This window comes from Gluconacetobacter asukensis (assembly GCF_014174375.1).
Taxonomy (GTDB): domain Bacteria; phylum Pseudomonadota; class Alphaproteobacteria; order Acetobacterales; family Acetobacteraceae; genus Gluconacetobacter; species Gluconacetobacter asukensis.
The window spans coordinates 57,672-109,879 of the sequence record NZ_JABEQE010000014.1; the positions used below are offsets into that span (position 1 = coordinate 57,672).

The window sequence follows — 52,208 nt, forward strand, 5'->3', positions numbered from 1 at the left end:
CCACCACCCCGCTGCCCAGCGCCATGCCGGTCAGCGACAGCAGGATGCCGCCGGGCCACCAGCTGTTCAGGAACGACATGGATTGCAGCCACGCCCCGTACGACCGGCCACCGACCGCGTAATCCGAGAACGAGCGGTCCTTGCGGTAACTGGCCTGCAGCAGCACCACCAGACCGGCGCAGAACAGTCCGACGATTCCGAACGCGATACCCATTGGCGGGCCTCCCTTGTCCCTGGTTACGCGCCCAGCCGCTCCACGAGTTGCGACGGCGCGCGGCGCCCTTCCACCAGCAGCCCTTCCAGGGCGTAGCAGACGCGCATGACCGTCACATCGTCCTGCCAGCGGCCGGTCACCTGCACGCCGACCGGCAGGCCCGAGGCCGAGAACCCGGCCGGGATCGACGCCGCCGGCTGCCCCGTCATGTTGGCCAGGAACGCAAAGCCCCCCCATTCCAGCCAGTCGGGCCAGGACGGGTCGGGCACCGTCTGCCCGGCGGTGAACGGCAGCACCGACACGCTGGGCGACAGCACCACATCCATCGTCTCATGCAGGCGCGCGGCGTCCTGCCGGTAGGTAATGCGCCGCATCTGCGCGTCGATCAGGTCGCCGGTCGCGATGGCCGCGCCCTTGAAGGCCTCGGTGCGGAATTCCGGATCGACCAGCTCCAGCCGTTCGGGTGGCAGGCGGCGCAGCGCCTGCCACGCCCCGGCCTGCCACAAGGTGCGGTAGGTGGGCCGCCAATCCTCGAAATCCGGCACCGGCACCAGGGTCGCACCCGCCAGTTCGGCCAATGCCACGCTGGCGCGGAAGACGGCCCGCACATCCGGGTCGACGGGCAGGAAGCCGTAATCCTCGGCCACGCCCACGCGCAGGCCCGAAAGCGGCAGCGGCCCGGCCAGAAAGGCGCCCGGCGGCGCGGGCGGGAAGCTGTAAGGGTCGCGGGGATGATACCCTTCCATCACCGAAAGCATCAGCGCCGCGTCGGCGACCGAGCGCGCCAGCGGCCCATAATGCGCCATGTCGGAATAATGCGGCCCGATCGGCCATTGCGGCACCCGCCCGAAGGTCGCCTTCAGGCCGAAGACGCCGCTGAAGCTGGCGGGCACGCGCACCGATCCGCCGCCGTCGCTGCCCAGCGCCAGCGGGCCGCAGCCCGACGCCACGGCAGCCCCGGCGCCGCCGCTGCTGCCGCCGGGGCTGACGGCCGGGTCGTGGGCATTGCGGGTGATGCCGGTCAGCGGGCTGTCGGTCACCGCCTTCCATCCATTCTCGCATGTCGTGGTGCAGGCATAGATGATCGCCCCCGCCGCGCGCAGCCGCGCTACAGCCGGGGCATCCTCCGTGGCGGGCGCCTGGCCGATCGACAGGCGCGATCCGCGCCCCAGCACCCAGCCGCGCGTCATGGCGGTGTCCTTGACCGACACCGGAATCCCTTCCAGCGGCCGGGTCGGCAGGCCGGCGCGCCACGCCCGCGCCGACGCGTCGGCGGCGGCCAGGGCCTCGTCGGCATCGATGCGCACGAACGGGTTCAGCACCCCCTGCATGGCATCGGCGCGCGCCAGCACCGCGCGGGTCACCTCGACCGGCGACGTATCGCCGGCGGCGTACAGCGCCAGCAGGGTCGTGGCGTCGAGATCGCACAGATCGGTCATGGCGTCGCTTCCTTAAGGCAAAGATCGAGCGTGGTGCGCAGGGCCGCGACAATGGCGTCGATCCCCTCGCGGTCGATGATCATCGGCGGGCAAAAGGCCAGCGCGTCACCCATTGCGCGTGAAATCACGCCCTGCTGCTGCAGCAGCAGGGCGGCGCGGCGCCCCAGCGCACCCGTGGGCCACGCCGGCGGGTCGGCCAGGCGCGCGGGCGTCAGCTCCACCGCCGCCATCAGCCCCACGCCCCGGACTTCATCGACCAGCGGGTGGTCGGCCAGCGTGGCCAGACGCTCCTGCATCCAGGCGCCGGCCTCGGCGGCGCGGGCCACCAGGTCGCGCTCGTCGATGATGCGCAGCGTCTCGATCGCCACTGCGGCGGCAACGGGGTGGCCGCCGCCGGTAAAGCCATGGCCGAACGTGCCGATACTGTGCGTCAGGTCGGCAATCGGCTCGAACATCCGCTCGTTCAGCAGGATGGCGGAAATCGGCAGGTAGGATGACGATAATTGCTTGGACAGCACCATCACGTCCGGGCGGATGCCATAGGTCTCGCAGCCGAACATGCAGCCGGTGCGGCCGAAGCCGCAGATCACCTCGTCGGCGACCAGAAGGATTTCGTATCGTTCAAGAACCGCCTGTATCTTTTCCCAATAGGTCCGTGGCGGCATGATCACGCCGCCCGCGCCCATCACCGGCTCGCCGAAGAAGGCGGCAATGGTCTCCGGGCCTTCACGCAGGATCAGCTCTTCCAGCTCGGTGGCCAGCCGGGTGGCGAAATCTTCCTCGCTTTCGCCCGGCAGCGCGAAACGGCGGTAATGCGGGGCGGTCAGGTGCAGAAAACCGGGCAGCGGTAGGTCGAAACCGGTATGATTGGCCGGTATGCCCGTCAGGCTGGCGGCCGCGATGGTGATGCCGTGATAGGCGCGATGCCGGCTGATGATCTTCTTGCGCTGCGCCTGGCCCAGCGCGTTCGCGCGATACCACAGCATCTTGATGACGGTATCGTTGGCCTCGGAGCCCGAATTGGTGAAGAACGCCTTGCTCATCGGCACCGGCGCCATCGTTACCAGCCGCTCCGCCAGATCCACCATCGGGCCATGCCCTTTCTGGCTGAAAGGGTGGTAGTAGGGCAGGCGTTCCATCTGCCGCGTCGCGGCCGCGACCAGCCTGGGCTCGCTGAAGCCCAGCCCCACGCTCCACAGGCCCGCCATCGCCTCGATATAGCGGTTGCCCGCCAGGTCGTAGACATGGATGCCCTCGCCCCGGTCGATGATGAGCGGCCCGCTTTGCAGATTGGCGCGGGCATCGGTCAGCGGGTGCATGACGTAGCGTGCGTCACGCATTTCCGGTGTCATGATATCGTCTGTCATGGACTGGATGGTTCCTGTCTGTTGCGCACGCTGCCTCCCTCGTCAGAACCCGACCGTGACGGCACCGGCAATCGCAAAGCCGCCGCCGATCTGGTAGGTCGGGCTCTTGCCCGCGATGGTGGTGCCGCGCAGGCCCGTCATGGTGTGCGCGTTGGATGTCAGGCCCGCCGTCTGGGCGTAGTAGAGATTATTCCCGATATTCATCAGGTTCAGTTGGATCTGCGGCCGGTACAGCGTGGCGTGGGCGACATGGACATTGGGCAGCCGGTAGCCTAGCGTCACGTCCGACGTCAGATAGCCCGGAATGCTCTCGTCATTCATGAAAGTGCTGTAGCGGCGGCCGATATAGTTCAGGTTGAAATTCCCGAAATACGTGCCGTCATCATAGGCCAGCCCGATCGCGCCGGTGAAGCTGGGCGTGTTCACCGCGATCTTGCCGGCGGTGGGCAGCACGTCATTGCCCACCTTGAAATCGTTGTCGGTGGTGGCGTGGACATACGAGCCCGAGACATAGGGGCTGAAATGATGCCACGGCCGCAGCCCGACCTCGAGCTGCGCGCCACGGATCGTCTGCCCGCCCAGGATGATCGGCGCCGTCACCAGCGATCCGCCGACGAAGGCGGTCGACAGCACGTCGTGATTGACCATGTTGTAGTTGAACAGGGCGGCCGACACATGCACCAGCCCGCTATGGCGATAGCCCAGCTCCTCGCCGATCGCATATTCGGGCTTCATGTCCTGCGGATGCCCCTGGATCGGAATGGGCGAGGCCGCGTCGTAAATGTCGATATAGGCTTCGCTGCGGTCGGGCGCCTTGAAGCTGGTGGTGCCGTTGACATAGATCTGGTCGTTGGGCGTGATGTCGAAACTGGCCGAAACCTGCGGCAGCGGTTCGGCATAGTTCGCGCCGTTCTTGTAGGTCGCGGCACCGGGGATCAGGTTGCTGACCCAGCGCTGCATCATCACTTCCTTGAATCCGGCATTCAGTTTCAGCCGGTCGTTGAAAGCCGTAAACGTATCCTCGATGAATATGGCATTGGTCTGCTGGCGGAACACGATGTCCCATCCCGACATCACCTGCCCGTCGGCGGTGGTCACGCCAAAGCGCCCCCAGGCATTGGCCGGCAGCCCCTGCGCGCTGGTCGCGGCGTAATTGGCGCGCTCGGTCATGTCCAGATACGAATACCAGTAGCCGACGCGCAGCGTATTGTGGCCATGGGTCCAGGCCAGGTCCGTCATCAGGCTGAGCGTATGCTGGTGCTGTGGATCGACGACCTCGACCGTCTGCTTGCCGTTGGCTCCGACATCGGGCAGGCTGAGCGGCCCGACCAGGTGGGTTCCGTAATAGCTGTTGTTCTGGCTTATGGCTTCGCCATAGTTGGTCCATTTGTCCCAGTTGATGAAATAGGGCGTGGCCGACAGCTTGAACCCGCTGCCCAGATTCAGATGCACCGGTGCGATGATGGACAGCACGTCGTTGCGCAGGCGCGCCAGCTGCCAGTAGCTGCCGACGCCGGGCGTGTAGTGGGTGTTGTAATACAGCGAAGACGTGCCGTACTGTTCGAACGCGGCCTTGGTGGGCGTGGCCGAACCGTTGGCGTTGATGCCGGCCGAGGTATAATGCCCCCACAAAAAGGTCAGGCCCGCGCTGTTGCCGTGGCCCCATTCCTTGATCGCCTTGGCATCCACATGGTGGCGCATCAGCGAGCCGGGCGTCTGCCAGAACTGGTTGTAGCTCCACGAATAGGACATGAAGGCCCGCACGCCGGTATGGCCGATCTCGCCGGTATCGATCCGGGCGAATTCCTTCTTCATGTTCCAGCTGCCATAGCTGGATTCCAGCAGGCCGCCGGCGGTACGCGCCGGGTCGCGCAGGGTGGTGCGGATTTCCGCACCCACCGAATAATAGGCCGGGCTGCTGATATCGGGCGAACCCTGTGTCAGCGCCACCGACGATACGTTTTCCATGTCCGGGCTGCCGCCGATGGCATCGGGGCTGAGATAGACGCCGTCGGTCAGCGGCACGCCTTCCACCAGATAGCCGACCTGCGTGTAGTTCAGCCCCCGGACCATGATCCCGCGCGAGATCTGGCCATAGGGATCGGAGCGCGCATAGGACACGCCCGGCATGCTGGCCAGCATGGCCTGCACGGTGGTGTTGGACGGTTTCTTGGCGATGAAGTCGCGCGTGACCTCGCTGCGGGATTTCGGCGCGGTCTGCACCGGCATCATGCCGCCGCCGGGCGTGGTGTTGCGCACGCCGGTGGGGGTGGTGATGCCGCCGGTAACCGAAATGGTCTCGGCCGCCGGCGCGGCACGCGGGGCAGTGCGCGGGGCCGGGCCGGACACGGGGTGGGCAGGCGGCGCGGCAGGGCGCGCATGGCCGGTGGCGGGCGTCGCGGCCTGTGTCGCGGCCCGGCTGTCGGGGGCCGGTGCCCAGATGCCGGTACAGGCGATCATGGTTCCGGAAATCAGCAGCCGTCGTCGGGAAATGATCGGTGATCGCATGACAGGACCTCCTGGGGGCGAAGTATCTGGCCGCATCCGGCCTGCACAGTCTCGTTCCGCGGAATAGTCGGCGAACAGAAAACAACGACTGTATTGGTCGCATGTGTCTTTGGATTTATTCAGAAATGGAGAGAAGAACCATTTCATTACGGTTGACGATATCATCGGTCGAGAATGTTTCGGAAGCGACTTTTTCTTCGCGCATGGAAACCAGAAGTTTCCACCCAGGGCATGCGCGCGTCGCGCCGGGTCCAAGGTCAGGCGCGCGCGATAATCCGGTACGTTACGGATATGGACGGCGATAACGGGCGCCGCTCAGTGTCGGCCGCTCAGTGTCGATAGTCGGGCTGTTCCCGGTCCAGCTTGCGCCGCAGCGCCGTCCACGCCAGTCGGCCCTTGTCGGGCTCGTTCGCGAACTGGGCATGGGTGCGCTCCAGCGTCGCGGCGCCGGGCAGGCTCAGGGGCACGCCGGTCGATTGCGCGGCGATCTGGATACGGCAGGCCTGCTCCAGATAGTACATGCGATAGAAGGCCTCGGCCACCGTGGTGCCGACGGTCAGCAGCCCGTGATTTTCCAGGATCATCGCCGGATGCGCGCCAAGGTCGCGCACCAGCCGCTCCCGCTCGCCCAGATTGTCGTCGGCGGCGATGCCTTCGTACGCATGGAAGGCGACATGGTTGGTAAATTCCATGCTGATCTGGTTCAGCGGCAGGATGCCCTGCGTCTGGGCTGCGACTGCCATGCCCGCCAGGGTGTGGGTGTGCATCACGCAGGCCGCGTCGTGCCGCGCCCGATGAATCGCGGAATGGATGACGAAACCCGCCGGATTCACCGGAAAGGACAAAGGCTGGGCCGGCTGGCCGTCGGCATCGACCTCGACCAGCGAACTGGCGGTGATTTCCTCGAACAGCCAGCCATACGGATTGACCAGAAAGCGGTTTCCATCGCCGGGCCGGCGCACGGACAGGTGCGTGTAGATCAGGTCGCTCATGCCGAACAGGGCAATCAGCCGGTAGGCCGCCGCCAGGTCTTCGCGCAACTCTTGGTCGTTCATGATCATGGTCCCGGTTCGCTGACGGAAATGCAGGGCCCAGGGTAGAGGGCGAAACGGCCCGTCGCGAAGGTGACTTCCTGTTCGCGGGTGGGAACCCTGGGTTTCCAATCGCTTTACAGCGCCGGTCGCCGCCCCGTAAGATTCCGCCGGACAGCCCGGCGGATTGAATCGTGTCGACGAAGAAACGGCTACTTCTTCCACCCTTCGGGGCGCTGCGCGCCTTCGATGCCTATGGCCGCACCGGCGGCGTACGCAAGGCGGCCGAATATCTGGGCGTCAGCCACACGATCGTCGGGCGCCACCTGCGCACGCTGGAGGATTGGGTCGGGGTGGCGCTGATCGACCGGGCCAGCGGCACGCTGACGCAGAAGGGCCTGTCCTATCACAAGGACATCACCGAGGCGCTGGAGGGCCTGTCCCGCGCGACCGAGCGGCTGCGTCCGCGCATGGAGGACTCGATCCACATCGGCTGCGTGTCGGGCTTCGCCTCGCTGTGGCTGGCGGGGCGGGTCGGCGCCTTCCGGCGCAGCGAACCGTCGATCAACCTGGTGGTGCGGCCGTTCGACCGGTTCCCCGATTTCGATCGCGACGACCTGCATGCCGATATCCGCTACCTGCGCGACCAGGATCTGGAAAGTTTTCCTGCCGGCTTCAAGAAGGTGCTGCTGGCGCGGCCCGCCATGTTCCCGGTCGCCAGCCCCGTCCTGGCGGCCGAGGTGGAGGGGCGCCTGCGCACGATCACCGACCTGCTGGGCGAGCCGCTGATCGAGGCGGAAGACAGCCGCGAATGGCATCTCTTCCTCGCGGGCCACAAGGTCAGCCCGGCCTCGTTCGTGCCGTTCGGGCGGCTGGGCCATGCCAGCATCACCCTGGCGGCGGCACGGCACGGGCAGGGCATCTCGCTGGCCAACATCTTCCTGGTGTCGGACGATCTGCAACGCGGGACCCTGGTGCGGGTCACCGTGCCGGGGCAGGCATTCCGCCGCGTGTTCATCGGCGGCTATTACCTGATCGCGCCCGAAAGCAACTGGAACCGCCCGCAATTCGCGCGCTTCCGCAACTGGCTGACGGCCGAGGTCGCGTCCTTCCTGGCCCGCGAGGCCCCATAGGCCCGCCCCGGCGCGCCCGGTCACGGGCAGGCGCGCAGGGTCAGGAGAAAACGGCCCGGCCGGCCCCGGCCGACTGCCCCGGCCGCCCGCTGCGCGCCAGCAGCGCGCGCAGATGGTTGACCACGGGAAAGACCTCGCGGTTCCGGTCGCCGCCCTGGGCGTCCCAGGCCTGCTGTTCCAGTTCCACCACCTCGCGGTCTTCCTCGAAGATCCGGTTGGTGAACACCGCCAGCGCCGGCCAGATCAGGTCGATCAGGAACGGAATCTTCGGGCGCCGCACCGATAGCAGGCCAAAGGCGCGGGTCGTGCGCTGGTCGGCGCTCTGCGGCACATAGGCCACCCACAGATCCATCATCAGGTCGCCATCCTTGTCGACGATCCGCAGCGTCTGGTACGGATATTCGGTCCGCACCGTCACCACTTCCTCGACCGGCTGCTCGCGCCCCTTCAGGTCGCGGTGGCGGCCGAAGATCAGCGCCTCGGCCAGCGGCTGGTGGGTATCGGTCCGGGCAAAGCTGTAGCGGGCCTCGACAAAGTTCTCGCCCCGGTCCTGGCTCAGGAAGCGCGCGCGAATCTGCCCCATCTGGCGGCGGTGCAGGAACTGATGGTTCATGTCCATCAGGTTCTCATGCATGAACGTATAGTGGCAGGCCACGCGGGGCCCGAACTGCCGCGTGCGGAAATCGGGGTCGCCGACATGCGCCAGCGTGGGCATGGGGATGGAATCCGCCAGGGCCGGATCGCCGGGGAAGATGAAGATCAGCCCGCCCTGTTCGCGGCACGGATAGGTGCGCACGCCATTGGGCAGCTTGCCCTTGCCCAGATAGGGCACGTCGATGCAGCGCCCCGACCGGCCATACGCCCAGCCATGATAGCAGCACTGCACCGCCTGGCCCTTCACCGTGCCCTTGCTCAGCGGCACCTGCCGGTGGGCGCAGCGATCCTCCAGCGCAAAGACCTCGCCCTCGGTGGGGCGGACCAGCGCGACCGGCTGGCCGGCATAGCGGGTGCCGATGGTCTTGCCGGCCTTGAGTTCGTGCGACCAGGCCACCGGGTACCAGAAATCGGGGTCGCAATCGACCGTGCGCAGGTCGTGCATCCCGATTCCGATGGCGTCGCGCTCGGTAAGGGAGATCTGGTCCATGGCCATATCCATTCCGGTTCTTTCCTGATCCCGCATTGTCCCCCCTCGGGAACGCCCCTGTCTTGCTCCAGTTGGGAAACCGAGCCTTGCAGAAGACGAAACCATGCGTCCGCCGGGCTTGACAGCGCACGCCGCCGCGCGCGCCGCGGCCGACTCAGAAAAACAAAAGACGAAAATGAAACGAATATAAATGCAGATCCGATACGATCGGACATTGGGTATCGGAAATAGACAATTTCGTATAACAATATTACTCGGCACTTATTCGCATAAATTATATGTTTCATTATAAGAGTTGTGAAAAAATGAAACATATTGTATTCACAAATGTGTCATATTTGCCGCATCATTAAAGAATGAGACGCGATCATCTTCCGGGTATGTTGCATTTTCATCTCGGATTACGCTTGATTTAGTCCCAATGGCTGCCCGGGGATGCCGGCGGCCACAATCCCAGTGGAATGCGACGAAGGGAGCCCGGGCGCCTGACATGACCGACATCGTTCCAGACGCTTCCCGCCGCGATTCCTGATTCGCCAAAACGCGGCGCGACGATCCCGTCCGACGCGATCGACAAGGGGGCATGACGGTCCCGCGGGCTGCCGCACGGCACCGCGCGCGGGCGCGCGTGCCCTATCCTGACAAGGTGAGTATGACCAGACAGACCGGATTTCTCCGACGCCACGGCCGATCGTTCCTGCTGGGATCGGCTTCTCTTCTGATGGCCTCGGCCAGCCTGCCCGCGCTTGCCGCCAGCGGCGAGAACGGCAAGGCCCATGCCCGCCATCGTGCCGCCAAGGCGGCGCATCATGCTTCGGCCGCCGCTGCCGCGCAGCCGGCCGCCGCCGCCCGTCCGGCGGCACGCGCGGCCACGCGGGCGGTCCGCCCGGCGGCACGCGTCCGTGCCGAGGCCGAGACGGTCGAGGTCAGCGGCGCGCGTTTCCATTCGCGCGGGGCGGAAACGGCCGTGACGCGCGCCACCATGGACCAGTTCGTGGCCGGCACCAGCCCGCTCCAGGTGCTGGCACTCACCACCCCCGGCGTCAGCTTCGGCTCGGATGACGCGCTGGGCCTCGATACGGTGGCCAGCACGCTGTATATCCGCGGCTTCAACCAGACCCAGATCGGCGCGACGCTGGACGGCATCCCGATGGGCGGCCAGGGATTCCATAACTGGAACGGCCTGGGCGTCGACCAGATGGAAATCCAGGAGAACCTCGCCGGCATGACGGTGTCGCAGGGCGCGGGCGCGCTGGACACACCCTCGGCGCAGACGCTGGGCGGGGCGATCACCTACACCTCCGCCGATCCGCTGGACAAGACGGGCGGCCGTGTCAGCCAGAGCTTCGGCAGCTACGACGCCTTCCGCACCTTCGCCCGCGTGGACAGCGGCGTTCTGAATGCCACCGGCACCAAATTCTACGCCTCCTATGCCCGCACCGCGCAGGATCTGTGGAAGGGTTTCGGCGACCAGCAGGAACACCAGGCCAATTTCAAGCTCGTGCAGCCGCTGGGCGACAAGGGCAAGATCACGGCCATCTTCGACTACTCAAACTTCATCCAGTACAATTATCTGGGCCTGACCAAGAACATGTGGGAAAAGATGGGCCGTGACACGACCTATCTGAAGCCCAATTATGCGCTGTCCAAGGAATGGGCGGCCAATGCCCAGGCGGGCACGGTGCCCACCAACCTGCAGGGCGTGCTGACGCCGGACGAAATCGGCGACTACGCCTATGACGGCACGCAGACGCAGCGCAACTACCTGTCAGCCATCAAGGCCGACTATCAGTTCTTCCCCAACGTGCTGTCCAAGACCGCGGCCTACGCCCACGTCTCCAGCGGCGATTACAGCGGCACCAATCCGTTCCTGATCTCGCCCACCTCGCAGGTGCCGATGGCGCTTGAAACCGGGCATGTCGACGTCCGCCGCATCGGCTTCACCCAGAGCTTCGACATCACCGTCAACAAGAACGACATCAAGACCGGCATCTGGTACGAGAACGACACGTTCAACTACGCGATGCGGATGTACGAAGACGGCGTGGACGCGGCGCACAATTCCAAGAGCGACTTCAAGGCCTCGCAGGCCACGACCTGGTGGGCGGATTCGTTCAACACGAACACGTTCCAGTACTATTTGCAGGACACCTACCACATCATTCCGGGCATGACCGTCACCGCCGGCTTCCGCTCGCTGCTGCAGACGACGCATGGCGGCACCAGCGTCGACAATACCAGCAGCCTGTCGGACTGGGGCGTCTATTACAGCCATCCCGCATCGGGCAGCATGACGGCGGCCAATGCCTTCCTGCCGCACTTCAATTTCGATTATCACTTCCTAGATCATCATGAAGTGTATTTCGACATCGCCGAGAACATGCGCGCCTACGATTACGGCACGCAGAGCGGCAGCGGCAATCCGTGGGGCGGCCTGGGCAATTCCGGCAACCCGGCCCAGACGGTGTTCAACGCCAACAAGAACAGCCTGAAGCCCGAGCGGACATGGAACTATGTCGTCGGCTACCGCTACGATTCCAGGATGTTCTCGGCCAGCGTCGATTACTATCACACGGACTACTACAACCGCCTGGCGGCGATCACGGCCGGTTCCACCAGCAACATGTACAGCTCGATCGAGAATGTCGGGCGTGAAAGCATGAACGGCGCGGACGTGATGGGCGCCATCCGTCCGGTGCGCGGGCTGGAGATTTCGAACAGCTTCAGCTGGAACGACGCGGTGTATCAAGATGCGCACGTGCCCTATAACGGCAGCACCATCAGCATCAAGGGCAAGCACCAGGTCTTCTATCCGAAGTTCATGTACAAGGCCAACCTGTCCTATACATGGCGCCAGGCGACCTTCAACTTCAACGCCACCTACAGCAGCGCGCGGCCGATGACGTACATGAACGACGTCAAGATCCCCGCCTACTGGACGTCGAACCTCAGCGCCGCCTACAATTTCGGGCGCATCGGCTTCGCCAACAATCTGAAGACGACGTTCGGCATCACCAACCTGTTCAACAAGAACTATATCGGCGGCGTCTACGGCGCGGCGTCGATGTCGGGTGACGACAACCCGGTCCTGTATGTCGCGGCCCCCCGCGAATTCTTCGGCACGGTTTCCGCCGAGTTCTGAAGACACAGCCGTCCGCGAGGTCGTATTCCTCCGGACGGACTGACGAAAAACCATTGTCCCATCAGTCGAATTCGCCTGAACATGTGATGTTTCAGGGAAGGGACGGAAGCCAGTGTGTCTCCGCATCCTGTCCGGCAAACCACGGTCGGATGCGGGGCCGCTGCGTCGGCCAGAGTTCTTTCAGTGTCGCGGCATCGTACAGGTGCCCGTCGCGCATGACCTGCGCCACCGCGCGCGCGTTGCGGATATCGGCCAGCGGATCGGCGGTCAGTACCACCAGATCGGCGATCTTGCCTGGTTCGATGCTGCCCAGGTCGGATTTGCGTCCGATCGTCTCGGCCGAACCGATGGTGGCGGCATGCAGGATTGCCCGCGCTGTCATGCCGCCCACAGCATGCAATTCCATTTCCTGATGAAAGCCGATGCCGGGCATTTCGCCATGGCTGCCGATTCCGACCAGCCCGCCGCCGGCGGCAAGTGCGGCGGCGTCGGCGGCAATGGAGGGGAAGCGGTATTCGGACAATGGTCGCCAATCGTGCCGCAGCGTCATCTGCTCGCGGAACAGCTCCGGCCAGAAGGCCCGCACGCGCGGGTCGCCGCGCGGATCGTCACGCGCGATCGCCCAATCCATGCCGGGTGATCCGCCATTGGTGATGCTCAATGTGGTGGTGTAGCTGGTCCGGGTCGCGCGCAGCAGGGCCTGCACGTCTTCCTGCAAGGGAGAGGCCACCAGCGCATGCTCGTTGCCGGCGTAGCCGTCCAGAATCTGGGTCAGGTCCAGCTTCATCGACAAGGCGCCTTCGGTCGTCGGCTGCATGTCCAGCATCCGGCATGCCTGCGCCACCCATTCGCGTACCTGGCGGCTGCCGGTGCGATATTCCTTGATATTGCGCAGACCATAATCGTCGCGGTAGCGCCGCATCACCGCCAGGACGTCCGACAGCGAGGAAAAACGCTGCATCGAAAACAGCGCGATGCCGGTCTGGCGGATGCGCGGCCCGACCATCAACCCCGCGTCCAGCAGATCCTGATAGGCCAGCATGTCGATCGACAGCGTGGAGGGATCGAAGCTGGTCGTGACGCCCCATGCCAGGCGCGCCGCGATCCCCCAATCCTCCAGCCCCAGCACCGCGCGGCGGATCGTCGCCACATGGTCATGCGTATCGATAAAGCCGGGGACGATGATGCGTCCCGTCATGTCGCGGATCGTGGCATCCGCCGGCACGGGAAAGCTGCCTGTGGGGCCGACCTGCCGGAAGCGGCCCTCCTCGATCAGAATGTCGGCGCGGTCGATCACCGGGTCGCCGGCCGCCATGGTCAACACCCGCGCCCCACGCAGCAGCAGCCGGCCTTGCGCCATCGCACGGGGGACGGTGACGTCGGCGCGGTATCGCGTCTCGGCCGGTGCCGGGGGCGCGGCGCGCCAGTCCGGGCGGTCTGGCGGGTCGAGCGGTATATCGGCGCGCGGACGGGTGTGAAAAACCGGGCCGGTGGACCAGTCGATCGCCCGCCCGTCGGTGGACCACGCGATGGAATCGGCACCCGCGTCGGTCACGCGGCGATGCGGCAGATGCGGATCGGTCAGGTCGATGCGCTGCCCCGGCCGGGCAGGCATGGCGAGCAGGTGGAGCTGCTGAGAAACCTGTGCCAGCAACCAGTGCCCGTCCGGACTGATCCGCACATCGTCCACCGGTACCGCGCCATCCTGGAAATACCAGCCGGGACCGTTCACCCGTACGGCCAGGCGGCGCGTGCCATGGGTCAGGTCGATGCTGTCCAGCCCTTCGTCCGTCTGGAGATAGGCGCCGCCACGCGCGAACTGCACGGGGCCGCCGAGCGTGCCATGCGTTATGGTGCGTGTCGCGCCGCCATCGGCTGGCAGGGCGATCAACTCGGCGTCCCGCAGCCGGCCATATTCCATGTAGATGTCCAGCCGTGCCTGCTGGCCGGAGCGCACCGCCAGCACCTGCCGTCCGTCGGGGGTAAAGGCCGGGTCGGTATAATAAGCCGGCAGGTCCGACAGACGCACCGGGGGGGCAGAGCCATCGGCGGGGGCCGACCAGACGGCTCCTGCACCGCGTTCGCTCCACGTCACCCATGCCAGGCGCCGGCCGTCGGGGCTCCAGGCGGGCTGAAAGGCCGGATCGCCGCCAGGGGCGAAAGGTGAGGGCGCCGCATGACCGTCCAGCCGCATCAGATACAGCCTGCCCAATGCCGAGAAGGCGAGCGTGCCGCGGTCGGGAGAGGCCACGGGCGCCATCATCAGCCGGGCATGGACGGGGCCCGTCTCCTCGTGGATATCCTGGCGCGTGGACGGGCCGAGCGCGACATCCAGATGGGCGGTGAACGGGATCGGCGTTGCGGTGTCGTCAGCCAGGGCGATCCGTTCGAACCCGCCCCGCACGCTCAGCACGATCGCGCTATCGTCCGGCGTGAAGGCGTAGCGCGGCACAAGGTCCTGCCACATCGAGGATTGAAGCTGGTCATGCGCGATGGGAAAGGCCAGCCGCCTGTCCTGCCCGGTCTTCAGGTCGCGCACCCGCAATTCGGTGTCCCCGTCGCGCCGGGCGGCATAGGCCAGCAGACGCCCGTCATGCGACAGGCACGGGCGGAAGAACGCACCGGGAAACAGCGCCGTGCGCGGGCCATCGGGCAGGGTCACCACCGTCTTTTCGGTGCCGGTGGCCAGGTCGCGGCGGATGATGGTCCAGTGATCGGTGTCCTCGAAGGACAGGCCGCCCAGATGGCGCGCGGCATAGACGCTCCGTCCGTCCGGCGTCGGAGCCGCGCCCAGTGTGCTGCGCCAGGCGGCGCGGGGGGTGTCGGGCCCGCCACGGACCGGCACCGCCAGCGTGCCGCGTCCTTGCAGGTCGTAGCGCCACAGTTCGTAGGCATTCAGGTCCGCGCGATAGCGGCTGACCAGAAGCGACCGCCCGTCGGGTATCCAGGCCGGCGAGGTCAGCACCGTGTCGTCATCGCCGAAGGTGATCTGCCGTGCCGCGCCGCCATCGGGGTGGGCGATCCACAGATTGTCGGCCCCCGACCGGTCGCTGACATAGGCGATCCATTGCCCGTCGGGCGAATAGGCTGGGGCGGTGTCGAAGGGCAGGCCGTCGCTGATCCGCGTCGCCCGGCCCCCGTCTACCGGCAGGGTATAGAGGTCGCCCAGCAGGTCGAAGACGATGCGCCGCCCGTCAGGTGACAGGTCGAGCGACATCCAGGTGCCATGGTGCACATCGGCGACCAGTCGCCGCGCCGGTGTCATCGGCAGGTTCTGCCCCGGCGGCTGGATCGGGCGCGCGCGGTCGGGCAGCGCATGGCCGATCGCGGCGGGCGACAGGAATGGCAATGGCGGCTCTCCGGCCTCCTGGGCCCTCGCCGCCGGAACGGCCGGTGTCAGGCCCGCCGGCAGAAGGGCGGAAAACAGCAGGGCGCGGGCAAACGGGCGCATCGGGACTCCTCAGCGATAGGCGGGCGGCAGGGCGGTGTCGCGCGGCGGAGCATCGGGTCGTGCCGGCGCGTAGCGGTCCCGCAGCGCGCTCTGGCGGGTGGACAGCGATAATTCGTGCCCGTCGATGAACATCAGCGCCGGACTGCTGGCCGGTTCCAGCGGGTCGCCGTCCCAGAGCACCAGATCGGCGCCGGCACCGGATACCAGGGTTCCGGCGCCACGCACGCCCCAGATCGCGGCGGGCGCCGCCGTGATCGCACGCAGCGCCGCCGCGTAGGGCAATCCGTTGGCGACCGCGATCCCGGCCCCCTCGCGCAGATCCAGGCCGGCGTCGTAACTCAGGTAGATCCCGTTGCCCGGCACCGAAAAGGCGATTTCCACGCCCGCCTTGGCCAGCAGCGCCGCATTGTCCAGCCGCGCGCCCAGGGAGTCGAAGGTCTGCAGCAGGTCGGCTTCCGGATCGAGGATGATCGGTACATGCGCCGCCGCCAGGTCGGCCGCAGCGCGCCAGGCCTCGGCTCCGCCCAGCACCACCACGCGGATCGCAGTCTCCCGTGTCAGGCGGATAGCCTGGCGAATGTCGGATTCACGGTTCGCCACGATCAGAAGCGGCATGGTGCCGGCGATCACCGGCGCCAGCGCCACGCGATCGACCGGCGCCAGGATACGTCCGGATGCCGGGTCGTGCGCGGATGGGGGCTGCCGTGCCTCGGCCAGGGCGGCACGCAGCAGGACCCATTGCGCGGCCCGCGATCCACCGGCCGGTGCCAGCGCAATGTCGCCCATGGCGGCCACCATCGCCGCGCCGGCATGGGCCAGGATGTCGCCCGAGGGACGCAAATGGATCAAAGCGCCCTGGCCGGCAAACGGCGCCAGCTGCGTGCCGCCGGGGTAGCTCATCGCCCAGGCCAGACCGTCGGCCCGTGCCAGCGGCAACAGGCTGGAATGCCCGTTCAGGGCATATTGCACGTCGAAGGCCGGCCCGAGCGGCCCGCGTGACACGGTGCGATCATCGGTATCGCGGGCGCCGGAAACCTCGACCAGCCCCAGTTGCGTCGCGGCGCTGAACAGGCCGGGGGTGACGATCCGCCCGCGCGCGTCGATCCGCCGCGCGCCGGGTGGCACCGGTCCATGCGTCGTGACCGAGCGCACATGCCCGCCCGCGATCAGGATGGTGGCGTCGGCAACGGGGGGCGTCGCAACGGGCATGGCCAAGGCATGCACGATGGCGATGACCGGTACAGGCCCGTCAGCCGCCCGCGCCTGTGCCCATGGCGGCAGCGCCGCCAGGATTGCCAGGGCCGCGATGCGCGCGGCCCGTATCATGGCGCCTCCGGTGGCGTGCGGCCCAGCTCGAAATCCGTCCGGGGCCGCCGGTGCGGATCGGCACGATCGAACGCCACCGCGCCGTCGATGAACACCATGTCGGCATGGGCATAGACGCTGAACGGTTCCGCCGACCAGATCACGGCATCGGCGTCCTTGCCGGGTTCCAGGGTGCCGATCCGCGTCTCCTGCCCCAGGGCACGGGCGGGATTGGCCGTCAGCCAGCCGATGACATGTTCGGGCGGCAGGTCCAGTCCGGCGCGCCTCCCGGCGGCGGCGGCCTTGCCGGCCTCGATGTTGAGCCACTGACCCAGAAAGGGGGAGTCGGAGTGCATCATGGCGCATCCGCCCGCGGCGTCGATGAAGGCGGCATTCTCGCGGATACCGTCCAGCGCCTCCATCTTGTAGCCCCACCAGTCGGACCATACGGCGGCACAGACATGCGCGCGGGCCAGAAGCGGTGCGATCTTGTAGCCTTCGACCGCGTGGTGAAAGGCGGCGATGCGAAAGCCCAGGGCCCGGCTCAGATCGAGCATCACCGCCATTTCGTCGGCGCGGTAGCAGTGCATATGCACCGCGATCCTGCCGTCCAGCACCGCCGCCAGCGTGTCCAGCCGCGCGTCGTCGTCGGGCTGTGTGCCCTGTCCGGCCAAATAACGCCCCCAGGCCTGCCGATACCGGTCGGCCTTGGCGAAAGCCGCGCGGATAAAGGCGATTTCTCCCTCGCGGCTCGTCGGTCCCCGCCTTTTTTCGGCATCCTCGCTCTTGGGGTTCTCGCCGCAGGCCATCTTCATGCCCCAGGGCGCGCCCGGGACCTTCATCGCCTGCATCGTGGTCGCGGGGATCGGATGCAGCACCACCGAGCGGCCGCCGAAGATCGGGCTGGAGCCCGGCAGAACCTGCAAGGTCGTCACCCCGTGCGCCAGCGCGCGGGCAAAGGCCGGGTCCTGCGGATTGATCGCGGTCTCGATCCAACTGTCCGCCGCATTGGGGTCGGACAATTCGCTCACGTCCGACGCATCCTCGTCCGTCGCGGTGATCGGTACGACATAGGTGCCGTCGTGACTGTGGATATCGATCAGCCCGGGCGTGATCCAGCGCCCCCGCGCGTCGATCATGTGCGCCTTCGCGTCCGCCAGATGCGGCCCGACCGCCGCGATCCTGCCGTCACGCATCAGTAGCGCTCCGTCCTCGATCCGGTGGCCCACCCCGTCCAGGATGGTCGCATGGACGATCAGCGTGTCCTCGCGCGGCAGGGGCCTGTAGGTGCTGGGGAAGAGGTCGCGCAGCCAGGGCGGGGTTGCCGCCGCTCCCGGCTCCGTGGCGGTCAGGCAGGCCATCAGCCCGATCATCAGGCAGCGAGGGGCGCGGTGCATCGTCATGCCCGCCGGTCGGAACGTGCCGGACGGCACTGCCGCCGCAGCCAGGGCAGTACGCCGGAGACGATCATGAAGCCGGTGGCGATACCAATGGCCAGCACGCAGCCCATCGTCGGCCACCCGGCGACCTGCCCGCTATGCAGCGGATAGAGCGCGCGGATCGCCAGCGTGCCGGCACCATCCAGATGCGGATCGTCGATCCATGCGATATGTCCGTCATGTCGGTCGATATGGCAGGTGATCCGTCCGAAACCGGTATAGAGCGCGGTGCCGCCGGGCGTGAACGATACCCCATACAGATCCCGCGCCGGGTCGTCGGTCAATGCGATTGGCAGCATGTCGGGATGGACATGCGCGGCCCAGGTCCGGGCAATGGCCTCGGCTGCCGCGTAGCCCAGAAGCGGGCCGGCATGGATGGCAGGGGGCGGCGCGTCGTCGGCGAAGGGCGAGCCGGCACGGGGCGGCGACAGAAAGGTCGCGACGGGCGCGAAGGCCTCGTCGAAGAAATTCATCGCGACCGATGTCAGCGCCATCACGATCATGAACGGGATCGTCCAGAGTCCGATCACGCGGTGCAGTTCGGGCCAGGGGCGGCGTGCCAGCATCTGGCGATTGAGGCGCCACGCCGGTTGCCAGGCTGCCAGCAGCGGCCGGCGGCGGGGAAGGGTGATCACCAGCCCGGCGACGGTCAGCGCCAACCAGCAGACCGCGGCTACCCCCATGAACAGCCGCCCGGCGGTGCCCAGCGCCAGGGTGGCATGAAGGTCGTACATCAATTGCATCGCATGGGCCCGGTCCAGTCCTGCCTGCCGGGAGCGGGTGCCGACCACGCCCCCGTCGAGCGGGTCGATGAACACGTCGTCGGGTGCCGCATCGGGCGTGCGGACCATGACGGCACGCAGCGCTTCGCCGGAATGCGGTTGCAGGGCGAAGCGCACGACGCGCCAGGTCGGATGGTCGGCCAGGACGCGCGCCACCAGTTCGGGCGCCGGCCGCACCGGGCCCGCCGACACCCGGAACAGTCCGGGATTCAGCATGGCATCGGCGCGGTCGCGGAAGGTCAGGAGCGTGCCGGTTACGGCCGCGACCATCAGGAACAGCGCAATGCCCAGCCCGGCATAACGATGTGCCAGGAACAGGCCCCGGCGCAGCGTCATGTTGCCGGCTCGCATTCGGCGCAGCTCGCGCGCAGCCATGCGACCTGTTCCGCCACCGCGCTGGCGGCGACCCCGGAGATGTCCAGCGCCTCGAGGAAGGAATGGGTGGTCCCCGGATAGGACCGGGCGATGACGGCATTGCCGGCGGCGCGGAGATGCTCGGCCATGGCGTGGTTCTCGTCCGCCAGCACGTCGCATTCCGCAATGGTCATGAACACCGGCGGAAGATCCGCGACATCCGCCCGGAGGGGAGAGGCCAGCGGCAGCGCGCGTCGGTCGGCATCGGGGATATAGCGTTGCCAGAAGAACAGCATCTCGTCGCGCGTCAGCATGAAATCAGGCCCGGCGAAACGAGTATAGGATTGGGTGTCGCAGGCGCTGTCATACACGCCATAACTCAGCAGCAGCCCGTGCAGCCTGGTCGTGATTCCGGCGTCGCGCAACCCGATCGCGGCGGCCAGCGACAGATTCGCGCCCGCTGAATCCCCGCCGACGAACAGCGGCAGGCCCCCAAGCGCGGGCAGATGGACAGGCAGCGTGCGCAGGCAATCCATGATCTGTTCGAGCGCCACGGGGAACACGTATTCCGGCGCCAGGGCATAATCCAGCCCGACGACGGCCATGTTGGCCCCCGCCGCATATTCGCGCATCAGCCGGTCATGCGTATCCAGGCCGAACATGGTCCACCCGCCGCCATGCAGATAGACCAGCACGCCATCCGGCGACGACGGGCCGGGGGAGAAGATCCGCGCGCGTAGCGGCGGGGTGGTTTCGCCAAGGACAATGTCGCTGACGTCGGCCAGGGCCGGCGCCCTGGCCGGCAGCGTCGCGCGGGCCTGGGCGGCCAGGCTGCGGGCGGTTTCGGGCGGCAGGGTCTCGAACGGCGGAAAATCCCGTCCGGCCTGCGCCATATGCCGGCGAAATGCCGCGATCTCGGGGTCCAGAAGGCCTGGAGGAAGGGCTGAGGTCACGATTGTGGGGCTCCGCTGTCTCGAGCCCATTCTTGTCGAAACTGGTGCGGCGGGCGTGTCGGAAAGGGTCAAAGAGGCCAGCGGTCGGGCCATGAGGCGGAACGATCTGGAATCGTTACGATCACGGCCCGGTGGCGGCATGTTCTGGCCCGGTGACAACGGCCTGTCGGCGCGCGGGTGGTAGGATGTGCGATCCCCACTCAGCCGGAAGCCTCTGTGTCATGTACGTTCCACCAGACTATGTTTGCGACGATACCGCCTGTCTGCACGACCTGATCGCGCGCGCGCGTCTGGGCACGGTCATTACCATGTCGGCGGGCTCCGATGGGGGTGCGCCTGAAGCCTGTCATCTGCCGTTGCTGTTGGATCGCCATCGTGGTCCGCTAGGCACGCTGGTCGGCCATCTCGATCGTCGTAACCCGCAACTGGCCGATCTGGCCGCCGGCCGGCCGGTGCTGGTGACGTTCCTGGGGGCCGACGCCGGCGTCTCGCCGGATTGGTACCGCACCAGCCCGCGCGTTCCGACCTGGCTGTACAGCGCCGTCCATGCGACGGGCATTCCGACCGTGATCGAGGATGCGGCTGCCTTGCGCGATATCCTGGAGCGCGGCAGTGCCCTGGCGGTGCCCGCCGGGGGGACGTGGCGGCCGGCGCAGGTCGCAACCTATATCGATCGGCTGCTCGGCGGCATCGCAGGGTTCGAAATCCCCCTCGACACGCTGCGGGGGCAGATCCGGCTGGGTCAGCATAATGGCCCCGAGGACTGGCAGGGGGTGCATGACGCGCTGTCATGCGGCACCCTGCAACAGCGCCGTGTGGCCGAGGACATGGCGGCGTTCGGCCGCGTGATCTCCGGCGCCTGAAAAAGCGGGACGGGGGCGTCAGAGCCCCCTATCCGCACCTTCACCCCCGCGACGGCGGGACTGGCGGCGGGCCAGCAACGCCCCCGCCGCCAGGTACAGCAGCAGGAAGATGGCGGCCGACGGCCGGCCGGACACGGCCTGCTGGCCGATACCGGCCAGGACGATGCAGATCGTCCCCACCGACACGATCAGGGCGCAGACCGGCACCATCCCCAGCCAGAGGCCAAAGGCATGCACGCCACCCAGCGGGATGCGGAACGGCCGCGCCATGTCCGGGGCGACCACCCGCAACCGCATGGCGCTGAGCGCCACGCCCGAAAAGGCGACCATGGTGCCGATACTGACCAGATCCGCCAGCACGCCGATGGGAAACAATGCCGCCAGCAGGCCCGCAAGTGCGGCGGCCAGCACGATGCCCAGCCCCGGCGTGCCGTGGCGCGGGTGCAGCCGCATGAACCATCCGGGCAGCAGGCCGTCGCGCGCCATGGCGAAGCAGATGCGCGAATGGCCGTAAGTATTGACCAGCATCACCGATGCCAGGCCCGTCAGCGCGCCGATCCGCAGCAGGATGCCGATGCGCGGATAGCCGACCGCCGCCATGGCCTCCGCCACCGGATCGGGCACGTCGAGGCCACGGAAGGGCACCAGGCCCGTCAGAACCAGCGAAACCAGGGCATAGAGCAGCGCACTGACCAGCAGCGTTCCGATCAGGCCGATCGGCAGGTCGCGTGCCGGGCGGCGGGCTTCCGCCGCCGCTGTCGCGACAGTGTCGAAGCCGAGATAGGCAAAGACGACGATCGACGCGGCGCGCAGCACGCCGGGCACGCCGAAACGGAACCCGCCCTCGGAGGGTGGTAGGAAAGGCGACCAGTTGGCCGGATTCACATGGCCGATCCCGATGCCCAGGAACACCAGCAGAACGCCCGTCTTCACCACGACGAGGGCGGTGTTGACGCGGGCCGATTCCCGCACCCCCCGCACCAGCGCCGCCGCGATCAGCATCAGGGACAGGAATGCGGTCAGGTTGGCATGCGGTCCCGCCATGCCGGCGGCCGACCCCACGCTGGGCTGGATCAGTGCCGCCGGCAGCCCGTGCCCCAGCGCCACCAGCAGGCTTTGCAGATAGCTGGCGAAGCCGGTGGCCACCGCCGCGCCGGCCAGCAGGAATTCCAGCGTCAGCATCCAGCCGACCCACAGGGCCGCCCCCGGCCCGAACGCACGGGTGACGTAGCTGTACGAGGCTCCGGCGATCGGCATCGCGGTCGACAGTTCGGCGTAGCAGATCCCCGTCAGGCCGCAGGCGGCCCCGGCGGCCAGGAAGGACAGGGTGACGGCCGGCCCGGCATATTCCGCCGCCGCGACACCGGGCAGGATATAGATCCCGGCCCCGACGACGCAGCCCACGCCCAGCAGCAGCAGGTCCACCGGGCCCAGCGCCCGGCGCAATGTCCGGGGCGCGCTCATGGGGCCGGCCTCAGGATGGGCGTCAGCCATGCCAGGACCCGGCGCTGCACGTCTTCCTCGACCATGGCACCGACCGCGCCGCCGAACCAGTGCGGCGCATCGGGATAGCGTACCAGCTCCACGCGCGTGCCCTGCGCCTTCAGGCTGTTGAAGAATATCGTCGCCTGCTCCGGCGGCACGCGCGCGTCGCTCATGCCGTGCAGCAGCAGGATCGGCATGTGCGCCAGGCTGGCCGCATTGATCGGCGAATGGGCGGCATAGTCCGCCGCCCGGTCGATCGGATCGCCAAAATAGGGCGGCAGGAAACCGGGCCCGACATCGGTCGAAAGCGCCATCGTCCGCAGGTCGGTGATGCCCGCGCCGTCGATCACCGTCAGGAACCGCTTTTCATGTCCGGCCATCCAAGCGGCCATGAAGCCGCCATAGCTCCATCCCCCCAGCGCCAGGCGGCGAGGGTCGGCAACGCCCTGGCGGGTCAGCATGTCGATGCCGTCCAGAATGTCGCGTGCATCCGCGCCCCCCCAATCGCCGCGCGTGGCCTCGGCGAAGGCGGTGCCGCGCCCATCCGACCCGCGCGGATTGGGCATGAACACCGCAATGCCATGGCTGGCAAGCAGGCGCGCCCAGTCATGCCAAGAGCCCAGCCATCCTTGTGCCCAGGCATCGTACGGTCCGCCATGAATCTGCGTGAACAGCGGCAGGTCGCGCGATTGCCCCGGCGGCAGGACCAGCAGGCCGCTCAGCGCGGTGCCGTCGCGGCCCTGCCAGCGAACGACCCGCTGCGCGCCCAGGGGCCAGCCGCTCACCTGCGGATTCAGGTCGGTCAGCGCCCGGCCGTGGCCATCCTGAACGATCCATACATCCTCGGCGCGCGTCGGCGTGCTGGCCGGCAGTGCGACGGTGCCGTCGCGGGCCATGGAAAACGCATAGGGCTCGCCGCCCAGATCCACTGTCTGGCTTATTGTGCCGTTCGCGGCATCCATCCGGCCGAGACAGGGCGCGATGTCATGGAAACCCAGCACCGTCAGGCTCCGTCCATCCGCGTTCCATGCCATGGCGCGGACCGATCCGGGCCAGCCGGCACCTATCTTGCGGGCGCGTCCATCCGCCAGATCGTAGCGGCTGACGGTGCCCACGATTCCATCCTGGTCGAAATGCCCCCATGCCAGATGGCTCCCATCGGGCGAAAAGATCGGATGCACCGCCGTCGCCCGGCCCGGCAGGCGGTGCAGGACATGACCGGCGGTATCGACGATGCTGATGGCGGATTGGTACCAGAATGCGTCCAGCCCGTCCGAGCGGCCGGCGCGCACGGCCAGCGACTGTCCATCGGGTGCCCATTCGACGTCGAACACCGCATGCGCGTCCAGCGCGACCGGCCGTATATGCCCGTCCGCCAGGGTCAGGATCACCAGGCCAGGCCCTGGCGGCATGTCGTCCGGCGCGGACCCGTCGACCCGTGCGACGGGCGCGGACGGAGGGACGGGACGGACCAGAACCGCCAGACGGCCACCATCGGGAGACCAGCGAAAATCGATCGCGTCCCCCGCGAAGGGCCCCAGGTCGCGCGGGGCCTCGCCCGCCGGGCCGGCCAGCCATATCGTGTCATGTGCGCCGCCATGCCGGCCGATATAGGCCAGATGCCGCCCGTCGGGCGACCAGCGCGGATGGCCGTCATTGTCCTGCGACCCCTCCAGCCGGACGGCGTGCGCATCCGGCGCGACGGGCTGGAACCAGAGCCGTGTGACCGGCGGCCGTGCCGGATCGGCAAACGCACGCACGCCATAGACGATGTGCCGGCCGTCCGGTGCCAGAGCGATATCGCCGACGCCGCGCAGCGTGCTGATCTGTTCCGGCGTGATCGCCGGGGCGGCGGGCTGGGTCGCGCGGGCAAGGGAGGACGCGCCGAGCAGCGCGCACAGGGCAGCGGCGGAGCGCGCCAGCGGAAGACAGAAGGAAAAACCGTATCGCGCCATTATCGGGTCCCGGTCTGGGCAGTGCGTCATGGGGGCGGGCAACGGGATTCGTTGCGATTGTCGGGATATCGTTTCACCGGCATGCCATCTTGTCCATGCGGTCGTCTCCGGGCTGCGCCGAGGGTGGCTTTCTGGCCAAGAGATTGATCTGGAACCGGAAACGGCGCATGTGACCTGTTCCGGGGCGCCGGGGCGGCCTGTTCGAGACAAAGCTCGGCCCATTGCCGACAGCCCGGGCAGCCCGTCCTGGCGGATCTGTTTTGGCCCTATCGAGACGGTGGCTGGCCCTGCCTGAACAGACCGAAATCGCAACGACCTATTAACGTAACGATATGGTCATGAGCCAGTGCCACCAAAAACCGGGGTGAGGGAGGGGAGGGAAGAATGTCAACGCAGGCGAAGATCCTTCCGATCAAGCGCAGCAGCGATCTGCCGCATGATGCCAGCCCGGTCGTTGGGCTGGCCGATCATTATCCGCCGGGTTTTTCCGATCCGTTCCATGCCCATGAGCGCTGCCAGCTTGCCCTGACCCTGTCGGGCATCATCACGGTGACGACCGGTTCGGCCAGCTATATCCTGCCGCCCAACCGCGCCATCTGGATTCCGGGTGGCACCCACCATCAGGTGACGACCCGCGCGGCGGTACAGTTCCGGACGCTCTATGTCGACAACACGCTGAACAAATGGCTCGATCGCTGCCATGTGTTCGAGACCACGCCGCTGGTGCGCGCGCTGATCGATGAAGTCCTGCAATTCCGCTTTCCCTATCCCCCGCAGGGGCGCGAGGTCAGGCTGACCAGCCTGCTGCTGGACGAGCTGGATCGCATGCCCAGCGTCGGGTTGCAGATCAGCATGCCCTCCGACCGGCGGCTGGTGCGTGTCTGCCGTGCCCTGCTGCTGAACCCGACCGACGGGCGCGACCTGGATCATTGGGCGCTCGAGGCCGGAATGGGGCGGCGTACCTTCACGCGCCTGTTTCGCGAACAGACAGGCATGGGCCTGGCCAGCTGGCGCCAGCAGGCCAGGATGATCGAGGCGATCGCCTTGTTGGAGCAAGGGCATTCGGTCACGACCGCTGCCTACGATGTCGGCTACGACAGCCCCAGTGCCTTCAGCGCCGCCTTCCACCGGATCTTCGGCATGTCGCCCAGCGCGTATTGCCGAGGAAGTATAAAAATATAGAAAAGATTGTTCCAATAAATATCTTTTCCAAATCATATCTTCAATGCCTCGGTCGAGGCGCAGCATCGCGAGTGCCCCATCATGCCCAATCCCTGTCGTCCGAACCGCTCCGGGTATAAAAGGCCCTTCAATCTGGCATTGCTGGCATTGATGGCGGGCGTGTCGCCCCATGCGATCGCCCGCGCGGCCGGCAGCACGCAGACCGATGGCCGAAAGCCGGCCGCCACGCATGCGGCACAGGGGGCAGCGCCGGCACCGGTGAAGCAGGCGACGCGGGACGAGGCCATCGTGGTGGAGGCCAAACGCCGCAACCAGATGCAGGTCTCAAGCGGCGGGCAGCTCGGCGTCCTGGGCAACAAGAAAGGGATCGACGTTCCCTTCAACATCCGCAGTTACAATGCCAGCCTGATCCTGAATCAGCAGTCGCAGACGCTGGGCCAGGTTCTGGAAAACGATCCGTCGGTCCGCACGACCTATGGCTACGGTAATTTTTCCGAGATGTTCATCATTCGCGGCTTTCAGGTCTATGGCGACGACGTTGCCATCAACGGCCTGTATGGCATCACGCCGCGCCAGCTCGTCTCGCCGCAGCTTTATGACCAGGTGCAGGTCCTCAACGGGGCCAGCGCCTTTCTCAATGGCGCGGCGCCGGGCGGATCGGCGATCGGCGGCAATATCAACCTGATGTTCAAACACGCCACCGATGCCCCGATCACCCGTCTGACTGGCGATTACACCAGCAGCGCCATGGGGGGCGGCAGCGTCGATGTCGGTCGGCGCTTCGGTACCGACCATGCGTTTGGCGCACGCATCAACGTCGCGGGTATGGATGGCACCGATTCCATTGCGCACGAACGCCGCCATTCCGTCGCGGTCGGCGGCGATTTCGATTGGCATGATGACCGGACACGCGTGAGCCTGGATATGAATTTCCAAAATCAGGGCGTCAACTGGGGGCGTCCGGCCATCTTCCTCGGCGCCGATGTCACGCATGTTCCGCGCCCGGTCTCGCCCGGCGCCAATTTCGGTCAGCCCTGGACATATAACGATCTCAACTACATCTTCGGGATGCTCAATGTCGAACATGACCTGTCGAAGCACGTCACGCTCTATGCCGCCTTCGGCGGGCTGAGCGGGCACGAGCAGGGCAATTACCAAGTCCTGACGGTCAATGACGCAAGCACGGGTGACAGCACCAACGGCAATCTCTATGTGCCATATGTGCAGACCAACAAGAGTACGCGCGGCGGCGTGCGTGCGCATTTCGCGACCGGGCCGGTCAAGCACGAGATCAATGCCGGCGGTTCCGCGTTGTGGGAAGAAAGCGACAGTGCCTACGCTTATGCATGGCCCTACAGTTCCACGAACCTCTATCACCCTGTCTATACCGGGGCGCCAGACCAGACCCTGACCGGGGGCAATGTCGCCAACCCCCAGCAGATCAGCGGTACACGGCTCTATAGTCTGTTCTTCTCGGACACGATGTCATTTTTCGACAATCGCGTGGCGCTGACGGGCGGATTCCGGTACCAGAACCTGATGGTCGCCGGTTTCGACTATAACGCTCCCGGACGCGGGGCGCGCAATGCCGATTACGATCAGGGGGCGATCACGCCGGTGGTTGGGCTGGTCGTGCATCCGACACGCCAGACCTCGATCTATTTCAACCGGATCGAAGGCCTTTCGCAGGGGCCGACGGCATCGGGCAATGTCGTCAATCTGGGACAGGTCTTTCCGCCCTATCGCTCGGTGCAGTACGAGGTCGGCGCGAAATACGATATCGGGCGTTTCGCGGCGTCGCTGGCTTTCTACCAGATCTCGCAGCCCAATTCCTATACGGCGGCCTATGGCACCAGTGGCCAGTATATCTTCACGGTCGACGGCATGCAGCGCAATCGCGGGGCGGAACTGAACGTCAACGGCGAACTGATGCCCGGCCTGCGCTTCAACGGGGGCGCCACGCTGATCGACGCGGATCTCAGGCGTACCGCCGGGGGGCTGCAGAACGGCCATAGTGCCATCGGCGTGCCCAATTATTCGATCAACGCCAATATCGAATATGATCTGCCGTTCCTGCGTGGGGGCACCATCACCGGCCGGGTGGTCAATACCGGCAAGCAGTGGGTCAATACTGCCAACACGCTGCACCTGCCGGTCTGGACGCGCTTCGACCTCGGGGCCCGCTATACGTTCGTCACGGCGCACAAACCGGTCACGCTACGCTTCGGCGTCGATAATGTGGGCAATGCCCGCTACTGGGCGTCGGCCTATGGCGGCTATCTGCTCGAAGGCTTGCCCCGGACCTATAAATTTTCCTTCACGACGGATTTCTGATCGCCGGGATCAGGGCGGCGCGCTCAGCGTGTCGCCCTGCAACGCCGCATTCGCGCCCCGACCGTCGTGTCCGCTGTCGCGCAGCGCCAGCGTTGCCCGTTCGGCCAGCATGATCAGCCCCAGCGTCAGCGCCCCCAGCACGATCTCGCGCCTTGTGCCGGGGCTGGCGACCAGCATGGTCAGCAGCGACATCACCAGCGTGGCCAGCGTGGCGTAGGACAGGAACGGGAAGCACCACATCGGCAGCGCCGGCCGCGCGCCCCGCGCGATAGCCTCCCGCCGCAGCCGGATCTGCGCCAGCGCCACCAGCACATAATCGAACAGCACGAACGTACCCGTGGCACTGACCAGGAAGGCGAACACGCTCCCCGGCGCCGCCATCCCCGCCAGCGCCACGATCGCGGCCACCGTGCTGCCGGCCAGGATCGCCACGCGCGGCGTGCCGTTGCCGCCGCGCGCGCCGAAGCAGCGCGGCGCATCCCCGGCCTCGGCCAGTTCGCGCAGGATGCGCGAGGTGATGTACAGGCCCGAATTCAGCGCCGAGAGCGTGGCCACCAGCATCACCGCCGTCATCAGCATGGGGGCATAGGGCAGGCCCACATGCTCCAGCGCCGCCAGGAACGGCGAATGGCCGGGCACGATCCGGTTCCACGGCATCAGGCACAGGATCAGCCCGATCGACCCCAGATAGAAGACCAGGATCTTGATCACGACCGACCGCGCGGCCCGGCGCACGCTGTCGGCCGGATGGCTGGATTCGGTGGCGGCGATGGTCGTGATCTCGGTCCCGGACATGGACAGCATGATGGCCGGAATGCTGGCCATCAGCGCAAAGCCGCCATGAGGAAACAGCCCGCCGCCCGCCATCAGGTTGGCCGCCATGTCGACATGGCGGTGTCCCACCCCGGCCAGCACGGCCACGCCAAGCGCCATGAACAGCACGATGGTCAAAATCTTGGTCATGGAAAACCAGTATTCGAATTCGCCATACCCCCGGACCGAGAACAGGTTGATCGCGGTCATGGCCGCCAGCACGGCACATTCGATCGCCAGGAAGGGCAGGGGCACGAACGGGGCCAGGAAACTGGCACCGGCGATGGTCTCGATCCCCAGGATCGTCGCCCACATCACCCAGTAGGTCCAGCCGCCGATGAAGGCGGCACGCGCCCCCAGCCCCCGGCGGATATGCGCCACGAACGACCCGGCCTGGGGCGCCTCCACCGTCATTTCCCCCAGCATGCGCGTGACGCACAGGATGATCAGCCCGCCCAGCAGATAGGACAGGAAGACCCCCGGCCCCGCCGTGGCGATCGACGCGGACGAGCCCACGAACAGGCTGGCGCCGATCACCCCGCCGATCGAGATCATGGCCACATGCCGCTTGTGCAGGACGGAGGGCGCGGGCTGTTCGGTCATCGGCGTGGTGTCCTGTCCTGCTCTTCCGGGGCCTGTCCGGTCCGATTATAGATATCGGTATCGAAATGTCATGGGCAGGAACGGGGGGCAGGAACGGGGGCAGGAACGCTCGGGCGGGCGGCCGTTGAATCCGGTCATGTCTCATGGCCTTTCGCCTGTTCCCAATCGGTTTTATGCTCGTCTCGCTTCCCGGCAGGGCAGGCCGGCTTCGGCCCCGATCCTCCCGGCAGTTGACAGGGCGGCAGACCGGCCGCCGGCGCGCCGCAGCGGCGCGGGTATGGAGAAACAAGGCATGGCCGTTCGCAGTCTTCTCGCCACCGTCATGATGGGCACGGTTGTCGCCGCCGCCATCGCGCCGGCTTGCGCGCAATCCCCCCTCTATCAGGGCCGCCGCGGTGCCGCGGTCGGCATCGCCGCTGCCGTCGCCAGCAAGGACCGGCCGGACGAGGACGTCGCCCGCGACGCGGATCGCAAGCCCGCCAGCCTGCTCGCCTTCGCCGGTCTCAAACGCGGCATGAACGTCGCCGACATCATGCCCGGCAAGGGCTATTTCACCCGCCTGTTCAGCAACGTGGTCGGTGGCGACGGACATGTCTGGGCCATCGTCCCGACCTGGCTGGTGGCGAAGAAGCCGGCGGCGGCCGATGCGGTCAACGCCATTGCCGCCATGCCGGTATTCGCCAATGTCTCGGTCCTGGTCCAGCCGCTGGACGCGATCCAGGTGCCGAAGCGGCTCGACCTGGTGTGGACGTCGCAGAATTATCACGACATCTATTACGCCAGCGGCCCCGACGCCGCGCTGGCGTTCGACAGATCGGTCTTCGCCGCGCTGCGTCCGGGCGGCGAGTTCATCGTGATCGACCATGTGGCCAATCCCGGGGCAGGGGGCGACGTGGCGAAGCTGCACCGGATCGACCCGGCGATCATCCGCCAGCAGGTCCAGGCCGCCGGCTTCCATTTCGAAAGCGAGAGCAAGGTGCTCGCCAATCCGGACGACACCCACGACCTGCCGGTCTTCGACCCCGCGATCCGCGGCCATACCGACCAGGTCGTGCTGAAATTCCGCAAGCCGGCACGATAATTCCCGCGCACGCCAGGTACCACAGCCAGAATCGGGCCATGCCATGAAACTGCGATCCCTCCTGATGGCGGCGTGTCTGCCCGTTCTCGCCGCGTGTCAGACCGCGCCGCGCCCGGCGCCGCCCGCGCCAGTCATCCGCGCTGCCGGAATGCTGACCGGCCAGGCGCCGCTCGATCCGGCGGACGGCATTCCGGGCTCCGGCCGGGCGCTGAGCGTCACCTATCTCTCCACCGACGGCGTGACGGGGACCGGCCTGGTGCCCGTGACGGGCGAGGTGATCTATCCGGCCGGCACGCCCCCGGCAGGCGGTTGGCCGATCGTGGCATGGGCGCATGGCACGGTCGGCATCGCCAATGCCTGCGCGCCGTCGCGCAATCCGCATTCGGTGCGGGACCAGGATTATCTGGGCGCATGGCTGCGCCGGGGCTTCGCCATCGTGGCGACCGACTATCAGGGCCTGGGCAGCGCGGGCACGCATCCCTACCTCAATGCCCGCGCCGAGGCCTACAGCGTGCTGGACGGCGTGCGCGCCGCCCTGTCCGGCCTGCCGGACCTGCGCGATACGGTCATGATCGTCGGGCAGTCGCAGGGCGGGGGCGCCGCCTTCGCCGCCGCCGCCTATGCGCCCTCCTATGCGCCGACGCTCGACATCCGGGGCACGGTCGCCACCGGCATTCCCTACATGACGCCCGAGATCGCGAAGGCCCTCATGGCCGGCTCGCACGGCGGGGCCGGCAAGCCGCCGAAAGGGCAGGTGGACCCCGTCGTGGCCTACGCCTTGCTGATCGGGGCATCGACAGCAGGTCTCGACCCCGCCTTCGACCCCGCGACAGCCTTCACCCCCAGGGCAATGCGCGCCTTTCGTGCGGCGTCTGATACATGCCTGTCCGGCCTGCTCGATATCGTGCGCGACGATGGTCTGACACGGGCCAACAGCTTCCGGCCGACCCTGCCGCGCGCCCTGGCCCCCGCGCTGAAGGCCATGGCCTTTCCAACCCTCAAGCTGGCGGCTCCGCTTTTCGTGGGAACGGGCAGCGAAGACCGCGACGTCGCGCCTCAGGGGCAGCTTCTTCTGGTGCGCGACGCATGCCGGGCCGGCACGACGGTGCAGGCCCATCTCTATCGGGGGCTGGATCATTCGCAGACGGTGATGGCGTCGCTGCCCGATTCCGCCGCCTTCACCCGTTCTGTCATGGGCGGTATGCCCGTCACGCCGGACTGCGCACCCGTCGCACGCCGGCCAGAGGCCGGACCGACAGAATCCGGCAAGAATATGTCTTCCTTATCAGGAAAATAGAGGAAAACAGGAATCGCGCCGAAGAATTATTTCCACTTGTGCAAATAATTTCCAATTGTAACGTGATGGGCATCACGGCTTTCCATGCCGGTTTCTGCTGCTAGGGTCCAGTTCACCTGTTTCGACCGGAGGACAAACCGTGGCTGCCCACCAGAAGACGATGTCATCCCTGCCGGCGGTCAAGGAAAGCAGTACCTCCGACCGGGCGCCCGCTTCCTCGTCTTCCGCGCGGGCCTTCGCGCATGTCACCCGCCTCATGGGCTTCCGCCTGCCGACCGACATCCATGAATGGACGGCACGCGCCGGCATCCGCCTGCCCATGGGCGTCAAGCGGCGCGAGCGCATGGCGCTGATCGCCCGGCGCGGCGTCCTGTTCGTCCATGTGCCCAAGAATGCCGGGACCTCGATCGCCACCGCGCTGTATGGCCGCACGCTCTCGCACGAATCCATCCGCTATTTCCAGGACGTGGTGCCCGGCCTGGTGCGCGACCTGCCCAGCTTCGCCATCCTGCGCGACCCGGTGGACCGGTTCCTGTCGGCCTACAGCTATGCCCGCAACGGCGGCACGCGCGACCGCATGGTCGCACCCGGCTTCCGCGACCGCTATATGGGCTTCCAGTCGCTGGACGACGCGCTCGATCATGTCGAACAGGCCCGTTCGGTCTATGGAATGGACCATATCTTCCGCCCGCAATCCTGGTACGTCACCGGCCGGGCCGGCCAGCCGGCGGTGCGTCACCTGCTGCGCATCGAGGATGTCGCACACCTGTCCGACCTGATGCCGGAACTGGGCCCCGTCCGCCTGCCGCGCCTGAACGCGGGCCGGCCCCACCTCCTGGTGCCGACCGATCGGCAGCGGGCGCGCATCCAGGCTGCCTACCGCCAGGATATCGCATTGTTCGACCGCATAAGCACCCGAGAGGCGGTTTCAGAAGCCCCGCTGGCAGCGGCCTGACGGCAGTTTTCTGCGCTTAGCGGCGGGCGGCCATCAAGGCCGCTCTTGCTCACCAGCCCGCATGACCGGACAGGCGCCGGCACTTTCGGCTGCTTCAGCTCCCGCCGGAGGCGGCAGGTGGCCCTTCGGGGGGCAGGAACGCCCCGGCAACATGCGTCAGCCAGGAGCGCAGCCGCATCAACGCCGGGCGCTCCCAGCTGTTTTCGGCGATGAACAGCGTATAGGCGCCGATCGCAACGCCGTCGAACGGCGCCTCCGGCGGCCCTACCCGCACCAGCGTTCCGTTGCGCAGATCGTCTTCCAGCAGAAACGGATTGGCCAGGGCCACGCCCTGTCCCTCCCGCGCCGCGGCCAGCACCAGATGCGCATGCCACAGCCGCACCGCCGGGATCATGGATGGCGCCGCCACCCCCTGCCGGGCCAGCCAGGTCAGCCATTCGCGACTGTCTTCCTCCGCCAGCAGCGGGTGCGCCAGCAGGTCGCCGACCGCGCGAATCGGCCCGGCCCGTCGCAGGAAATCCGGACTGGCGACAGGAAAGACCGGCGGCCGGGCCAGTTCCGCCTGGCGAATGCCCGGCTGCGGTTCGTGGGGCTTGCCGTCGATCTGGTAGCGGATATCGGCATCGACACCGTCGGACCAGAAGCGCGCGCGCGCGTCGGTCGGGCGCAGCAGCAGGTCGATGTCCGGATATTCGGCGCGGAAACTCCCCAGCCGGCGCACCAGCCAGTGAAAGGCGAAGCCCGGCACGCACCACACGCTCAGCTGCGGCAGGTCGCCGGCGCGCAGGGCCTCGGTCGCGCGGGCGATCTCGTCCAGCGCCGTGGCGATCCGGTCGTGATAGATCCGGCCCGCCTCGGTCAGCCCGCCGCCGGCCCGATCCAGCAGCGGCACTCCGGCCCATTTTTCCAGCGCCCGTAGATGGCGGCTGACGACAGCATGGTCGATCTGCAGCCATTCGGCCGCGCGACGGATGCCGCGCGTGCGGCCGAACGCATCGAAGGCACGGAGCGGCCCAAAGGGCGGGAAATTGCGTCTGTCTGCCATGGCATGCCGGAAACGGGAGGAAGCGAACGGGTCTCGGCAACAGGATAGTGGTGCCTTTTGGTCACCACAATGGCAACGAAGGCAACTTTTACATATTATTTCGATGGATTAACGGGTGTGTCACGGGCGCATCTGTTTCACCGAAAGCGGACGCCCCGGAACAAAATGTCTTGTCAACGGAACTTTCTTGTTTCGAGACTGAATTGAAGCGGGCAACCGGGATCGGGGACGCGCGACGCGGCGTTTGGGGGGAAAGACGGCACATGCGATCAGGACGGGTTTGGGTGCGAAACGGACAATTCTTGCGTGCGCGACTTCTCGGAACGGCGGTCCTGGGCGGTGTCATCGGCAGCATGATCGGCGCCCCGGCGTTCGCGCAGACGGCACCGCAGCCCGCCACGTCATCGGCCCCCTCTGCGAAGAAGCCGGCCCATGCGCGCCACGGCGCGGCGAAGGCCGCGGCACCCGCCGCCTCGTCCGGCGGCACGCATGTCTCCGTGCGCCCCACTGCCGCCCCCCGCGCGGCGGCCGAGGCGCTCGACGTCACGGCCAGCCGCCATGTCTCGCACGGCGCCGAAGCCAGCATCAGCCGCGCGATGCTGGAATCGCAGGTCGCGGGCACGAACATTCTCAAATCGGTCGGCCAGCTTCCGGGCGTCAGCTTCAGCTCCAGCGATCCGCTTGGCATCGATACCTGGGGCACCAGCGTCTATGTGCGCGGCTTCTTCCAGGATTCGATCGGGATGACGCTGGACGGCATCCCGCTGAACGACCAGACCTATACCAGCGTCAACGGCGTCAATATCGCCGATGCCTGGATCTCCGACGACATCCAGGGCGTCGAGACCTCGCAGGGCGCGGGCGGCGTGGACCTGCCGGGCAATTCCAGCCTGGGCGGCACCATGCGCTTCCACACATCCGATCCCAAGAACAAGGCCGGCGCCAAGGTGTCGCAGGTGTTCGGCAGCTACGGCACGCTGCGCACCTATGCGCGCGTCGACAGCGGCGCGCTGAACCAGACCGGCACGAAATTCTACACCGCCTACTCGCGGTCGGACGAGCGGAAATACGATGCCGACACGCCGGGCTTCATGCAGACGGTCAACGGCAAGCTCGTCCAGCCGATCGGCCATGACAGCCGCATCACCGCGATCTTCAACTGGAACGACGCCGAGGTCTGGGGCTACGCCGACAAGTCGCTGAGCATCCTCAAGAATGCCGGCTGGCGGACCGAATCCTGGGCGCCGAACTACCGGGGCGCCTACAATGCCTCCGAATATGCGTGGATGAATGGCGACGGCAACAGCGGCACCTGCACGCCGGCCTGTACCGGCCCCGGCGCCTATGATGTCGGCAGCGGCACGCCGCTGGTCTTCCCTGCCGGTACCACGCCCACCATTCCGGCCTCGTGGCAGAACACGAACGAAGGTGTCGGCACCGCCTATTACGATGCGGGCCAGTCGACGCGGGATTATCTGGGCGGCATCGACGCCGACCTGGCGCTGACCAACGCCCTGCGCTGGAACACGGTCTTCTATGCCGGCGCGTTCGACGGTCATGCCACCTATGGCGATCCCTGGACGCAGTCGCCGGGCACCGGCGCGCCGCTGTCCGAAGAAGTGTGGCAGAACGCCTATCGCCGCTTCGGCTTCACCAGCGCGTTCACCTGGCATGTCGGGCGCCACACCATCAATGTCGGCGGCTGGTACGAGAACAATTCCCAGCGCGCCGGCCTGTACTGGTACAACGAGCCGGTCTACGGCCAGGGCACCCCGTTGCAGACGGTCGGCCCCTACACCACCTATGGCGCCGCGTTCCAGCAGGGCTATGGCTTCACGTGGAACACCAACAGCTTCCAGTTCCACGTGATGGATGCCTGGCGTCCGGTGGAAGGGCTGACGGTGACGTACGGCTTCCGCTCGATGCTGCAGACAACGTCGGGCGGCGCGGATTACGGCAATGTCGATGCCGGTTACGGCACCGGCGTGGGCGTGAAGTCCGGCCTGCCCAGCGGGTCGATGACCTCGGCCGCCGCGTTCCTGCCGGCCGTCAACCTCGATTACCATTTCGGACGCGGTCACGAGGTCTATTTCGACTTCGCCGAGAATATGCGCCCGTTCATGGTGGCCCCCTCGGGCGGCTCGGTGTCGCCCTGGGCGGTCTCGTCGCAGCATGCGTTCCGGGAGCTCCAGCGCCATCTGCCGAACGAGCGTGATTTCACCTATGTCGTCGGCTACCGCTACACCTCGCGCAAGCTCCAGGCCTCGATCGACGGCTATCATTCCGACGTCTACAACCGCCTGATCTCGGCCTCGGTCGGCTCGCTGAACAATCCGATCACCTCGGTGGTCAATTCGAAGCACGCGGTGATGTGGGGCATGGACGCCGCGCTGACCCTGCAGCCCTTCGAGGGGCTGGCGCGCGGCCTCGCCTGGACCAACTCCATCAGCTACAACCACTTCACCTATGCGGACCACGTCAATATCTGCCCGCTCTCGGGCGATTGCGACATCAAGGGCACCAAGATGCTCGCCTATCCGCAGGTGATGTACAAGACCAGCCTGTCCTACGAGTACAAGGGCGCATCGGCCCATTTCGATGTGAACTACTACGGCAAGCGCTATTTCTCGTACATGAACGACACCCACATCTCGCCGTACTGGATGGCCAATCTGGGCGCCAAATACCGCTTCGGCAATCTCAGCGTGCTGAAGAACGTGACCCTGGCGTTCGAGGTCTATAACCTCTTCAACCAGAAATATATCGCGATGATGGGCGAGAACGGCTTCCCCATCGGCGGCCAGTCCGGCGACGGCGGCGACTACCAGTCGCTGGAGCGCGGCGCGGTGCGCGAATATTTCGGCACGATCAGCGCCGAATACTGATCGGCGGCACGTGTCCGGGCCATGCGGTCCGGACACGCCACGTTCAACAGGGGGCAGGAAAGCCGCGATGGTGGGTTGGAACATGAAGACCACATGCCGTGCTGCAATGGCCGCCATGCTGGCAGTCCCGGCGGGCAACGCCCTGGCCGCGTCGCCGGTCCTGCAGGCCGAACAGAGCGACGTCGCCACCCTGCCGCCGGTCGGTGCGCACTGGGTCCTGCCCGCGACCGATCGCGAATCCTACACGATCTACGATGCCGATGCCGGCAGGATCCTGGGCACGGTGCCGGCCAGCATCCTGGGCAATATCGCGCTCTCGCCCGACCGTCGGACCTTCTATGTCGCCGACACGATCTGGTCGCGCGTCGATCACGGCACGCGGCAGGACCTGATCCAGGAATATGACGCCCACACCCTGGCCCTGCGGCGCGAGATCACGCTGCCGCCCCGGGCGCTGGCGGTCTACAAGGGCCAGGATTTCGATGTCAGCCCCGACGGCAAATGGGCCTATGTCTTCGACATGAGCCCGGCAACCTCGGTCACCATCGTCGATCTCGTGAAGGGCGCAGTGGCCCACACGGTCGACATCCCCGGCTGCGCCCTGGTCTTTCCCTGGAAGCAGGGCGGGTTCTCCAGCCTGTGCGGCGACGGGTCGCTGACCAATGTGGGCTATACGGGCGACAAGCCGACCGTCACCCACAGCGCCCCGTTCTTCGACGCCAATAACGACCCGATCTTCGAGCAGGGGCTGGTCGACCACGCGACCGGCCACGCCCTGTTCATCTCCTATACCGGCAAGGTCTACAACGTCACGCTGGGCCAGACGCCCGACATCGCCGCCCCCTGGTCCATCCAGGCAGCGGCCGGCCAGCCCGTCGCCGGCACCGGCGTGCAGGAACAGGCGTGGCGCCCCGGCGGCAAGCAGCCCTTCGCCTGGAACCGCGCCAGCGGCCACCTGTTCGTGCTGATGCATGTCGGCCCGCACTGGACGCACAAGACCGACGGCATCGAGGTGTGGGAGCTCGATCCCACCCACCACACGCTGCTGCGCCGCATCGACCTGCCGCAGCCCGCGCGCGGCATCGCCGTCAGCGGCGACGCCGCCCCGCTGCTCTACGCCACGTCGCAGGACGGCACCATGACGGTGCTCGACGCGCGCACCGGCACCGTCCGCCGCACGGTCGAGGCCCATGCGGAATCGATGATCGTGGCGCCGGACCTCATGCCCGGTCATAACGGGTGATGGATTCCGCTGCCTCGATCACCGTCCTGGCCTGGGCCCAGGCGCTGGACTGGCTGCTGCTGCTGGCGCTGGTGCCGGTGCTGGGGCTGCTGTTCCGCCGCATGCGCCATCTGTTTGCCAAGGTCGCCCCGGTCGGCGCGCTGATGACGTCCGGCGGCCCGGCTCCCGGCCAGACGCTCCCGGCCCACCCCCTGCGCGCGCTGGACGGCACCATGCTGACGGTGGGCGGCCCCCAGCCCGAGGGCACGCGCACGCTGCTGCTGTTCGTGTCCGGCACCTGCCCCATCTCGCGCAAGATGCTGCCCATCGCGCAGGATTTCGTGCGGCGTGAGGCCATCGCCCTGCTGTGCCTGGGCGACGATACCGACGCCATGCAGCAGGATCTGGTCGCCCGCTTCGGGCTGGCACCCTCACGCTTCGTCAACGATCCCGAGATCGGGCGCATACTCGGCATCGACAAGCTGCCCTTCGCCCTGCTGCTCGATGCATCGGGCACCATCGTGGCCAAGGGCCTGGTCAATAACCGCGAACATCTCGAAAGCCTCGTTGTGGCCGGGGAAACGGGCCACGTCTCGGTGCAATCCTATCTGGACGCGCGGCCCCACGCGGCATGATCGCGCCGGCTCGCCCCGGCCTCCGGACCTTTCAGGAGTAACACGCCAATGCCGGTTTCCTTCCTCGACACGCTGGGCGAAGCCGTCACGCGCCGGCTGGCGGCCCGCTCCTCGCGGCGCGGCGTGCTGGGGCGCATGGGGGCCGCCATGGCGGTCGCCCCCGCCTTCCCGCTGCTGCCGGTACGCCGGGCCGACGCCGCGCCGACCCCCGCACCCAACCCCGCCGCCACCCTGACCGATTTCGAACGCCGGGCGCAGGGCAACGACCCGACCAAATGCAATTACTGGCGCCACTGCGCCATCGACGGCGTGCTGTGCGGCTGCTGCGGCGGCGGCATCCACACCTGCCCGCCGGGCACCGAACCCTCGCCCGTCTCCTGGATCGGCACCTGCCGCAACCCCGACGATGGCCGCTCCTACGTCATCGCCTATCGCGACTGCTGCGGCCGCAATATCTGCGCCGCCCCGAAATCCTGCGACTGCAACACGGCCGATCGCGAAATGCCGATCTACCGCCCCCAGGCCAGCAACGACATCATCTGGTGCTTCGGCACGGCCTCGACCGCCTATCATTGCTCGACCGCCGCCATCATCGGCCAAGCCGGATGAAGGGCAGGGGCGCCGCCCACGGGTGGCGCCGGACGGCGATGCGTCAGCGATTCCTGCTCCTCTCCCTGACCATCCTGCCGGCCCTCGCCGTGCTGGGGCTGGCCCGCGCCGCCCCCATGGCGGGCGCGCTGCCCGTCATCCCGGCGACGCAGGGCCATTACCTGATGGGCTGCGGCGGCTGCCATGGCATACAGGGCCGCTCGGGGCGCGAAGTCGTGCCCGACCTCGCAGGCCAGGTCGGCTATTTCCTCTGCACGCCCGAGGGGCGGGACTATCTCGTCCGCCTGCCCAACGTCGCCTTCGCCAACCTCTCGTCAGAGGATCTGGCCCGGATGATGAATTTCGTGGTCTTCACCTTCGGCGGCGCCAGCGTGCCCGCCAACAGCCGCCCCTACACCACGGCCGAAATCGCCGCCCTGCGCGCCAACCCCCTGCGTGTGGCCGACCTGCACACCTACCGCGAGCAGATCGTGCGCGCCGTCACCCGCGCCTGCCCGGCCGCAGCCGGCCTGCACGGTTATGATGTGGCGCAGGCCGCGCGCGAAGGCCAATAATGGCATCCCGAACAGGGCAGACGGCAGACCGGACACGGACGAGGCAGATGACAGACTCTTTCCATCACAGGGCCCATTCATGACCGGCCCCACCATCCTCCCTCTCGCCGGCACGCTGCTGGCCGGCGGCATCGGCACGCTCCTGTTCGCCGCCGGCCTCGCCAAACTGCGCGATCACGACGGCTTCCTCACCACACTGGCCGCCTACCGGCTCGTGCCCGCCGCCCTGCTGGAATCCACCGCCTGGGCCCTCGCCGGGGCCGAAACCGCCGTGGGTGCCACCCTGCTGGCCGGTCTCGCCCCCCTCACAGCCGGCCTCGGCGCCGCCCTGCTGTTTGCAATGTTCGCCCTCGCCATGGCCATCAACCTGCTGCGCGGCCGGACCAACCTCTCCTGCGGCTGCCTGCCCGGCATGGCATCCGCCCGCCTGTCCTGGGCCGCCGTCGCCCGCAGCGCCCTGCTGGCCCCCGCCTCCCTGCTGCCCGCCCTCACGGGCCAGCCTGCTTCCCTGCTGCTGCGCTACCAGGCCCTGGCCGCCGGCGCCTGCCTGCTGGCGCTCGCCCTCGCCCTGTCGCACCTGATATCGGCCACGCCCGCCCCCGAGGAACATTCCGCATGATGACTGCCCTGATCGTGTCGCAGGTGCTGCTGTTCGCCGCCATCGTCGCCCTGGTGCTGGTGGTGCTGGCCCTCGCACGCCAGATCGGCATCCTGCACGAACGCATCGCCCCCATCGGCCAGCAAAACCCCCAGCGCGGCCTCGATGTCGGCCAACCCATCCCCCGCATCACCATGCGCACGCTGGAAGGCACCCCCTTCCCAATCGGCGAGCGCCTGCCCGCCGGCACCATCCGCATGCTCCTCTTCGTCGGCGCCGATTGCCCCGTCTGCAAACGCGTCCTGCCCATCGCCCTCGAAGTGGCCCGCGAACGCGGCCTGGACCCCGTCCTCGTCGGCGACGGCGCCCCCCCCGAACTCACAGCGATGCGCGACCGCCTCGCCCTCACCAACATCCCCTTCATCACCGGCGTCGAACTCGGCCTGGTCCTGCAAGTCAACCGCCTCCCCACCCTGGTCCTGCTGGACGACAACGGCTCTATCCTCGCCCGCGACGTGGTCAACACCCGCCGTCAGGTCGAAGCCCTGCTGCCCACCATGCCCGGCCGTCCCGTGGCGGCATGAACCGCGGCCAGAGCTTTGCCCTGGACCCACCAAAGGGCAGTCGCCCTTTGGAAACCCGGTCGAATGGAAAGGAAATGTTCAGTCCGTTTCGATTTCGGTCTGATATAGGAAAGTGGTGCAACGAATCCCAAGACCAGTCATTCCTCGGCGTCGGTCTTCAACGGCTCTATGCCCAAATCCGTCGCCTTAAACGTCATCCACAACTCGCCATAATAGGGGATAGCAGCTTAAGGCATTTCATCGGGCTGCCCATTTAGTGTATATTACAGAATAGGGGCATAAATCTGCCCATTAGCGCTGACGGAGTTTAGGTGTTTAGTCCCGGGGTTTGATGGTGCGGATTTTGTATGAACCGTGATGGTTCTTTTTCCCACTTCTGGCAAATGAATTCGTATGGAGTGAGTCCCCGCAGGGTCTTGAGTCTGCGGGCGAAATTGTAGGCGGCAACGAAGTCTGCGAGGTGCTGGCGCAACTGGTCATGCGTTTCGTAGTAGAAGCGCTTGACGGTTGCGTCCTTGATCGTGCGGTTCATCCTCTCGACCTGACCATTCGTCCAGGGATGCTGCACCTTCGTCAAACGGTGCTCGATATCGTTTTCGTTACAGACCCGATCGAAGATGTGGTGGAAGGCATACGTGTCGCAGGCCCGATTGGTGAACTGGATGCCGTTGTCGGTCAGGATCGTATGGATTTTATAGGGAACGGTCTCGATCAGGCGCCGAAGGAACTCCGCTGCGACCATATTGCCCTCTGCCGTCTGCACCTCGGCGATATCGATGTGAAAGTAGCCGATCGATGAGAAGGCGCCGTTCACATAGACGTAAATCAGCAGCGCCAGCATCAGGCGCGGATGATACTGCGGCCTTGCCGCCAGTCCGCATGGGCACTGAAAATGCCCCCAGCGGCACCCGCTCCATCATCGCCACGATGAAATGCGCCACATCGTCCGCAGGTAGCCATGACTTCAGATCCGGCGGCAAAAGATACGGCCGCGATCGATCAAACGGGATGAAGCTGCTCATCCTGAAAGCTTACCGCAGATCCCCCAACCCGACAGCCTGCTAGATCCAGTTCCGGACACACGCTCGGGGAAAATAATAATATTTATATGTCTTCATGTTAGAATAGTTTCATTCAGGCGTTGATACTATATATCATCACATTTTTGGAGTAGAAGTTTCTTGATTTCTACTCCAAAAATTTTCCAGAGACTGTATTTTATATAGTGCGTCTATTGGGCCGCGATAACGTATATTGCTCCCTGGTCAAGCGCCTCGGATTTATGGTTTGTTCCCGCTGGTAGGAAAACTCGGTCTCCTGGCCCGACAGTTCGAGGTTCATCGTCAATGGTAAAAACGAGCGCCCCCTGAATAACAAAAAGAACTTCATCGACTGGGTGCGTATGGAAATCATGCACCTTATGCGGAACGTCACGCTGTAATTCTACACTCCCCTGAGATGGAAGTAATTCGAGAATCTCATCTGGAATAATTATGTTTCTGAATGGCGCATTGTCCTTCATGCCGCAGATATCCTTTTCGGGGTGGAAGGAGAACCGCTTCGTGCCAACTCCTTAAACGGGCACTCCAAAGCTGCTATATTATCATCGGGAAGGAAGTACTGTTGGAATTCACGCCCGACCGGATCACCATAACGCCCAAGGGCCGGTGAAGGCGCTACCCCGTCATATGGGATTAGTCGTTCTCGAACAGTTCCAAAAGCCGCCTCGGCAGCCGCGTCAGTTCCCAAAATTCGATCAAAGACCCATCTTGGCTGAAACGTAAGCATAAAGGACGTCGATCGTCTGCTCTGACGCATGACATGCGCAGGCGTATTGCACACTACGAATATTGGTTCGCCATGGAAGCAAAACTCCCACAAAGGATGATCGATCTGCTGAGGAATTCCCCTGGGCCACTCAGCCCGATCGTGACGTGAAAGCTGATCGAGGACAAGCCAGAATTCCCGATAATAGGCCTCAATCGTGCGAACAGGCCTCGGACGGGTAAAAACCACCAAAGAGGTATTAGCACCGAAGGTCCTCGCATTTTCGACAAAATCTCCAAGTTCTCTGGCCAGTATATTCACATCGAGATCTTCCAGAAATAGGTACCTAAGTTGATCCTGACGATATCCGGCGATACCAAAAACACACGGAAATGCTCGGGTAGAACTCTCCATGAGTGCCTTGAATTCGGAGAAAACAAGATTCTCCCAATTTCCGTTGCGAATTTTTCTTTCCGCCTCATGACGGCTTAAGTATAGACGTGTCATTAATTTCTTCCTTGACTGATCTCAAATCAGTCATCATTGATTTTGCCATTACCATCGGTCCAAGAACGCCGGGAATTGAAAGCGCCACGAGAATTTCGATTAAGCTTCGATATCCAGCGTCATTTACCAATGCGTGGGAAAAGGTCGGATCAATAGCTGCCTCGTTCGATGCAGTCATCGCGATTCCGATGACTGGCTGGGCAATAGCAGCTACGATACCGGCCGTGGTTGTGTTTATGGAGGCTCCAACGCCAATGAACTCGGACGTATAGAGCCTCTTGGTACACTTAAGGACCAAAGGAACGGTACCCCCCGCGAGAATCCCGATAGTCGCGAAGTCACATGTAATGAAGGCGAAGCCGAGTCCATGTGCGAGTGCCGGCGTTAGGAATACTATCAAGACTGCGCGAAAAACACAGAGAACGATTAAAGTCCGATCTGGTCTACGAAAAATGTCCGCCGCGTGGCCAAGAAGCACAGAGCCTACGGCATTGCCGATCATGAAGCCGAGTAAAGGTATTCCTGCACTCGATGCATCGACCCCGAAATAATCTTCGATCATCGGCAGGCCCCATATCCCAGCCAGCGTGGTAACGATTGCGAAATGGGACGCGAAGGTCATGGCGCACCCCCAGTTCGCGCTCTTCTTCAGTGCGCGAACGGCAGAAAATATAACGCTTCGAAGCGTTATGTTTTTTTTCTGTAGTTTCGCTATTTCTGGCAATACAAACCAGCCGCACAAGAGATTGAGCGCGCTCACGGCCGCAATAAGACCAAATGATCCCCGCCAGCCTATATGAGTGAGAGCGACGGCCAGGGGGGTTGTCGCCAATGCGCCTCCGATATATCCAGACACCTGCGACAGCCCTGAAAAGAGCCCAAATCTCCTTCCTGGGAAGCGCAATGCAACCAGCTTCAGCAATGACGTGAATACTAGAGCATCACCCGATGCCACAATTACCCTTGCGAAGAATGCTGTTGCTATGCCATCGGATATTGAAAAAACGGTGCTTCCTATTGAGGAAACGCCGATACTTAGCAAAGCGATACGCCTTACCCCATATCTATCTACGAGCAGCCCCGCTGGGATTTGAAACAGCGCATATCCCCAAAAATATGCTGATGCGAGCGTCGCAACACCACTGGTTGTCGTTTGAAAGTCCCTTATAAGGTATAGATCAACCGTCTGGGGCGACGACCGCTGCATGAAAGCAACGGTATAAGCAAATGACAAGATACCCCACTCAAGATATCGACGCGGAATCAGCCGAATACCCGATGTCATTCTCATTTGAATTATAACCTCACGATCCCGACGGAAAAAAGAGCGTCCCTCGGATCCGGGATCTCACGTTCTATGACGTCCTGGATCATCGCAACCGTTCCGCGAGACTTCTGACCCCGATGAATGATATGGTCATAACATCCCCTCATGATCATCGCTGGAGTTTCCAGTATTTGTCCGGGGTAAAGCGCCCCACAGATTTCTGTAGCGGCCTCCTGCAATTCTCCGTCTTCCACACCATCATGAAGCGACGGCACTAATCTTGAGCAAATCTTAGAATTTGCCGCCCAAATTATCGGGTTACGTGTGCGCCAAGCGTACAAGATCTCGCTCTCTTCGGGCTGGAGATCGCTTGCAGTGAGTTCAATAGAGGTGGCTGTTAGAAAATGATAGAGTCCGCGACCTTGATGTTGAGGCAGTACTTCACTGCCGCTTCTATATAGCGCGAGCATTCCTCCGATGCGAAATCTCTTATAAACTGAGAATGCGATTATTTTATTATGAAAATATAGAAGGATTATACCAAATTCCCGTTCAAACGGAGTTCTTGATGAAGTCCAATGCGGCTCATATAGTATCCAGTTTTTTGCTATTATTGCGTTCATTTCCTCCATCATTTCTGATCGTCTGGCGACTGGAACCTCGGACGCATCAGCAAAAGCTGCAGCGGAATAGCCCATCGGGAGCTTGTTCGTAGGTACGATGTGGTTTGGAGAGATGATATCCGACATGGGATGGACCTTCAGAATAAGCACCCTAACAGGCACAGAACTATAGATTCTCCGTGACAGGCGTCGGCATAAAGGACATTATTCCCTCGTTTTCTGCCAATTGTTGAAGGGCAAGTGACAATGGCCGAAATTGAAGTCGTGCGAGAGATTCAAAAGACATTCGTCATTTTATTGTATCCTGGCGTTACCCTTCTTGATGTTTCCGGCCCAGCACAGGTATTTGCTGCCGTATGCCAAGAAAACGAACAAGAATTTGGTAATATTAATTTAATATATGTTTCTGAGCATGGTGGATCAATCGAGACGGACGTTGCGCTTTCGGTGAACACAGTTCCGTTTTATTGTTTAGATACTGTTATGATTGATACTCTTCTGATTCCCGGCGGCCCGGGCGTATGGAAAGCTATTAAGAGCGATGTACTGGTCGCGCGGATACGTGACTGGGGAAGATCTTTGCGGCGCGTTGCCTCGGTGTGCCTTGGAGCATTTCTGTTAGCTGAGGCTGGGCTTTTGGATGGGCGCAGGGCGGTTACGCATTGGCGCCAATGCGACTCTCTGCGGCAGCGCTTTCCACGGATAGATGTCCGGGAAGATTCACTGTTCCAAAGAGATGAGAATATATGGACGTCAGCTGGTGTTAGCGCGGGCATTGATCTCGCCCTCGCGATAGTCGAGCAAGATTACGGACGAGCAACAGCGCTCGCGATCGCTCGAAGATTAGTTGTGTTCCTAAAGCGTCCCGGTGGGCAAAGCCAGTTCAGCACTCTACTACATACGCAGATTTGTGACGTCGATTGTCGACTGACCACGCTTCATGCCTGGATAGCAAGTAATCTGACATCGAAGCTTAGCGTAGAGGTTCTGGCGGCGAAGGTCGGCATGTCTCCTAGAACTTTTGCTCGTTTTTACAAAATGATTGCCGGTTCGACACCAGCAGCCAGCGTTGAAGCCTTTCGGGTGGAGGCCGCCCGTCGGATGCTTGAAGACGGTGATTTAGCAAGTATTTCCGAGATCGCTCGTCGCGCAGGGTTCGGCGACGATGAGCGAATGAGGCGAGCCTTTATTAAGTTGCTAGGAATTTCTCCCACCGATTACCGCCGAAGCTTTTCGATTTAGCGGCCTGTCGGACAGCGCCTGTCGCGATGATTATGAGGCGCGGAGAGGCAACTCTAGCAGGTTGGCCCGCCGGGAGGCACTGAAGGCAAAGCTGGATGAAGCCCGTACGCGGCTGGAATTGGAAGCCTGCGAGCAGGCCGAGACCGCCCGGCCCGAATACGAACGCAGGAAAGCAGCCTTTGATGCGAAGCGGGGACGGCGCGGCCGCCCGCCGAAAGAGCCGGACGATGAACCGCCATCAGACTGGTAGATCAACCTGGCCGATCCGGTCATTGGGCCGTCCAGCATCATCGGCGCCGTCATGCCGGACAGGCGCAACCCGCCGATGAACGTCGTGGTTCCAGTACCCTGGGGTATAGAGGCATCCGACAGCGCGTGCCGCGACGTGACCGTCCCCGTAGACGGACCATCTTTGTCGAGACGGCGGTTTCGTCGATGAAGACCCGCGTTGACGCAATCCACCATCACCCGTAAAAACCCCGCATCCCTAACCAGCGAAGCCCCAACAGGCGCAGCCTTGACTTAAGCGCCGGAGGCGCCGCTTGACCATGTCCATGACGTTTGCCGACCTCTCTCTGGCACCGACCCTGCTGAGCGCACTGGCCGAGGAAGGGTATGTCACCCCCACCCCGATCCAGGCCCAGTCCATCCCGCTGCTGCTGGAAGGCCGCGACCTGCTGGGCATGGCCCAGACCGGCACGGGCAAGACCGCCTCCTTCGCGCTGCCGCTGCTGCACCGCCTGGCCGCGTCTCCCCGCCCGGCGCCCAAGGGCGGTGCCCGCGTCCTGGTCCTCGCGCCCACGCGCGAACTGGTCTCGCAGATCGCCGACGGTTTCGAAAGCTTCGGTCGCCATCTCAACTTCAGCGTGACGACGATCTTCGGCGGTGTCAGTCAGTTCCATCAGGTCAACGCGCTCAAGGAAGGCGTGGACATCATCGTGGCCGCACCGGGCCGCTTGCTGGATCTGATCAACCAGGGCCTGTGCGACCTGTCGCAGCTCGAGGCACTGGTGCTGGATGAGGCCGACCAGATGCTCGATATGGGCTTCGCCAAGCCGATCGAGCGCATCGTTGCGACGCTGCCCAAGGACCGGCACACAGTGCTGTTTTCGGCAACGATGCCGAAATCCATCGCAGCACTGGTCGAAAGCCTCCTGCGCGACCCGGCGAAGGTCGAGATCGCGCCGCCCTCAACCACCGTCGACCGGATTGAACAGTCGGTCATGTTCGTCGATGCCGCCGACAAGAAGGCGGCATTGCTGGAACTGTTGCAAACGCCCGGCATGGGCCAGGCCGTGGTCTTCACCTTGCAGAAGAACATCGCCAACGAAGTCTGCGCCTTCATCACCGAGGCCGGCATCACGGCCGAGGCCCTGCATGGCAACAAGTCGCAGGGCCAGCGGGAGCGCGCGCTCGATGCCTTCCGCGCCGGCACCGCGCAGGTCCTGGTGGCGACCGATATCGCGGCACGCGGCATCGACGTCGACACCGTCACGCATGTTTTCAATCATGACCTGCCCAGCCTGCCGGAAAGCTATGTCCACCGCATCGGCCGCACCGGCCGCGCCGGGCGCAACGGCTTCGCCATCACGCTCTGCGATGCCGAGCAACGCGCCTGGCTGCGGGATGTGGAGCGGGAAATCGGTCGCACCCTGACCGTTCAGGACGATCACCCGTGGCATTCGGAAGCGGCGCGCAACTCGACCATGCGTCCGCCCCTGCTGGGCGGCGCGCCGCCCAAGGAAGCCAAGCCGCAGGAGAAGCGCGAGCGAAAAGTCTGGACCGAGGAAGAGAAGCAGGCCGCACGGGCAGCGGCCAAGGCGACTGCCGGGGCAGCCTGATCAGGCTGGCGCTGCCCTTGAACCCACCAAAGGGCAGCCCCTCCGTTGGCATTCCATCGGCCGTTCCGGCCGACGGAACCTTGGCCAACTCCGCCCTTTGGAAACCCATTCGTTATCAAATGATTGGGGTGCAGGGCCTCAGGCCCTGCCGGGGCCAGGGCAGAGCCCTGGATTCAAGCCTTCCCGGCAAATAGTCCGGGAAAAAAAGAGGCTGTTCCAAAAAATTCCGTCAGAGACGGACCTTTCCAAAACAGCCTCCCCACAATTCAGCCCGCCAGAGCCTGCTCGATAATCGCCAGCCCCTCCTCGATCACGCTGTCAGGCGCGGTCAGGGGCACCAGAATGCGCACAGTCTCGCCCAGCACACCGCAAGACAGCAGGATCAACCCACGTTCAGCGGCACGGGCGCAAATGGTGCCGGCGCCGCCTTTGTGCGGGGTCTTGCCGTCGGCTTCCAGAATATCGAAGCCGATCATCGCACCGGGCCCACGCGCGGCGCTGAAGGGCACCAGGCCCGGCTTGCCGCGCAGCGAGTCCAGCCGGTCGCGGATGCGCGCGCCGATCACGTTGGCGCGCTCCACCAACCCTTCCTCGACGATCACGTCCAGCACCGCCAACCCGGCGGCACACGCCAGCGGCGCACCGGCATAGGTGCCGCCCAGCCCACCGGGGCCGACAGCGTCCATCAACTCGGCCCGGCCGATCACGCCCGACAGCGGCATGCCGCCACCCAGCGACTTGGCAACGCACACCAGGTCAGGTGCCACGCCGGAAAGCTCGATGCCGAACAGCTTGCCGGTACGGGCAAAGCCGGTCTGCACCTCGTCGGCAATCAGCTTGATCCCGTGTGTGTCGCAGACCGCGCGCAGGGCTTGCAGCAATTCGGTGGGGGCGGGGCGGAAGCCGCCTTCGCCCTGCACGGGCTCGATGATGATGGCGGCAACCTGCGCCGGGTCGATATCCGCCGCGAACAGCAGGTCGAGCGCGCGCAGACTGTCGGCAACCGAGATCTCACCGGCCGGGAAGGGCAGGTGATAGACCCCGCCGGGCATGGTCCCGAACGGTGCCTTGTAGGGCTGCACCTTGCCCGTCAGGGCCGAGGCCAGCAGCGTGCGGCCATGGAACCCGCCGGTAAAGGCCACCACGCCGCTGCGCCCGGTGGCGGCGCGGGCGATCTTCACCGCGTTCTCGGTCGCTTCGGCGCCGGTGGTGAACAGGATGGTCTTGGCCGGGCCGGGGAAGGGGGCCAGCGCGTTCAGCCGCTCGGCCAGCGCGATATAGGATTCATAGGGCGAGACCTGGAACGCGGTATGGGTGAACAGGTCCAGCTGCCGCCGCACGGCCTCCATCACCTTCGGGTGACGATGTCCCACATTCAGCACCGCGATCCCGCCGGCGAAATCGATGTAGCGCCTGCCTTCGACGTCCCACAATTCGGCGTTTTCCGCGCGGGCGGCATGGATGGTGGTGGCCGAGCCGACGCCGCGCGGCACAGCCGCCTCGCGCCGCGCCTGAAGGGCGGAATTGCTGGATGACATGGTCGCCTGTCCTCGTTGTCTGAAGGGCCTGATCGCGGGGGAGGGGCGCCGCCACCGACGCCATACCGACGGCGCTTGTACTGCCCGCGCGCCGGGCGCGGGAGACGCCTTGTCGGTCGTCGGTGGTGCCTTTCTGTCACCATCCTGTCATAGCGCCTCAGATGGTCAGCATGGGGGGGCGTGTGTATGGTGCGCGCACTTCGGACCGGGGGTGGTGCCTGCCTCGCGCGCCGAAGCGGGGGAACGAGTCGAAGACCGCCCATGCATGACGTTATCCTCAGCCTGATCCTGTTGTTCGTCGCGGCCTTCAGCAGTCTGGCCGCCCGCCTGATGCCCGTTCCGGTCCCCTTGCCATTGTTGCAGATCGCCCTGGGCGTGCTGGGGTCGATCGCCGGGCTGCATGTCACGCTCGACCCCGACATGTTCATGCTGCTGTTTATCCCGCCGCTGCTGTTCCGCGACGCGTTCCATATGCCGATGCGCGAATTCGGCCAGTTGCGCGCCATCATCTTCGCCTTGGCGGGGCCCATGGTGCTGGCGACGACCATCCTGTGCGGCTACGCCATCCACTGGATGCTGCCCCCCATGCCGTTGCCGGTCTGCTTCGCGCTGGCGGCAGTCCTGTCACCGACCGACGCGGTGGCCGTGGGCGGCATGCTGGGCACGTCGGTGCCGCGCACCATCGTCCATATGCTCGAAGGCGAATCCCTGCTCAACGACGCCTCGGGCCTGGTCTGCTTCCGCTTCGCCACCGTCGCCGCCATGACGGGCGCCTTCTCGCTGCGCGGTGCGCTGACTACCTTCAGCCTGCTGTCGCTGGGCGGCATCGCGATCGGCATCGCCGTCTGCCTGGCGGCGGCCCGGCTGGACAAGATCCTGCTCGCCCGAGGCTATGACGACCCGCCGACGCAGATCACCTTCATGCTGCTGCTGCCCTTCGCCGCCTACATGTCGGCCGAGGCGGTCGGCTGCTCGGGCATCCTGGCGGCGGTGGCGGGCGGCATGACCATCAAGCTGACGGGCGTGCTGCAGGAAACCCAGATCACGACCCGCCTCCAGGCCCGCACGATGTGGGACATGGTCGGCTTCATCTTCAATTCCGTCATCTTCCTGCTGCTGGGCCTGCAACTGCCGGCCCTGGCGACCAACGGCATGGCGCTGGTGCGCGCCGCCGACCGCTCGCCATGGATGCTGCTGCTGCTGATCGTCGCCATCCATGTGGCGATGTGCATCCTGCGCGCGGCCGGGCTGGCGCTGATCCTCGGCATCGCGGCCTGGCGCGCCCAGCACGATCATGGCGTGTTCCGCTGGCCCGGCTGGCGCGGATTGCTGGTCAGCACCGTCGCGGGCGTGCGCGGCGCGGTCACGCTGGCAGCCGTGCTGTCCCTGCCGCAGGCGGCAGAGGGGGTCGCGGGCTTTCCGGCGCGCGACCTGCTGGTCACCGTGTCGGTGGGGGTGATCCTGGTATCGCTGCTGACGGCCAGCTTCTCGCTGCCGTGGCTGACCAGTGGCCTGATGGACGGAATGGGCGATCCCCAGGCACGGGAAGTCAGCTGGGCGCGGCTGGTCCTGGTGCGCACGATGCTGCGCGCGATGCGCGACGAGCAGCAGACCATGACCACCCGCGCCAAGACACGCGACGAGGCCGGCGAAATGCGCATCGAGATCATCGCCCGGCTGATGCAGGAATATGAAAACCGGCTGAACCAGCTCCGCCGCAACAGCAATGGCGAGGCCAGCGCGGCCCAGATCACCTCGATCCGCCGCATGCGCCTGGAACTGGCCCTGCGCCTGAACAATCTGCGCACCTCGCGGATCGAACTGCGCAACCTGCGAGACGCCCAGTATATCAATGACGAGACCGAATCCCTCCTGATGCAGGAGATGGATTACGAGGAGCAGGTGCTCAGGAATCGGGCCAGAAGCCTCCCCCGCGTCAACTAGGAGAGTGTTTTAAAAGCGCCGCTGCCGGCAATCCGACGCGCGTTTTCTGCGCTTCGCTGCGATGCTCGAAAACCCACGCCGGCCGCGGCCCTTGCGGGCCGCTCTTGCTCGGCAGCGACGCTTTTAAAACACTCTCCGAAAAGCCTGCCCGTCACCGCGCGCTGGTGGCGGTCCGACGCTCACGGCCATCAAGGCCGCTCCGCTTCGGTGCTCGGAAACACACGCCGGGCGCGGCCCTGCGGGCCGCTCCCACTCACCAGCCCACGGTGCCGGGCAGGCTTTCCCTTGTCTCAAACTGGTCTTGCTGCGGGAGGAACCGGCAGGGCTCTCAGGCCCTGCACCCCAATCATCTGATAACGAATGGGTTTCCAAAGGGCGACTGCCCTTTGGTGGGTTCAAGGGCAAGGCCCCATAGGCGCGAAGGTAATGGATTGAATTGAGTGTCCGACTTATGATTCAAGAGAAAGATGCGTTCTGTATCTCTTCTTGGCGGGGATTGGGGGTCTGTTGTCCGCGC

Annotated in this window: 38 protein-coding genes and 4 pseudogenes (1 of these 42 only partly in view); 19 read left to right on the top strand and 23 right to left on the bottom strand. The window is 65.3% G+C overall.

Going from position 1 to position 52,208, the window contains the following annotated elements; all coding sequences use genetic code 11:
* The 5 genes from HLH35_RS14965 to HLH35_RS14985 all read right to left on the bottom strand — a co-directional run.
* On the bottom strand, nt 1–214 hold the start of the coding sequence (locus tag HLH35_RS14965) for a sodium:solute symporter family protein (protein WP_182979905.1). It extends 1,301 nt beyond the left edge of the window; only the first 214 of its 1,515 coding nucleotides appear in the window; it begins with the start codon at nt 212–214; its stop codon lies beyond the left edge, outside the window.
* 23 nt (nt 215–237) lie between these two features.
* Nucleotides 238–1,653, bottom strand: coding sequence for an amidase family protein (locus HLH35_RS14970; RefSeq protein WP_246385131.1), 1,416 nt, complete (start codon nt 1,651–1,653; stop codon nt 238–240).
* Nucleotides 1,650–3,020 (bottom strand): aminotransferase, encoded by a 1,371-nt coding sequence (locus HLH35_RS14975; protein WP_182979906.1) that lies wholly within the window; start codon nt 3,018–3,020, stop codon nt 1,650–1,652. Before HLH35_RS14975 ends, HLH35_RS14970 begins: the two co-directional genes overlap by 4 nt.
* Before the next feature lie 42 nt (nt 3,021–3,062).
* Nucleotides 3,063–5,528 carry a TonB-dependent receptor gene (locus tag HLH35_RS14980; RefSeq protein ID WP_246385132.1) on the bottom strand — a complete coding sequence of 822 codons (2,466 nt, stop codon included), beginning with the start codon at nt 5,526–5,528 and terminating at the stop codon, nt 3,063–3,065.
* A 329-nt stretch (nt 5,529–5,857) separates the two neighbouring features.
* Nucleotides 5,858–6,583, bottom strand: a complete 726-nt coding sequence (locus tag HLH35_RS14985; protein ID WP_182979907.1) for a class II aldolase/adducin family protein — start codon at nt 6,581–6,583, stop codon at nt 5,858–5,860.
* A 170-nt stretch (nt 6,584–6,753) separates the two neighbouring features.
* On the opposite strand from HLH35_RS14985, the gene HLH35_RS14990 reads away from it, so the two are divergent.
* The gene (locus HLH35_RS14990; RefSeq protein ID WP_182979908.1) at nt 6,754–7,692 is read left to right on the top strand and encodes a LysR substrate-binding domain-containing protein; all 939 of its coding nucleotides are present in this window, start codon (nt 6,754–6,756) and stop codon (nt 7,690–7,692) included.
* Nucleotides 7,693–7,732: 40 nt separating this feature from the next.
* On the opposite strand, the gene HLH35_RS14995 is transcribed toward HLH35_RS14990, so the two are convergent.
* Nucleotides 7,733–8,836 carry an aromatic ring-hydroxylating oxygenase subunit alpha gene (locus HLH35_RS14995; RefSeq protein WP_182979909.1) on the bottom strand — a complete coding sequence of 368 codons (1,104 nt, stop codon included), beginning with the start codon at nt 8,834–8,836 and terminating at the stop codon, nt 7,733–7,735.
* 652 nt (nt 8,837–9,488) lie between these two features.
* Here HLH35_RS14995 and HLH35_RS15000 point away from each other — a divergent pair.
* Nucleotides 9,489–11,978 (top strand): TonB-dependent receptor family protein, encoded by a 2,490-nt coding sequence (locus HLH35_RS15000; protein ID WP_408870133.1) that lies wholly within the window; start codon nt 9,489–9,491, stop codon nt 11,976–11,978.
* 91 nt (nt 11,979–12,069) lie between these two features.
* Here HLH35_RS15000 and HLH35_RS15005 read toward each other — a convergent pair whose 3' ends face one another.
* Genes HLH35_RS15005 through HLH35_RS15025 form a run of 5 tightly spaced genes read right to left on the bottom strand, consistent with a single transcriptional unit; the run spans nt 12,070 to nt 20,262 of the window.
* A complete protein-coding gene (locus tag HLH35_RS15005; RefSeq protein WP_182979910.1) occupies nt 12,070–15,429 on the bottom strand; it encodes an amidohydrolase family protein in 3,360 nt (1,119 codons plus the stop codon).
* A 9-nt stretch (nt 15,430–15,438) separates the two neighbouring features.
* Complete coding sequence (locus HLH35_RS15010) at nt 15,439–16,755, bottom strand: amidohydrolase family protein (protein WP_182979911.1); 1,317 nt, start codon at nt 16,753–16,755, stop codon at nt 15,439–15,441.
* Entirely contained in the window at nt 16,752–18,137 is a 1,386-nt protein-coding gene (locus tag HLH35_RS15015; RefSeq protein ID WP_220790705.1) for an amidohydrolase family protein, read from the bottom strand. The genes HLH35_RS15010 and HLH35_RS15015 overlap by 4 nt, the downstream gene beginning before the upstream one ends.
* On the bottom strand, nt 18,134–19,330 hold the full coding sequence (locus tag HLH35_RS15020; protein WP_182979912.1) for a PepSY-associated TM helix domain-containing protein: 1,197 nt from the start codon (nt 19,328–19,330) through the stop codon (nt 18,134–18,136). Before HLH35_RS15020 ends, HLH35_RS15015 begins: the two co-directional genes overlap by 4 nt.
* Entirely contained in the window at nt 19,288–20,262 is a 975-nt protein-coding gene (locus tag HLH35_RS15025) for an alpha/beta hydrolase fold domain-containing protein (protein ID WP_182979913.1), read from the bottom strand. Before HLH35_RS15025 ends, HLH35_RS15020 begins: the two co-directional genes overlap by 43 nt.
* A gap of 221 nt (nt 20,263–20,483) precedes the next feature.
* Here HLH35_RS15025 and HLH35_RS15030 point away from each other — a divergent pair, with 221 nt between their 5' ends.
* A complete protein-coding gene (locus HLH35_RS15030) occupies nt 20,484–21,125 on the top strand; it encodes an FMN-binding negative transcriptional regulator (RefSeq protein ID WP_182979914.1) in 642 nt (213 codons plus the stop codon).
* Nucleotides 21,126–21,143: 18 nt separating this feature from the next.
* On the opposite strand, the gene HLH35_RS15035 is transcribed toward HLH35_RS15030, so the two are convergent.
* Both HLH35_RS15035 and HLH35_RS15040 read right to left on the bottom strand, forming a co-directional pair.
* On the bottom strand, nt 21,144–22,589 hold the full coding sequence (locus HLH35_RS15035) for an amino acid permease (RefSeq protein WP_182979915.1): 1,446 nt from the start codon (nt 22,587–22,589) through the stop codon (nt 21,144–21,146).
* Nucleotides 22,586–24,565: a S9 family peptidase gene (locus tag HLH35_RS15040; RefSeq protein ID WP_182979916.1), complete on the bottom strand. Its 1,980-nt coding sequence runs from the start codon at nt 24,563–24,565 to the stop codon at nt 22,586–22,588. The genes HLH35_RS15035 and HLH35_RS15040 overlap by 4 nt, the downstream gene beginning before the upstream one ends.
* 384 nt (nt 24,566–24,949) lie before the next feature.
* On the opposite strand from HLH35_RS15040, the gene HLH35_RS15045 reads away from it, so the two are divergent.
* Nucleotides 24,950–25,747, top strand: a complete 798-nt coding sequence (locus HLH35_RS15045; protein ID WP_182979917.1) for an AraC family transcriptional regulator — start codon at nt 24,950–24,952, stop codon at nt 25,745–25,747.
* Nucleotides 25,748–25,828: 81 nt separating this feature from the next.
* Nucleotides 25,829–28,081 (top strand): TonB-dependent receptor, encoded by a 2,253-nt coding sequence (locus HLH35_RS15050; protein WP_182979918.1) that lies wholly within the window; start codon nt 25,829–25,831, stop codon nt 28,079–28,081.
* Between the two features lie 9 nt (nt 28,082–28,090).
* On the opposite strand, the gene HLH35_RS15055 is transcribed toward HLH35_RS15050, so the two are convergent.
* A complete protein-coding gene (locus HLH35_RS15055; RefSeq protein WP_246385134.1) occupies nt 28,091–29,497 on the bottom strand; it encodes an amino acid permease in 1,407 nt (468 codons plus the stop codon).
* 292 nt (nt 29,498–29,789) lie between these two features.
* Between HLH35_RS15055 and HLH35_RS15060 the strand changes: the two genes are divergently transcribed.
* The 3 genes from HLH35_RS15060 (at nt 29,790) to HLH35_RS15070 (ending at nt 32,830) form a co-directional block, all read left to right on the top strand.
* A complete protein-coding gene (locus HLH35_RS15060) occupies nt 29,790–30,578 on the top strand; it encodes a class I SAM-dependent methyltransferase (RefSeq protein ID WP_220790706.1) in 789 nt (262 codons plus the stop codon).
* 43 nt (nt 30,579–30,621) lie between these two features.
* Nucleotides 30,622–31,875, top strand: a complete 1,254-nt coding sequence (locus HLH35_RS15065) for an alpha/beta hydrolase (protein ID WP_182979919.1) — start codon at nt 30,622–30,624, stop codon at nt 31,873–31,875.
* Between the two features lie 139 nt (nt 31,876–32,014).
* Nucleotides 32,015–32,830 carry a sulfotransferase family 2 domain-containing protein gene (locus HLH35_RS15070; RefSeq protein ID WP_338029367.1) on the top strand — a complete coding sequence of 272 codons (816 nt, stop codon included), beginning with the start codon at nt 32,015–32,017 and terminating at the stop codon, nt 32,828–32,830.
* A 94-nt stretch (nt 32,831–32,924) separates the two neighbouring features.
* Here the strand turns inward: HLH35_RS15070 and HLH35_RS15075 are convergent, their stop codons facing one another.
* Nucleotides 32,925–33,875 carry a LysR substrate-binding domain-containing protein gene (locus HLH35_RS15075; protein WP_182979920.1) on the bottom strand — a complete coding sequence of 317 codons (951 nt, stop codon included), beginning with the start codon at nt 33,873–33,875 and terminating at the stop codon, nt 32,925–32,927.
* Between the two features lie 302 nt (nt 33,876–34,177).
* Here HLH35_RS15075 and HLH35_RS15080 point away from each other — a divergent pair, with 302 nt between their 5' ends.
* From HLH35_RS15080 to HLH35_RS15110, 7 genes are all read left to right on the top strand, one after another.
* The gene (locus HLH35_RS15080) at nt 34,178–36,760 is read left to right on the top strand and encodes a TonB-dependent receptor (RefSeq protein ID WP_246385135.1); all 2,583 of its coding nucleotides are present in this window, start codon (nt 34,178–34,180) and stop codon (nt 36,758–36,760) included.
* A 67-nt stretch (nt 36,761–36,827) separates the two neighbouring features.
* On the top strand, nt 36,828–38,003 hold the full coding sequence (locus HLH35_RS15085) for an amine dehydrogenase large subunit (RefSeq protein ID WP_182979921.1): 1,176 nt from the start codon (nt 36,828–36,830) through the stop codon (nt 38,001–38,003).
* Nucleotides 38,003–38,617: a thioredoxin domain-containing protein gene (locus HLH35_RS15090; RefSeq protein ID WP_182979944.1), complete on the top strand. Its 615-nt coding sequence runs from the start codon at nt 38,003–38,005 to the stop codon at nt 38,615–38,617. The genes HLH35_RS15085 and HLH35_RS15090 overlap by 1 nt, the downstream gene beginning before the upstream one ends.
* Before the next feature lie 48 nt (nt 38,618–38,665).
* A complete protein-coding gene (locus tag HLH35_RS15095; RefSeq protein WP_182979922.1) occupies nt 38,666–39,226 on the top strand; it encodes a methylamine dehydrogenase light chain in 561 nt (186 codons plus the stop codon).
* Nucleotides 39,227–39,264: 38 nt separating this feature from the next.
* Nucleotides 39,265–39,780 carry a hypothetical protein gene (locus tag HLH35_RS15100; protein ID WP_182979923.1) on the top strand — a complete coding sequence of 172 codons (516 nt, stop codon included), beginning with the start codon at nt 39,265–39,267 and terminating at the stop codon, nt 39,778–39,780.
* Between the two features lie 79 nt (nt 39,781–39,859).
* A complete protein-coding gene (locus HLH35_RS15105; protein ID WP_182979924.1) occupies nt 39,860–40,399 on the top strand; it encodes a MauE/DoxX family redox-associated membrane protein in 540 nt (179 codons plus the stop codon).
* The gene (locus tag HLH35_RS15110; RefSeq protein ID WP_182979925.1) at nt 40,396–40,962 is read left to right on the top strand and encodes a redoxin family protein; all 567 of its coding nucleotides are present in this window, start codon (nt 40,396–40,398) and stop codon (nt 40,960–40,962) included. Before HLH35_RS15105 ends, HLH35_RS15110 begins: the two co-directional genes overlap by 4 nt.
* A gap of 307 nt (nt 40,963–41,269) precedes the next feature.
* On the opposite strand, the pseudogene HLH35_RS15115 reads toward HLH35_RS15110, so the two are convergent.
* From HLH35_RS15115 to HLH35_RS15140, 6 genes and pseudogenes are all read right to left on the bottom strand, one after another.
* Nucleotides 41,270–41,755: pseudogene (locus HLH35_RS15115) on the bottom strand (integrase core domain-containing protein); the annotation flags it as partial.
* Nucleotides 41,756–41,984 (bottom strand): annotated as a pseudogene (locus HLH35_RS15120) (IS5/IS1182 family transposase); the annotation flags it as partial.
* A gap of 209 nt (nt 41,985–42,193) precedes the next feature.
* Nucleotides 42,194–42,484 (bottom strand): cupin domain-containing protein, encoded by a 291-nt coding sequence (locus tag HLH35_RS15125; RefSeq protein ID WP_182979926.1) that lies wholly within the window; start codon nt 42,482–42,484, stop codon nt 42,194–42,196.
* Nucleotides 42,481–43,236: a YqcI/YcgG family protein gene (locus HLH35_RS15130; RefSeq protein ID WP_182979927.1), complete on the bottom strand. Its 756-nt coding sequence runs from the start codon at nt 43,234–43,236 to the stop codon at nt 42,481–42,483. The genes HLH35_RS15125 and HLH35_RS15130 overlap by 4 nt, the downstream gene beginning before the upstream one ends.
* Nucleotides 43,208–44,527 (bottom strand): MFS transporter, encoded by a 1,320-nt coding sequence (locus HLH35_RS15135; RefSeq protein WP_182979928.1) that lies wholly within the window; start codon nt 44,525–44,527, stop codon nt 43,208–43,210. Before HLH35_RS15135 ends, HLH35_RS15130 begins: the two co-directional genes overlap by 29 nt.
* A 5-nt stretch (nt 44,528–44,532) precedes the next feature.
* Nucleotides 44,533–45,252, bottom strand: a complete 720-nt coding sequence (locus HLH35_RS15140) for a hypothetical protein (RefSeq protein WP_220790707.1) — start codon at nt 45,250–45,252, stop codon at nt 44,533–44,535.
* A 120-nt stretch (nt 45,253–45,372) separates the two neighbouring features.
* Between HLH35_RS15140 and HLH35_RS15145 the strand changes: the two genes are divergently transcribed.
* Both HLH35_RS15145 and HLH35_RS15150 read left to right on the top strand, forming a co-directional pair.
* A complete protein-coding gene (locus HLH35_RS15145; RefSeq protein ID WP_182979929.1) occupies nt 45,373–46,368 on the top strand; it encodes a GlxA family transcriptional regulator in 996 nt (331 codons plus the stop codon).
* Between the two features lie 61 nt (nt 46,369–46,429).
* A pseudogene (locus HLH35_RS15150) lies at nt 46,430–46,615 on the top strand (IS5/IS1182 family transposase); the annotation flags it as partial.
* Nucleotides 46,616–46,626: 11 nt separating this feature from the next.
* Here the strand turns inward: HLH35_RS15150 and HLH35_RS20005 are convergent.
* A pseudogene (locus HLH35_RS20005) lies at nt 46,627–46,811 on the bottom strand (IS630 family transposase); the annotation flags it as partial.
* A gap of 105 nt (nt 46,812–46,916) precedes the next feature.
* On the opposite strand from HLH35_RS20005, the gene HLH35_RS15160 reads away from it, so the two are divergent.
* Nucleotides 46,917–48,209, top strand: coding sequence for a DEAD/DEAH box helicase (locus tag HLH35_RS15160; RefSeq protein ID WP_182979946.1), 1,293 nt, complete (start codon nt 46,917–46,919; stop codon nt 48,207–48,209).
* A gap of 266 nt (nt 48,210–48,475) precedes the next feature.
* On the opposite strand, the gene gabT is transcribed toward HLH35_RS15160, so the two are convergent.
* On the bottom strand, nt 48,476–49,747 hold the full coding sequence (gabT, locus tag HLH35_RS15165; RefSeq protein ID WP_182979930.1) for a 4-aminobutyrate--2-oxoglutarate transaminase: 1,272 nt from the start codon (nt 49,745–49,747) through the stop codon (nt 48,476–48,478).
* 261 nt (nt 49,748–50,008) lie between these two features.
* On the opposite strand from gabT, the gene HLH35_RS15170 reads away from it, so the two are divergent.
* Nucleotides 50,009–51,691, top strand: a complete 1,683-nt coding sequence (locus tag HLH35_RS15170) for a Na+/H+ antiporter (RefSeq protein ID WP_182979931.1) — start codon at nt 50,009–50,011, stop codon at nt 51,689–51,691.
* Nucleotides 51,692–52,208 lie beyond the last annotated feature (517 nt).

What these genes read in the sequence shown, in the direction of transcription:
- HLH35_RS14970 (WP_246385131.1), bottom strand. Translation starts at nt 1,653, where the DNA reads ATGACCGATCTGTGCGATCTCGACGCCACGACCCTGCTGGCGCTGTAC.
- HLH35_RS14975 (WP_182979906.1), bottom strand. Translation starts at nt 3,020, where the DNA reads ATGACAGACGATATCATGACACCGGAAATGCGTGACGCACGCTACGTC.
- HLH35_RS14980 (WP_246385132.1), bottom strand. Translation starts at nt 5,528, where the DNA reads ATGCGATCACCGATCATTTCCCGACGACGGCTGCTGATTTCCGGAACC.
- HLH35_RS14985 (WP_182979907.1), bottom strand. Translation starts at nt 6,583, where the DNA reads ATGAACGACCAAGAGTTGCGCGAAGACCTGGCGGCGGCCTACCGGCTG.
- HLH35_RS14995 (WP_182979909.1), bottom strand. Translation starts at nt 8,836, where the DNA reads ATGGACCAGATCTCCCTTACCGAGCGCGACGCCATCGGAATCGGGATG.
- HLH35_RS15000 (WP_408870133.1), top strand. Translation starts at nt 9,489, where the DNA reads ATGACCAGACAGACCGGATTTCTCCGACGCCACGGCCGATCGTTCCTG.
- HLH35_RS15005 (WP_182979910.1), bottom strand. Translation starts at nt 15,429, where the DNA reads ATGCGCCCGTTTGCCCGCGCCCTGCTGTTTTCCGCCCTTCTGCCGGCG.
- HLH35_RS15010 (WP_182979911.1), bottom strand. Translation starts at nt 16,755, where the DNA reads ATGATACGGGCCGCGCGCATCGCGGCCCTGGCAATCCTGGCGGCGCTG.
- HLH35_RS15015 (WP_220790705.1), bottom strand. Translation starts at nt 18,137, where the DNA reads ATGACGATGCACCGCGCCCCTCGCTGCCTGATGATCGGGCTGATGGCC.
- HLH35_RS15020 (WP_182979912.1), bottom strand. Translation starts at nt 19,330, where the DNA reads ATGGCTGCGCGCGAGCTGCGCCGAATGCGAGCCGGCAACATGACGCTG.
- HLH35_RS15030 (WP_182979914.1), top strand. Translation starts at nt 20,484, where the DNA reads ATGTACGTTCCACCAGACTATGTTTGCGACGATACCGCCTGTCTGCAC.
- HLH35_RS15035 (WP_182979915.1), bottom strand. Translation starts at nt 22,589, where the DNA reads ATGAGCGCGCCCCGGACATTGCGCCGGGCGCTGGGCCCGGTGGACCTG.
- HLH35_RS15040 (WP_182979916.1), bottom strand. Translation starts at nt 24,565, where the DNA reads ATGGCGCGATACGGTTTTTCCTTCTGTCTTCCGCTGGCGCGCTCCGCC.
- HLH35_RS15045 (WP_182979917.1), top strand. Translation starts at nt 24,950, where the DNA reads ATGTCAACGCAGGCGAAGATCCTTCCGATCAAGCGCAGCAGCGATCTG.
- HLH35_RS15050 (WP_182979918.1), top strand. Translation starts at nt 25,829, where the DNA reads ATGCCCAATCCCTGTCGTCCGAACCGCTCCGGGTATAAAAGGCCCTTC.
- HLH35_RS15055 (WP_246385134.1), bottom strand. Translation starts at nt 29,497, where the DNA reads ATGACCGAACAGCCCGCGCCCTCCGTCCTGCACAAGCGGCATGTGGCC.
- HLH35_RS15060 (WP_220790706.1), top strand. Translation starts at nt 29,790, where the DNA reads ATGGCCGTTCGCAGTCTTCTCGCCACCGTCATGATGGGCACGGTTGTC.
- HLH35_RS15065 (WP_182979919.1), top strand. Translation starts at nt 30,622, where the DNA reads ATGAAACTGCGATCCCTCCTGATGGCGGCGTGTCTGCCCGTTCTCGCC.
- HLH35_RS15075 (WP_182979920.1), bottom strand. Translation starts at nt 33,875, where the DNA reads ATGGCAGACAGACGCAATTTCCCGCCCTTTGGGCCGCTCCGTGCCTTC.
- HLH35_RS15085 (WP_182979921.1), top strand. Translation starts at nt 36,828, where the DNA reads ATGGTGGGTTGGAACATGAAGACCACATGCCGTGCTGCAATGGCCGCC.
- HLH35_RS15090 (WP_182979944.1), top strand. Translation starts at nt 38,003, where the DNA reads ATGGATTCCGCTGCCTCGATCACCGTCCTGGCCTGGGCCCAGGCGCTG.
- HLH35_RS15095 (WP_182979922.1), top strand. Translation starts at nt 38,666, where the DNA reads ATGCCGGTTTCCTTCCTCGACACGCTGGGCGAAGCCGTCACGCGCCGG.
- HLH35_RS15100 (WP_182979923.1), top strand. Translation starts at nt 39,265, where the DNA reads ATGCGTCAGCGATTCCTGCTCCTCTCCCTGACCATCCTGCCGGCCCTC.
- HLH35_RS15105 (WP_182979924.1), top strand. Translation starts at nt 39,860, where the DNA reads ATGACCGGCCCCACCATCCTCCCTCTCGCCGGCACGCTGCTGGCCGGC.
- HLH35_RS15110 (WP_182979925.1), top strand. Translation starts at nt 40,396, where the DNA reads ATGATGACTGCCCTGATCGTGTCGCAGGTGCTGCTGTTCGCCGCCATC.
- HLH35_RS15125 (WP_182979926.1), bottom strand. Translation starts at nt 42,484, where the DNA reads ATGAAGGACAATGCGCCATTCAGAAACATAATTATTCCAGATGAGATT.
- HLH35_RS15130 (WP_182979927.1), bottom strand. Translation starts at nt 43,236, where the DNA reads ATGACACGTCTATACTTAAGCCGTCATGAGGCGGAAAGAAAAATTCGC.
- HLH35_RS15135 (WP_182979928.1), bottom strand. Translation starts at nt 44,527, where the DNA reads ATGAGAATGACATCGGGTATTCGGCTGATTCCGCGTCGATATCTTGAG.
- HLH35_RS15140 (WP_220790707.1), bottom strand. Translation starts at nt 45,252, where the DNA reads ATGTCGGATATCATCTCTCCAAACCACATCGTACCTACGAACAAGCTC.
- HLH35_RS15145 (WP_182979929.1), top strand. Translation starts at nt 45,373, where the DNA reads ATGGCCGAAATTGAAGTCGTGCGAGAGATTCAAAAGACATTCGTCATT.
- HLH35_RS15160 (WP_182979946.1), top strand. Translation starts at nt 46,917, where the DNA reads ATGTCCATGACGTTTGCCGACCTCTCTCTGGCACCGACCCTGCTGAGC.
- gabT (WP_182979930.1), bottom strand. Translation starts at nt 49,747, where the DNA reads ATGTCATCCAGCAATTCCGCCCTTCAGGCGCGGCGCGAGGCGGCTGTG.
- HLH35_RS15170 (WP_182979931.1), top strand. Translation starts at nt 50,009, where the DNA reads ATGCATGACGTTATCCTCAGCCTGATCCTGTTGTTCGTCGCGGCCTTC.